Source organism: Ruegeria sp. YTSA168 (assembly GCF_059610045.1).
Genome location: NZ_JBXWMW010000008.1, coordinates 1 through 56,305, shown reverse-complemented (window position 1 = coordinate 56,305; position 56,305 = coordinate 1). Strand labels below are relative to the sequence as shown.

Sequence of the window (56,305 nt, the reverse complement as noted above, 5' to 3'; positions counted from 1 at the left end):
GCCACAGCATCCCCCGGCTCCATCTCGAACTCGACCACTTTCATACCTTCGGCATCCGGGTCGGGCACGGGGATGTATTGGCCTTCATCCGCAAAGAACCCCTCTTCCGAGACCCAGCGGGTCGGCAGCACCTCTTTCTCCCAGCGATGCGATCCGGCAACGCAACGCAGCGTGGCCTGTTTCACCGCATCCAGCGGTGACCAGAAGCTGATCGTTTGCTGCCCTTCGACAAAGTAATACGGCCCGTCCTGATGCCACGGCGTCGCCATCGAAGTTCCGGGTTCTTTGACCAGAACATGATCATGAAACATCTGCACAGTTTGCGACTGCATCAGATCAGCAGCCACAGCAGCAGCCGGAGAGGTCTTGATCACCTCCTGAAACTGGGGGATTCGGGTCCAGTTGCAATAATCATCGAAGAATAGGCCGGTTTGGCCTTCTTTCTTGTTTTCCGACGCATAAGGCCCCGGCGCGTCCATATTGGCTGCCACACCTTCGCGCAGCTGTTCGACGTGATCGGCAAACAGCCCTTTGACCAAGACAACGCCCTCACTCTGATAGGTGTCGATCATCTGCTGCGAAACAAGAGGGTGCGGCATGTCAATCTCCGTTCGGTTACCTTTGAATGCGTCGGTTAGAGACCACCCAGGCATTCTGTTCAAATCATATCTTTCGAAGATATAATTAGCCTCATGTTATATATTTCACTGCGCCAGTATGAATATGTATGCGCGATCGCGCGGCAGGGCAGCCTGTCTGCAGCCGCCCAGGCGCTAAATGTCTCGCAACCCGCGCTGTCCAACGCGCTGACACGGGTCGAATCACATCTTGGATACCCACTGTTCGTTCGCAAGCGCGGGGCCGCCATGGTTTCAACCCCGCAGGGTCGCCGCTTTGTCGAACAGGCCGAAGGGTTGTTGAGTGCTGCTGCACAGATTGAAAACCCTGGGTCCGTTCCGCAAGGTCTGGATCAGTTAACTGTAGGCTGCTTCGTCGATTTGGCCCCGTTCCACCTCGCACCCGCCCTGCGCTGTTTGCACGCGACGCTGCCAAATGTTTCGGTGTCTTATGCGGTCGAAGATTTCCAGGGATTACTGGACAGCTTGATCGACGGTCAGATCGACCTCGCCATTACCTATGATCTGGGTATGGATGCCGGTTTTGTGCGGCAAAAACTGTTCGATAGCGTCCCGCAGGCATTGCTATCGCCAAAACATCCGCTGGCTGAGGCACGTCAGGTTACGCTGACCGAATTGGCGAACGAACCGCTGATCCTGTCAAGCGAAGGGCTGTCTGCACAACACATACTGGGCCTCTTTAGAGGTCATGGGTTAAACCCAACAGTCAGACACCGGGCCGCCACGCTTGAGATTCAGCGCAGCCTCGCCGCACATGGTGAAGGGGTGGCCATCAGCTATGCCAGCCCAAAGAACGCACTGAGCTACGACAACAAGAGCCTTGCAAGCCTGCCCATCGCCGATAAGGACGCAGCCGAAGCCGTCGTGCTGGCGCGTCACGGCACCGGGCCTGTCGACGCAACAACGCAGGCTGCAGAACGCGCGCTACTTGATCAAATGAAGGATCTATAGATCAGGTGGTTTTCTTGCGCAGACGGATCACCACATCAACCGATGCGATCTCGACACCTTTGGGGGCCTCTGGCAGGCGCTGGATCACCAGTTCCTCGGACGGGGCATCGCTGAGCCGACCTTCATCTTCCCAAAAGAAATGAGGGTGATCATGCGTATTGGTGTCGAAATAGCTTTTTGATCCGTCCACCGTGATCTCTTGCAGCACGCCTGCATCGCAGAACGCGCGCAAGGTGTTATAAACGGTCGCAAGCGACACAGAGTCGCCTTTGGTTTTGGCAGATTCAAACAGGCTTTCTGCTGTGACATGGCGATGGCGGCCATCGCCGATCAACAGCTCGGCCAACACCACGCGCTGACGCGTTGGGCGCAGCCCAGCGCCTTCCAACCAATTGGTCGCTATTTTTCGGCTCTGAGGTGTCATGAATCCGATACCTGTTCTTGCTGCCTTATATATAGGGGTGCTCTTACCCGGATTTCAAATGAAATTCATTCGCAATCAGCCATGTGCCGCAACATCTTGCGGCCCGCGCTCTTGCAGGACCTTGCATACGGGTGCTAGGTGAGGCCAGATATAACGAACGGACCCAAGGCAGGAGAGGCGGCAGAATGGCCCAGTTCCCGAGCAGTTTTGACAAAGACGATCTGCTAAAATGTGCTCGTGGCGAATTATTTGGCCCTGGCAATGCACAACTGCCTGCGCCACCCATGCTGATGATGGATCGCATCACCGAAGTGTCGGCGGATGGCGGGGCCCATCGCAAAGGCCACATTCTGGCTGAATTCGATATCACGCCCGACCTTTGGTTTTTTGACTGCCACTTTCCCGGAAACCCGATTATGCCCGGATGCCTAGGGCTGGATGGCTTGTGGCAATTGACAGGCTTTAATCTGGGCTGGCGCGGCTGGCAGGGGCGCGGCATGGCCGTGGGCGTGGGCGAGGTCAAGCTGACAGGTATGGTGCGCCCGGACCGTAAGATGTTGACCTACAAGATCGATTTCAAAAAGGCGATCCAGACCCGCCGCCTGACCATGGGCGTCGCAGATGGTATCGTCGAAGCGGACGGCGAAATGATTTACGACGTCAAAGACATGAAAGTTGTTCTGTCGGACGCCTAAGGCGGACCAGCCTGAGATAAGGAGCACGCACATGCGTCGAGTAGTTGTCACCGGTCTGGGGATCGTCTCCTCCATCGGGAACAATGCCCAAGAGGTTCTGGCCTCACTTAAGACCGGTAAATCCGGCATCGAAGCCAATGAGCAGATGGTCGAACATGGCTTTCGCAGTCAGATCGCCGGGTCGCTGAAAATCGACGTGGCCGAGCATGTGGACAAGCGTACCCTGCGTTTCATGGGCCCCGGCGCAGCCTATGCCCATATCGCCATGAGCCAGGCAATTGCAGATTCCGGGTTGGGCGAAGACCAGGTGGTCAACCCGCGCACTGGCCTGGTGGCCGGTTCCGGCGGGCCATCCACAAGCGCCATGCTGACGGCGCATCAGACAGTTCTGAAAACTGGTGCCACCAAGCGGATCGGGCCCTTTGCGGTTCCCAAATGCATGTGTTCGACGATTTCAGCCAACCTCGCTACCGCGTTCAAGATCAAGGGGATCAACTACTCGATCACCTCTGCCTGTTCGACCTCGCTGCACTGCATAGGCAACGCAGCGGAACAGATCATGCTGGGCAAGCAGGACGTCATGTTCGCAGGCGGCGGCGAAGAGCTGGATTGGACCCTGTCCTGCCTGTTCGACGCAATGGGTGCGATGTCATCGAAATACAATGACACGCCTGAAAAAGCCTCGCGCGCATTTGATGAAAACCGCGACGGGTTCGTAATTTCCGGCGGTGGTGGTATCGTCGTGTTGGAAGAGCTGGATCACGCCCTAGCCCGTGGTGCAAAAATCTATGCTGAAGTGACCGGCTATGCCGCCACCTCGGACGGCCATGATATGGTGGCCCCATCCGGCGAGGGCGGTGAACGCGCGATGCGTCTCGCTCTGGCGACTGTCCCAGAAGGCCGCAAGGTCGGTTACATCAACGCACACGGCACCTCGACCCCGGTCGGGGACGTGGGTGAGGTCGAAGCCGTGCGCCGCATCTTTGGCGAAGGCAATGTGCCACCAATCTCATCGACCAAATCGATGACCGGCCATGCGCAGGGGGCTGCAGGCGCGCTTGAGGCGATCTTCTGCCTGCTGATGCTGGACAATGATTTCATTACGCCGTCGATCAATGTCGACACATTAGCCGAAGGCATTCTGCCCGGTGAAATTGCAACAGAAACAGTTGAAAACGCAGGACTGGACAGTGTCATGACCAACAGCTTCGGCTTTGGCGGCACCAACGGATCCATGGTTCTGTCGAAATATAACGGGTGAATGTGATGTCGGATCTTCTAAAGGGAAAACGCGGCCTGATCATGGGCGTCGCCAATGATCGCTCGATTGCGTGGGGCATTGCCAAAGCCATGCACGAAGCAGGCGCGGAACTGGCATTCACCTATCAGGGCGAGGCATTCGGCAAGCGGTTGGAACCGCTGGCCCAAAGCCTTGGCAGCGATTTCATGGTGGATGCGGATGTCACCGATGACGAGTCTTTGGATCGTGCGTTCGGAGAGTTGGCCGAGCGCTGGCCAACCATCGATTTCGTGGTCCACGCCATTGCCTATTCGGACAAATCCGAACTGACGGGCCGGTTCCTGAACACCACGCGGGCCAACTTCAAACACTCGATGGATGTCTCTGCATATTCCTTCATCGAAGTCGCGCGCCGCGCCTATCCGATGATGAAGGACAATGGCGGCTCGCTGTTGACACTGACCTATCAGGGCTCAAACCGCGTTGTCCCGAACTACAACGTGATGGGTGTTGCCAAGGCTGCACTGGAGTCTGCGACCCGCTATCTGGCCAATGATCTGGGCCCCGAAGGTATCCGCGTAAACGCCATTTCACCCGGCCCGATGAAAACGCTGGCAGGCGCGGCCATCGGCGGTGCGCGCAAGACCTATAAGTTCTGCGACCAAAATGCCCCTATGCGTTCGAACGCGACGCTTGAGGCGGTCGGCGGAACAGCGGTCTACCTGACATCGGATGCAGGCGCCTGCACATCGGGCGAAATCATCCGTGTGGATGGCGGTTTTCACGTGCTCGGAATGCCACAACCCGATTTCATGTGACCATATCTTTCCCTGACGCCGCCCAGATTTAACCATCTTTCAGCGTCAGGGTTTGCGATATGAGTAAACTTGACCAGATCATCGCAAGCAATGCCCGCACGGCCCGGCGCAAATCCGGCTTTCTGAGCCAGCGCGCCCGTATCCTGCTTTTGACCCTGACCACGTTGCTGGTGCTATTTGTGTTCTTCACACAACCTCCAGTGCGCAGCGCCATCGAAGCGTTGATCGGATAAGGGCAAAGCCGGGTTCATTGCGTTCAAGAACATCGCAGGCCCGTGCAGGTCCTGCGATGGTACTGCGTAGATTTCAACCGTTCTGACTGAAACACTCGGATCGATCTTCAATTACACTAGTTGATTGAGGCAACCTCAATCTCGAAAATCAAATCCTGACCAGCCAGCGGGTGATTGGCGTCCAGCGTTACGGTCGCGTCATTTGCGTCAACAATCGTGACCGGCAAAGCCTGACCATCCGGTGTCTGCATTTGCAATTGTGTCCCGGGGTCCTGCGGGATGTCATCCGGAATACCCTCGCGCGGTATTTCCTGGCGCATGGCAGGGTTGATCGGCCCATAGGCATCAACGCAGGCAATCTCGACCCGTTTCTTATCGCCCACGGCAAGGCCGGGCATCGCGCTATCAAGCCCCGGGATGATCTGCCCGGACCCCACAACAAACTCCAGCGGATCGCGCCCGTCCGAGCTGTCGAAGACAGTACCGTCCAGCAGCGTACCGGTATAGTGGATGCGAACCCTGTCGCCTTGTTTGATGTCTGTCATTTGGGGCCTCCGGGCCGATAAGTGTGTGAACCGCCCACCCTAGGGGCCTACACAATGATGTAAACCCTTCGCCCTTTCATGCCCTGCCCTCTTATGCCAACTTGCGCAGAAATGTCGGAGGCGTAGATGACAATCACAACCTGTATTTTTGATGCCTATGGCACATTGTTCGACGTCGCCGCCGCCGCCCGTCAGGCCGCGTCCGAGCCAGGCTTTGAGGCGCTGCGCGACACCTGGCCCGAGGTCGCGGGACATTGGCGTTTGAAGCAGCTCCAATACACCTGGCTTCGGGCCGTCGCCGATGCGCATGCCGATTTCTGGGATGTCACGCAGGATGGTCTGGATTGGGCGCTAGAGGCCGCCGGGCTGCAAGGGGACGCCAAGCTGCGCCAACGCCTGCTGGATCTGTATTGGGAGCTACAGGCCTACCCCGAGGTTCCGGACATGTTGAAGGCCTTAAAAGACGGCGGACTGCAAACCGCGATCCTTTCCAACGGATCTCCGCCAATGCTGGACGGGGCTGTTGAATCTGCCGGGATTGGCGACCTGCTGGATGATGTTCTGTCCGTCGAAAGCGTTGGTGTCTTCAAGCCACATGTTCGGGTCTATGATTTGGTGCAGCAACGGTTCGGCTGCGCCCGAGAAGAAGTGTTATTCGTCAGCTCGAATGGTTGGGATGCCGCTGGCGCCAGTGGTTATGGCTTTGTCACCGCATGGGTAAACCGCGCAAACGAGCCGATGGATCGTCTGCCTTGGACACCGGCGCATGTGCTGGCGGACCTGACCACGATCCCTGATCTGGCGGGGGTTTGATGCCTGATTTTCGAACATCAGACGGCAGACGCCTGTATTTCCAACAATCCGGCTCTGGTGATCCTTTACTGTGTCTGTCGGGTTTGACACGCAACAGTGGTGATTTCTCGTTTGTTCAGCCCCACCTGAATGGCATGCACCTCATCATGATGGATTACCGCGGACGCGGGCGATCAGACCATGATCCAGACTACATGAACTACAACATCTTCCGTGAATCACTGGACGCGATTGACCTGTTGGATCATTTGAACTTGCCCAGAACAGCAATCCTGGGCACATCGCGTGGCGGATTAATCGCCATGGCCCTTGCCGCCAGCCACCCCGAACGGCTGACCCAAGTGATCCTGAATGATGTTGGGCCCGTGATCGAACCGGCAGGCATCGCCAAGATCATGGATTATGTTGGCAAAGAACCCGCCTCAAAAACCTATGAACAGGCGGCACATGCGCTGAAATCAGGGATGGCAACACAGTTCCCTGATGTTCCATATGACAGATGGCTGGCACAGGCTAAGGTTCAGTACAATGCCACAGCTGACGGTTTGACACTGCGCTATGACCCTGCCCTGCGCACCGCGTTGCTGGAACAGGCTGCAACCGGAGCGATCCCCGATATGTGGATGTTCTTCGAAGCGCTAAACGGCATCCCAACCGGCGTGTTGCGCGGTGCAAACTCGGATGTTCTAAGTGCGGAAACCCTGGCTGAGATGCACCGACGCCATCCCGGTTTGACCTCAACCGAAGTTCCGAACCGGGGGCATGTTCCGTTTCTGGACGAACCTGAATCTTTGGCCCTCATACACAAGGTATTGAGCAAAACATGAGCAGTATTGAACTGATCGAAGCCGCCGCAGACCGATTGCTCGGGCATGTAAGGGAAACGCCCGTTCTAACCTCACCCTTTCTGGATGACATCGCGGGCCGTCGCGTTTTGGTTAAACCCGAATGTCTACAACATACCGGCAGTTTTAAGTTTCGCGGCGCATGGTCGGCGATATCTGTGCTGAACCCCGAGCAGCGACAGCGTGGTGTCATCGCCTATTCCTCGGGCAATCATGCGCAGGGCATCGCAATGGCGGCCTCGAAACATGGCGTTGCGTCGGTGATCGTGATGCCGTCGGATGCTCCACAATTGAAGATCGACAACACGCGCGCTTTGGGTGGCGAAGTGGTCCTCTATGATCGGTCCAGCGAAAGCCGTGAGGAGATTGGCGAGGCTTTGGCCGCTGAACGAGGCCTGACCCTTATCCGGCCCTATGATGAACCTCAGGTTATTGCCGGCCAGGGTACAGTTGGCCTTGAACTCGCGCGACAGGTCGAAGCGTTCGGTGTTGAAAAGGCAGATGTTCTGGTATGCTGCGGAGGTGGTGGGTTGACCTCGGGTATCGCTCTGGCATTGGAAAAACACGCACCCGGCCTGCGCGCCCGACCGTGCGAGCCGGACGGGTTTGACGATGTCAAACGCTCATTGGCCAGCGGTCGGATACAGAACAACACCGCCTCGTCCGGCAACATCTGCGATGCGATCCTCACCCCGCAACCGGGCGAGATCACCTTTCCCATTCTCCAACGGCTCTGCGGACCGGGCCTTTCGGTAACCGAGGATGAGGCGCTTGAGGCCGTGGCTTTGGCATTTCTGCGCCTGAAAATCGTATTGGAACCCGGTGGTGCCGTTGCGCTGGCCTCGGCCCTGTTCCGCAAGGATGAGATTGAAGGTGACGATGTGGTGGTGGTTGCATCCGGCGGCAATGCCGATCCGAATGTGTTTGCCAAAGCATTGGAGCGGTTAAACGCATAGTGGTCAGATTGAATAAAGCGCGTGTTACGACCCAAAGGACCTTAAGATGCCTCACGTGACGATCGGGAAAGTGGACCTGAACTACAGGATTGATGGCTCGCCAAATGGCGCACCCATCGTGTTTGCCAATTCACTGGGCACCGACCTGCATCTATGGGATGGCGTGATTCCACATCTGCCCGAAGGGCTGCGGATCATCCGATTTGACAAACGTGGCCATGGTCGATCCTCGGTTCCACCTGCTCCCTATTCAATGGGATCGCTGATCCGAGATACCGAGGCACTGTTGGATCATCTTGCAGTGCGCGATTGCGTGTTCGTGGGTCTGTCCATCGGCGGTATGATTGCCCAGGGCCTAGCTGTTAAGCGTCTGGATCAGGTGCGGGCTTTGGTCCTTTCCAACACGGCCGCCAAGATCGGCATCCCCTCGATCTGGCAGGATCGGATGCAGGCTGTTCGCGATGGCGGGATCGAAGCCTTGGCCGATGCCACGATGGAACGCTGGTTCTCGCGTGAGTTTCGAGCCGCACAAAACCACCTGCCCTGGCGCGAGATGATGGTGCGGCAGCCAGTTGAAGGGTATCTGGGATGCTGTGCCGCTATCGCCGGCACGGATTTCTATACCCCAACGTCAGGTCTGCGGCTGCCCACACTGGGCATCGCTGGCAGCGAAGACGGCTCGACCCCACCGGACCTTGTGCGCGAAACGGTCGAGTTGATCCCCGGCGCGCAGTTCAAATTGATACGAAAGGCCGGCCATTTGCCTTGTGTTGAAAGACCCGAGGAGTTTGCCGCTATACTAAACGCGTTTTTGAAAGATATTGGACATATTTAAGGGAGCCTTTCGATGGCTGATTTCCTTCTGATTCACGGTTCTTGCCACGGCGCCTGGTGTTGGCGCGACATGATCCCCGCGCTGGAAAGCCTTGGTCATTCCGCCCGCGCCATCGACATGCCCAGCCACGGCGCAGACCCTACGCCGATTGCCGAGGTTACCCTTGATGGCTGCCGGGACGCCATCCTTGCCGCATCAACACCAAATACGATTATCGTAGGACATTCCTGGGGTGGTTATCCAATCAGCGCTGCCGCCGAAGCACAACCAACAGCCATGCGCGCCCTGGTCTATCTGAGCGCATATGTACCGCATGACGGGCTGTCGATGGTCGAAATGCGTCGTCTTGGACCAAGCCAGACAATTGCTAATGCCGTCGAAAAGTCCGCTGATGGGTTGTCCTACACTGTGCGACCGGAGCATGTGAAAGACCTGTTCTACCATGATTGCCCGCCTGAGATTACGCCGTTCGCCTTCGCACGCCTCTGTCCGCAGGCCATCCGTCCGCAAGATACACCTCTATACCTTGGCGAACGCTACCAGCGCGTCCCGCGCGCATACATCGCCACCAGCGATGACCACACTGTCCCATACGCATATCAAAAAAAGATGAGCGACGGGATCCGCCCGGATTTGTGCAGGGTGATTGATAGCGGGCATTCATCGTTCTTTTCGCACCCGAATCAACTGGCCAATGTATTGTCCGACCTTGAAGAACGGCTTTGATCAGGTGAATGTCTTGCGACCTTACGTTTAGGTAAAAGGCCCCTTTCTTAAAGAGTGGACCCCGCCTAGGGTGCCGGGAACAAAACTCTGAGACGGTTCTGATGCGCCTGCCCTTTGCCTTTGTTCTATCTACCGTGATGATCGATGCGATGGGGATCGGCCTGGTGATGCCGATCATGCCGCAGCTGATTGTCGAGGTTCAGGGCGGAACACTTGCAAGTGCGGCGATTTGGGGTGGTATCCTCAGCACTGCGTTTGCTGCGATGCAGTTTGTCTTTGGGCCTATCCTGGGCAATCTGTCGGATGCCTATGGGCGGCGCGTTGTTCTGCTGGTGTCCCTATTTGTCATGGCCCTGGACTACGTGGTGATGGCACTGGCGGGTAGCATCTGGCTGCTGCTGATTGGCCGCATTGTCGGGGGTATCACGGCGGCCACCCATTCGACGGCGGCGGCATTTATGGCCGATGTCTCGAAGCCAGAGGATAAAGCTGCAAATTTCGGACTCGTTGGCGCAGCCTTTGGCGTGGGCTTTGTTCTGGGCCCGGTGATGGGCGGTTTGCTGAGTGAATATGGAACGCGCGCGCCGTTTTGGGCGGCCGCAGGACTTTCGGCCCTGATCTTCGCCATTGGCTTGTTTGTGATGCCGGAAACCGTGACCGACAAGACCCGGCGTACATTCAGCCTGAAACGCGCCAACCCGGTCAGTTCGCTGACCGCGATTGCAGCGCTGCCCGGTATCCGGCCCCTACTATGGGTCTATTTCCTGTATTCGGTCTCAATCTATGTGTACCCCGCGATCTGGTCCTATTTTACGACCGAGCGTTTCGGCTGGTCGCCGCAGATGATCGGCCTGTCGCTGGGTGTCTATGGAATTGGCATGACCGCTGTTCAGGGCGGGCTGATCCGCCCTGCCACGCGGTATCTGGGTGAACGTGTCACCATCCTCTACGGTATGGCCTTCGAGATTGTTAGCTTCCTGTTTCTGGCCTTTCTGATCAATGGCCTGATCGCTTTGATGTTGATCCCGATGACTGCACTGGGCGCGGTCATCACACCAGCGTTACAAGCGATGATGTCGCGCGCCACACCGGATTCGCAGCAAGGAGAGCTTCAGGGCGTGCTGGCATCGCTACATGCTTTGTCGATGGTCATATCGCCCTTGTTGATGACCAGCGTTTTTGCCCGCTTCATTCGACCGGACACGGCGATCTATCTGCCGGGCGCGCCTTTCCTGCTGGCTCTGGTCCTCATGCTAGTCGGCGTGCTTCTGTTTCTTCGGGCACGCCCCATCACGGTGTAACAACGACATCAATCTGACGATTTCCAGCTTGCAGCGCGCATGTTCCCACGCCACCGTGGCCCGAACCACCGCAACGCCGGAGCCCACAGAATGAAGCTGCAAGACCTGGATATCATCGTCACGGCGCCCCCGGCCCCCGGTTGGGGTGGGCGCTACTGGATATTGGTGAAACTCACCACCGACACAGGTATCACGGGCTGGGGAGAATGCTATGCCTCAACCGTAAGCCCCGAGGCCATGACCCATGTGATCCGCGATGTGTTTGAGCGACATATGCAGGGTGAAAATCCCGAAAACATCGAACGGATGTTCCGACGCGCCTATTCCAGCGGATTTACACAACGCCCGGACCTGACGGTCATGGGGGCCTTTTCGGGGCTTGAAATCGCGTGCTGGGACATTTTGGGGAAAGATCGCGACCGGCCCGTTTATGCCCTGCTGGGCGGCAAGATGAATGAACGCATCAGGTCTTACACCTACCTCTACCCTCTACCCCAGCACAATCTGAACGATTTCTGGACTGCGCCGGATCAGGCCGGCGAATGCGCCGCAGAAATGGTTCGGCAAGGCTATACGGCGGTCAAATTCGATCCGGCTGGTCCCTATACGATCCGGGGCGGGCATATGCCAGCGATGTCCGATATCTCGATGTCTGTGGCCTTCTGCAAAGCCATCCGCGAAGCTGTAGGGGACAAGGCTGATCTGCTGTTCGGCACCCATGGTCAATTCAACACCGCTGGCGCTATTCGGCTGGGCCAGGCGCTGGAGCCGTATTCACCGCTTTGGTTCGAAGAACCCACCCCACCTGACAATATCGAAGACATGGCCCGCGTCGCGCGCAACGTCCGCATCCCCGTCGCCACCGGAGAGCGCTTGACCACCAAAGCCGAGTTCGGTGCGGTCCTGCGCGCGGGTGCAGCAGAAATCCTGCAACCCGCACTGGGTCGCGCCGGGGGCATTTGGGAAATGAAGAAGGTCGCGGCCATGGCCGAGGTTTTTAATGCGCAGATGGCCCCCCATCTTTATGCGGGTCCGGTGGAATGGGCCGCCAATATCCATCTGGCGGCTTCAATCCCTAACCTGCTGTTGTTGGAATCCATCGAGACCCCGTTCCATGATCAACTGATCAAAGGCTCGATCCGGGTTGAGGATGGCTTTGTCACGCCACCCACCGCGCCGGGCCTTGGGATTGAGGTAGACGAAGATCTGGCGCGCGCATATCCCTACACCGGAGACGGGCTGCATCTGCAAATGCAGGAAGAGCCTTGCGACTACATCAACGGAAATGCCTTTCAGGGCGGCGCACCGGCGACCGAGGGGTGACAAGCCCGCGTGGGTTAGGGCATATTGCTCCAACCCCTATCTGACAGATGGCCGATCCGTGACCCCGCAAGACGCAACCGTTCTATCCGTTGAAGCATCAGACAGCATGCAAGCAAACGCAACCCGTGCTGCTGCTTACCTGAAGACATTGGCGCATGAAGGGCGCCTGATGATCCTGTGCCACCTGAGCGATGGGGAAAAATCGGTCGGAGAGTTAGAGAACCTGTTGCAAATCCGTCAGGCTGCCGTCAGCCAGATGCTGGCACGTTTGCGAGACGAAGAACTGGTTTCAACCCGCCGGGACGGTAAGACCGTTTATTACTCGCTGGCCGATCAAAGTACCCAACGCGTGATCGGATTGATGTATGAGCTGTTCTGCCAGCCCGAGGACTAAGGATCAGTTCGACACATACCCGGCGATCACCTGCATCAGCTTGTAGGCAGTGGCGGCATCATTTTCGACAACGGCCAGAAACTCTTCTTCACCAATCCGTAGGCAGGACAGGTTGGTTTCGGCAATCATGCTCAGGGCGCGTGGTTCTTTTCGGATCAACCCCAACTCACCCACCAGAGCGCCTGCGCTTACGGTGGTGATCAGTTGATCCGGGCCATCCGACTGCGGCAGATACAGGCCCGCCTCTCCGTCCAATACCACGTAGGCGCCATCGGTCGGTTGGTCATCTTTCAGGAACACGACCTGTCCGGGTATTGCATCAAACCAGCGCGCACCAAAGGCCAGCAGGCGCAGTTGCCTGCGATCCAGGCCCGAGAACAGAGGGGTCTGTTCAAGTGCTCGTAGCTTGCGCGCAAGATCAGCCGATGCGGCGCTGTCTTCTTCCACGTCCATGGGTCCTTCATCCGAAACCACACGACCTTGCCGGATTTCGACGAACATGTCGAACACGTCCGGATTTTCGAACTGATCGTTGAGATAGATGATCGTGACATCCGGCATCAATTCCCGCAGGTTTTTGTAAACAGCAATCTGTGTCTTGACGCTGTAGCTGGCCAACGCGTTCTCCAGGATCAGGATATCCGGCTTCTTGATCGTAGCACGCGTAAACGCCAGTGGCTCGGCAAATACAGCGGGCAGGTTCTGCCCCCCGAGCGAAACCGGCACATCATAAATCAGCTCAACAACCAGCGGGCGCGCGCCATTCTCGGCCAGAACATCCACAATCAGCTTGCGTACCTCGTCGGATCGCGCCCCGCCAATCTGGCTGACTTTACCAAAAAGCGCGTTCTCCATCACCGACAGACCCGGTGCGATCTGCTCGGAATCCAACGGTACAAACACGTCCTGCAGCGGTTCCAGCAGCTTACTGGAATGGCTATGGCGCAGCTCCAGAATGCGGCTCTTGAGCTCATCGGTGAAGGCCGGGCCAATCTGCTCCGCTGAGATCACAAATGGCACCGCCAGCAGATTCGCCAATTGAGCGTCATCCAGCCCCTCGGCCCCTTCTTTCCGGGTACGTTCGACCAATTCAACGGCCGCCTCATAGGTCCCGGCCTCCAGGCCCAGTTTGCGGAACAAGGGATGGTCGGTGCCATCCAGCCCAAAGATCTGCCGCAACATGTCGATCACGTCGCGCGTCAGGGCGATCAAGGTCTCATCCAATCCAAGCTCACGCAGCTGTCCCAAGAACACGGTTTGCTTGGCCAGAAGCTCTTGGTTGACCGGAACACAAGGCGTTGCGAACAGCAGGTTCTCGGCCACGGGCAAGGCCGGGTTATAGCTTTCGCGATCAAAGATCAGCGCCTGCTCGGTCAGCTTCGCCTTTGTTACCGTCTCTTGTATCAGCGGGCGCAGTTCGATCAGCTTCTCCGCAAGTTGAGGATGGGCCACCGGATCAAATTCCTGCTCGGCTCCGCGTCGAAACAAGGCCGCGCCCGATCCCATACCATCGATCAGTTTCAACCACCAATCCCGCAACTCAGCCGCGTTCTGAAAGCCTGCACGGGACGGGTCGAGCCATTCTGCCTGGAACGGGTCGGTGCTGTTGCCTGCACGCAGGGTTTCAGCAAAACCGGGGTGATCGGTGTGTTCAGACAACGGCTTGAACCGCATAGGCATCATAACGTTGTCGCCCAGCGTGCCTTGGAACATCACCGGTCGGGATGATGCATAACCGATCCGCGCCGCCACGACGCCCTGATGCAACTCAGCCAGATTCTGATCACCGATTTCAACCCTGCCCGCACTGGGCAGGATTTCGCGTGTCAGCAGTGCGCTGACGACGCGGCGGTCTTCCTCGCTCTGCGCCAGAATGCCGATGGTTTTGCCCGCCGGGAATGTCAGGTTCAGGTCATCCAGCACCTGATTGCCATCCATGTCGCGCACCGAAACGTGATCAAGAACAATATCGCCGCTCAGATGCGGACGCTCGGGCGGCTCGCCTTCGAACAGACCTTCATCCTGCATACCCGAAGGCGCAAACCGTTCAACCACCACGTCCCACCGCAGCGACATATCCTGCGTTTGATTGTAGTAGGTCAACAGTTCTTTCCAGGGGGAACTGAGGTCTTTATACGCCGCCAACGCCGCCACCAGCGCGCCGAGTGAAACCGATCCCTGCAACACCAGCAAACCGCCAACCAGATAGAACATGAACGGTGTGAGCTGGGAGATGAAGTTGTTTATGAACTTCATAAAAAACTTCTTTTGGTAGATCTCGAACCGGATCCCAAATAGGCGCCCCAATTGATCCGAAATCATCGCGCGGCGATAGCGCCAGCCTCCGTTTGCGCGCAGGGTCGAGGCACCAGCGGCGTTTTCGCCGATCTGCGCGGCCAGTAGGCGAACTTCCTGAATGCGTTTCTTGTTCAGCAGGTTGATCTGGCGCTGCAATTTCGGGATCAGCCACGCCTGCACCGGGATCAAAGCGACGGCAGCAAGGCCAAACCAGACGCTTTGCAGAAACAGGAACGACAAAATGGTGATCATCTGACCGGCCTGAAGCACCGGCTGGCTGATCGCATCGCCCATCAAACCGCCCATGGGTTCGCTTTCGGCGGTGATCATCGACACCATTTCGCCTTGGCTGACCCGTTCGAAATAAGGCTGAGGGAAGCGCAAAGCCCGACTGATCAATTGATAGCGAAAGCGACGCAGCATCCGCTCGCTCAAAACACCTTTCATCGTGTTGATGCGCATCTTCATCAGGCCATGGGCAAGAACTGCGCCCAGAAAGGCAAAGCACAAGATGATTAGGAAATTGGTCTGCTGCAGGCTGTATCCCCAGACCTCTACGATTTCACTGCTGGCCCCAATCGCATCGTTGATGATGCGCTTGGGCAGTTCCAGCGTAAGATATAGCAACGGAAACAAAGTTGATGTCACGGCCAGAAGGATAAGCTGGTCGCGTTTGGAGTACTTCCAGATAAAACGAAAGATCGTGCGCTCTATGGAACCGGTTCCTGCTTGCTATTTACAACTCAGCATGGCCTCAGACTCAACAGCATAAAGCCACAAAATCCCAGCGAAAACTTATATTCGAGCTCAATAGCGGAACATTTCTTTGCCGAATGTGAACTAGTTTATTTACGTAGCAACTTAATCGTGACTAGTATCCGCCTCAGGACGTTTTCGGGAGAGGCCTTTTGACTGCCAGTTTTGGCGCAGTTTTTCTTATGCTCTGCTTGATGCAGATCAAGCATATGTTTGCCGATTATTACCTCCAGACGCCCAAAATGCTTTCCGGGCGTGGCGAGTATTTTCATGTCGGTCGCGCGCAACATGCCGGTGTGCACGTTGTCGGCTCTACTGTTGTTTTTATCCTATTTGGCGCGCCTTTGCTTTTCATCCTGATTGTTGGTCTGATCGAATGGGTCGTTCATTTCAATATCGACTACGCAAAGGCCAGCTATTCCGACAAGAAACAGCTTGAACCGAAGCAAGCCGCATTCTGGCGCGCAGCCGGTTTGGACCAGTTGATGCATCAGTTGACCTATATTGGTATGGTCTGGGCTTGGGTTACCTTCGCCGCCTGAACCGGTTTCAGGCGACGTGTTTCAGATGTCTGGGCTCATAGGCCGACAACCACATCCGATCCAAAGCATCGAGTTTTTCGACATCAAAACGTTGCGCTTCTTCCCAATAGCGCCCGGATGGCACGTGATACCCCAACCGTTCTTCTTCAGCCAAAGCCGCCTTCATTCCAGCCGTCGCGGGTAGTGGCGCCATGGTCAGCCGTGACGCCTGCGACGACGGAAAGACCAACCGACTGTCCCCTTTCGATAATCGTACAACACGGCACTTTTGAGCGGCTGCAAACAAGGCCAGACGGGCGGATTTGGCTTCTAATGAGCGTAAGGTGATGTCATCGCGCAGCGGATCAGCCGCACCTGTGCCATAGAAATGGGTCTGACCCTTGCCAGCATAGACCATATCGCACCCAAAATACGCAAGAACCTGGGGCTCAAGGGCCGACAAAGCCCAATACCCTGCTGTAAAGGCCATCGTGCCGCCTGCATAGACAAAACCGCCATAGTCGTTCTGCCGAGGCACGTAATCCTGGGCCGTGACAATACTTTGCCCAGGTTTCAAACGCACCGGCCATCTGTCCGGAGGAAAATCTTCAGGATGGACCAACACATCCCAATCCTCGCGCACACGCCAGGCGTTGTTAATCACCACTATGTGCGTAAAGGGCTCGCGGGGCCATGCGCGTGCCTCTATCGCATCTGGTGCGCTGCCCAGTATCAGAACGCGGTTTCCTGACTGTGCCATCTCGGGCCCTGTGTTTGCTCAGACCTTTCGAAAGCATAGCGCGTTTGGACCGGTCGACTACCCCAGAACCGAAAAACTGCTTTCTTCGTTGATTGGACGTTTGCGCGAATAGAACCCCACATCGATCATGCGCTTGATATACGGCAATTCGAACTGCAGCGGCTTTGCATCATGGTCGGCCCCACCTTCGCAATATTCAATCAGCGCAGTCATCATCTTGCCCGCAATTGGAGCGTTCTTATACTGGTTTCCGCTGGTGCCACAGGCCATGTAGAAACCCGGCAGGCTGGATTTGTCGTAAATCGGAATCCAGTCTGTCGACGCATCGTACAGGTCAACCACACCGCGGGTTTTCGACGGGATGCCCAGGCTGGGCACGCGCTGCGCATATCGCATGGCCTGAGTGGTCCACTGATCGGTGAAATCGCGGTTGTAGTTCAAATCATCCTCGCACCACTGATGCGGGTCGCATTCGGGGTCTTCAGACCCGACAAGGATATGATTGCCATGTTCCGGGCGGCAGTAACATGCGATGTCACTGTCCGAGACGATGGTGCCGTTATTCTCAAAATCGAACCCATCGGGCGCGGGCACATGGACCACTTCTTGCCGCAAGGGTCGTGTCTCAATCGTCATGTCATCCAATACGCCAGCCATCTTGTTGATGATGGCCGACCCCGGCCCGGCCACATTCACAACGACCCTGGCGCGGATTTCCTCACCCGACGCCAGTTTGACCCCCGCGACGCGACCATCTTCGGATAGAACCTCAACGACCTCGGCCCCAGTCTGCACCTGAGCCCCATGTTGCTTTGCTGCATCCATCAGGTTCTGAGCGGACAGCGCTGGGTCGGTGACATAACCTGCCTGCGGCCAAAACACACCGCCCTGCATCTTACGACCGTTGGAATAACCGAACTCTGGATCATCCATCCGGCGTGCTGGCGCAAAACTATCCAACGAATAGACCGGCAAACGATCATTAATCACCTCGGGCGACCATTCTTCGAACGGGCAATCCAGATCGGCACTGTTGGCCATATGCTTTTCCAGCATTCCGTTGGCATCGGTCTTCATCACCAGACATCCCGTCTCGCGGAATTGCGCCAAATCGGCATCGGCTGGCAGACCAAGATATTCGGCCCAATCACGCCAATAGTGATAACCCTCCCATGCAAAGGCCGTACCATCGAAGGTCGAATAGTGCATACGGATGATCGCGCAGGATCCAGCGGTCGAACCATGCCCCGCCTGACTGTTCCGATCCAGCGACAGGGTTTTCCACCCGGCTTTGGCCATCTCAAAAGCGATCGCGGCACCGATCACACCGGTTCCGATGATTATTGCGTCTGGCTGGCTCATGGGGTGTCTCCTCTCCAATAGCGCTGCGAATAGGCGCTGAATTCCTCGACTTCCTCGGGTTTCGGATCGACGCCCGTGAAAACGTACAGATAGTGCGGCACCATCGAGATCCGTGTTTCCATAGGTTCGTTCAACTGGGCCAGATCATAGCCAATCTGCATGTAGTACAGAACGCGCGCGCGGGTTTCGGCTTCGACCTCGGAATACCCATAGCGTGCGAACATCGCGTGCAGGGCAGCCAGGCGCTTTGCGTCAGATTGATCCAGAACGCGTCGTACCTTGCCTGATTTGCGCGCCCAATCGCGCACCGCAAAATCTAAGGCGGTATCAAACAGCTCCGTATTCACGACACACCGATGTACATTGCAGACCGCCGCTGTAATCGTCTCGGCTGGGATTTCAGCCTGTTTGATCAGTGCGGCAGTATTCGTCGCCTGCCAGCGCGCCAATAGCGCGTCCAACAGTTCCTGGCGCGACTTGAAGTACCAATAAAAGGACGACCGTGACACGGCCATCCGCTCGGCCAGATTCAGCACCTTGATCTGATCCACCCCGTCCGAGATCAGCACATCCATCGCCACGTTCAGCCAATCGTCGCGCGTGACTTTGACATTGCCGACCAATGGTTCGGCCTGTGGGTCATCCCGGTGGAGGATCGGTTTGGTGTTCATTCAGCTCTCCGGTGGTGCGCCGCCTTCAGCAGTGCGTCGTGCGATAAAGTCGTGCAGGGCTCCGATATTGTCATTGTCGGTTGGCGGTGCTTTGAAATCGCTCAGAATAGACTTCCAGACCCCGGTTGCGCGATGGTTGGTATCGACCGATCCACGCTCGGTCCAGGTTCCGAAATTGGCGTAGTCGTGGACATGGGGTTGATAAAACTCGGTATTGTACCGCTCCATCGTCTGGGTGGAGGCAAAGAAATGTCCGCTGGGCTCGACCTCACTCAGCGCAGTGTCAAAGCCGATCTCGGACGTTCCGGCCTGCGCCCCGGCGCAAAGCTCGGCCACCATGTTGAGCACTTCGGCATCGCAGACCAGCTTTTCAAACGAGACCGTCAGTCCGCCTTCCAGCCAGCCTGCCGAATGGATTATGACGGTCGCCCCGGCCATCAGACAGCCCCATAGTCCGAACTGATTTTCGTTGGCCGCCTGCACATCGTTGACATTCGCCGCCGAGCCCGCAGCAGATCGCCACGGCAACCCCAAATGCCGCGCCAATTGTCCGGCCGCCAGCGAAGCCTGGAAATGTGAGGGTGTTCCGAAGGCGGGCGCACCTGATTTCATATCCACATTGCTGGTGAACGTCCCATAGCACACCGGCGCGCCCGGATTGGTCAGCTGCGTCAGGGTCAGTGCCGACAGCGCTTCTGCATGAGATAAGGTTATCGCCCCTGCCACCGTGATCGGCGCCATCGCCCCCATTAGCGTAAACGGCGTGATAATCGACATCTGACCGTGCTTGGCAAAATCAATCAGCCCCTGTGCCATCGGAATGTCCAGAGTGCGCGGGCTGTTGGTGTTGATGATGGTGTAGCAATGGGCTCCATTACGGAAATCGTCATCCGACAGGCCACGGGCAGTGGCCAGCATCTCAAAGCAGTCCATCACCTGTGGTGTGCCACGCGAGAAGAAGAACGGAAACTTATCAGTCAGTTCCATCTGCGCCTTGGTCGTGAAGTAGTGGCGCAGGTTGGTTGGTACGTCCTGCGGTTCGACCTGAGGCGAGATCATCTGAAACACGTCAAAATGATGGGTCAGTTTCAAAAACTCAAGATAGTCCCGCCCTGTCGCAGGCCGACGCCCCCGCTCCAGATCGGTGGCATTCGGGGCCCCGGCCCCCGGTTGAAACACCAATGAGCCCAGTTCCAGCGTGAAGTCCCGATGCCGTGCACCCGCCCGACAGGCAATCGACTTCGGAGCCGAGGCAACCGCTGCCTCGACCATATCGCGCCCGATAAAGACCATCTCGGTCTCTTCGTCGACACTGGCCCCTCCTGCGGCAAAGATACGACGCGCTTCGGGCAGCAAAACCTTTACGCCCAGCTCTTGCAGCATGCGCAGCGCGGTCTCGTGCATGTCTGCGATCTGATCTGCCGGGAACACCTCCATCTGCGGGAAAGGGTTCCTGAGTTGGCGATAGTTCACATCCCGCAGAATGGGTGGCGCGGCCTCAGCTCCGCGTCCGCGCCGTCGGCGCCTTTGGTCTTGCGCCACCATGATCAGCCTCGCATCGCTTTGCCCTGAGGGTCATATGGCGACGCGGCGATCACACAGGCCGGGCGTTCGACGCCGACCACATGTACGGACAGTTCCGTTCCCGGCTCAGCCTTGTCCCGGTTGACCAGAGCCATCGCCAGCGATTTGCCAGTATAGTGGCCATAACCGCCCGAGGTGACGAACCCCACGCGTTCCCCATTTGCCCAGATCGGCTCATAGCCACTGGCATCCGCGTCCAGCGCATCAACTTCCAGCGTCACCTGCACCTGCGCCGGGCCATTGCCATCACGTTCAGCCACAGCTGCATCCTTACCGACAAAGTCCTTGTCCCAGTCGATCCAACGATCCATCCCGGTCATGCCCGGTGTGTAGGCCTGGGTGAACTCCGCCGACCAGATGCCAAAGCTTTTCTCAAGCCGAGTCGACAGCATCGCATTGAATCCGCACTCACGGATACCTTCATCGGCCCCAACCTCAAGCAACATCCGGCGCAGCTTGATGTGATCGCCATAGCGGCAGTTGATCTCGTACCCCTTTTCGCCGGTCACCGACATGCGTGCCACGCGGGCACGCACAAGACCAACATCGAAATCGCCGCAGCCCATGAATTTCAGGCCCGAGATGTCCTGTTCGGCCAATTTCTCGATCACCGCCTGCGATTTCGGCCCGACCAGACCGAAGCCACAGTATTCCTCACCCAGATCGCGGATGTTCACCCCATCGATCATGTGGTCGTCAAACCAGCGCATATGCCAGGCGCGCAAGTAATAGCTGCCCATAATCCACCAGGTACCATCGCCCCAGTTCAATACGGTCAGATCGCCCTTGAGGCGACCGTTCTCACCCAGCATTGGCGCCAGTTTGGCCCGACCCGGCGCAGGCAGTTTCGAAGCCATGACCTTGTCCAGCCAGACCTGCGCATTCGGGCCAGTCACCTCGAACCGCGAAAAGCCGGAGATATCCAACAGGCCCACGCCTTCGCGGATCACTTTACATTCCTCGGCCACGATATCATGCGCATTGGAGCGCTTTAGGGTCGGCGTTTCCTCGAAACCCTTCGGCGCAAAGTAAAGCGGTACTTCCAGATCCCAGCTGACGCCCCATTTGCAGCCCGCCTCCGTCATCGCATCATGGGCAGGGGCCATTTTCAACGGGCGGCCTGCAGGCAGTTGCTCGTTCGGATAGGTCATCACAAACCGGCGGGAATAGAACTGCCCGGTGGTTTCGCGGATGTAGCGTTTGTTCTGGGCGAAATCGCCGTAGCGCGCCACATCCATCGGCCAGGCATCGGCCTCGGGTTCGCCGTGGATCATCCATTCAGCCAGCGTTTTGCCTACACCGCCACCTTGCAGGAAGCCCGCCATCACAGCACAGGCCGACCAATAGCCACGCTTGCCCGGGACCGGGCCAACCAGAGGGTTGCCATCAGGCGAGAAGGTAAACGCGCCGTTCACCCAGGTCTTGATGCCCACGTTCTGGATCGAAGGGTAGCGTTCGAAACCCAGCATCAACTCGTTCTCGATGCGGTCCAGCTGCTCCTGAAACAGCTCTTCGCCATAGTTCCAGGGCGCGCCGTCCATGGCCCAGTGCTCGTGGTCGACCTCGTAGATGCCGACCAGAACCCCCTTCTGGTCCTGCCGCATATAGGTGAAGCCTTCCAAGTCCACGGTCATCGGCATTTCGAAGTCGGCTGCTGCGACCTCGGGCACGGCATCCGTAATCAGATAGTGGTGCTTGAGCGGTGAGACCGGTAGTTCCACCCCGGCCATTCGGCCCACCTGCTTGGCCCAAAGGCCCGCGGCGTTGACCACATGTTCACATGTTATCGTGCCCTTGTCAGTCACGACCTCCCAGCCATCCGCCGTCTGCGTCAGGCTTTCGACCTTGGTTTCCTCGTAGTATTCCGCGCCACGCTTTTTTGCCGCCGTCGCATAGGCCTGAACTGTGCCGGTGGTGTCGATGTAACCTTCGCGGTCCGCCCACATCGCGCCCAGAACGCCATCGGTGGACATGATAGGGCAGCGTCTCTGCGCCTCTTCCGGCGTCAGCAGCTCGCAATCATCAATGCCGATGGATTGGAAAATCCGGTAGTTGGCCTGCAGCCATTCCCAGCGCTCGGGTGTTCCGGCCAGTGTCAGGCCGCCAGTCATGTGGAGGCCAATATTCTGGCCAGACTCTTTCTCGATCTCGCTGAGCAGGTCGATGGTATAAGCCTGCAGTGACGCCATGTTCGGATCGGCATTCAGCGCGTGAATGCCGCCGGCCGCGTGCCAGGACGAGCCCGACGCCAGCCGGCGCCGCTCGAGCATGACAACATCGGACCAGCCAAATTTGGCCAGATGATACAAAACCGAGGCGCCCACAACGCCGCCCCCAATGACCACCACGCGATACTGCGATTTCATCCCGACCTCCCTTGGACGACTCGCTGGAAACGCTAGAGGCACTGTTCACTTCTGTCTAGACAATTCTGTACAGTGCAGATCAATTCAAATCTGCGCATGCTCAGCCCTAGATTTTAGAGGTTTGCGCTGGGTCGGGATTGAATGTTTTCAAACCAATCGAGAGTGGCGCTGTTGCCTTCGGGAATGCGCGTTTTGATGACACGGGCAAAATCCACAAAAACAAACGTACTGATATCCGCCAGACTGAACATATCCCCCGCGACAAAACGGCAGTCCTGCAATCGCGCCTCAAGCAACGCGAAGAAATCAGCGATGCGCTCCCTGCCTCGTTCGGCCAATAGTGGGATCTGAGGATGGTTTGTCGGCCCGGGGATGGCCCGATCCTTGAACGCCGGATGTGTATTGCGCAGAACCTCTGCAACAGGCATGCCGCCCTGTTGTTCAACGATGGCATTCCACATCAAAACCTGACCCTTCTCATCTGGGCTGCGCCCTAGTAGGGGCGGTTCGGGAAAGCGGGCCTCAAGATAGGCCGCGATCCCCAGATTTTCGGTCAGAACCGTGCCTTCCTCTGTTACCAGAACCGGAACTGTCGCCCGAGGATTGACGGCCAGAAACGCCTCATCCAACTGTTCGTTCTTGGCAATCGAAACCTCGCGCGTTTCTATCTGCAGTCCTTTTTCCGCGATGAACATTCTGGCCCGGCGCGGGTTCGGGGCGGTCGAACAGTCGTAGAAGATCAACTTGAATTTCCTCTCTTTGTGGCGGTCACTCAATCCATCGCTTGGGACACAGCGCGCGCGATGACGCGTTCTTCATCCGTTGGGATCACCAGCACCGGAACACCCTTGTCTGATATGACAGTGGAATTGCCGTCATTGGCCTTAACATTCAGATGGATGTTCAGAAACTCCATCCCCTCAAGCACGCGGTCACGAATTGGGGCCGCGTTTTCACCGATGCCACCACAGAATACTACTGCGTCCAGACCACCCAAAATGGCTGCCATTGCCCCCAACTCGCGCCGGATGCGAAACACGTAGTAGTCAATAGCCTCATGCGCGTGCGGGTCATCACTGGCCAACAAGGTACGCATGTCGTGACTGATCCCGCTTAATCCCAACAGACCGCTTTTCTTGTACAGAATATGGGTGATTGCCTCGACCCCGTGCCCTTGCTGCATCAGATACAGCAACACGCCGGGATCAAGCTGACCGCACCGGGTTCCCATCGGCAATCCATCCAGCGCCGAAAACCCCATGGTTGACCCGACGCTGGCCCCGTCGGTCACAGCACACATCGACGCGCCATTGCCCAGATGCGCAATCACAACACGGCCCTCAGCCAGATCGGGATAATCCTGCTGCAGCTTGCCGGTGATGTAGTCATAAGACAGGCCGTGGAACCCATAGCGCCGCACGCCTTTTTCGTAGAACCGCCGCGGGATGGCAAAGGTATCGTTTACAAACGCATGACCTGTGTGAAACGAGGTATCAAAGCACCCCACCTGAACCGCATCCGGGAAGGCTGCCTGTGCGGCGCGAATAGCGGCCAGATTGTGGGGCTGATGCAGAGGGGCCAGCGGCGACAGAGCCTCTAACTGCGTAAGGATTTGATCATTCAGAATGACGGGGCCCTCAAACGTTTGCCCGCCATGGACGATGCGGTGACCCACCCCAACAATACTGTGCGAGTCCAGCAAAGGTTGGATCGTTCGCAAAATCGCTTGTACGGCTGCAGCGTGGTCGGCGGGGCCGATCTCAATCACCTGGACCTGCCCCTCACCTTTCAATTCCAGCTGCGCGACCGGGCCAAGGTTGTCGACCTGCCCCTGCCACAACAGGTCAGGTTCAGACGCGGCCCTGTATACGCTGAACTTGATGGTCGAACTTCCCGCGTTCAGCGTCAGAATTGCCTGCATTATGTCCCTCCTGTTTGCGCTACTGACCACCGTACCGGCGCTGCCGCCGGGTTGATCAGACTTAGCGCTGATAGATAAAGCACCGTCCCGGAACCGCACCTTGGGGCAAGGGAAGCTCGTTAAGGGTTTCAAAATACATCCTGTCGCTCGACACCATTAGGCCACCTTCGGCCAATAGCGGCTCGATCAAGGGTGAAACAAACCTTGCAAATGCGTCATTCTTTTCACGATTGTGGCCACCCAAATCGGCGTGGATCAGGCTAGCTGTCGCACCGAAACGATCCAGCGAAGCGGGTAGTGTCTCGCGGACATCACCCAAAATCGCCCGATCCTCGGGCGGTGTCGAGTCCGGATGCGAAGCAACCGCACGTTCGAACACATAGACCGGGCGATTGCTGACATACTGAATCATGTGGTGGTAGGTCCGGCCATTCCCCAACCCAAGTTCAAACACCGGCCCGTCCATGTCTTGGGTCTGCGCGATGGCAAAATCCAGACAGGCTCGCTGGGACACCATGCGGTCGATAAACAGATCAAGACGGCTTTGATTCTCGGACACTGGGAAATCTCTCCTTGATACCTACTGCCAGCATATGGGCAGTCGAATTGGGCTTTGATGACAAAAGCTCAAGTGTTTGTGTAGTCGCCAGACCCCAAGTTTCACATTTCCGCGACATTTCAGCACAAGAACGGGTTTGACTAGACGGGCAGAACCGCGCGAGACTGGCGAAAAAATCACGGGGAGTTGATAGAGCCGATGCAAACATGCGGCCAACCGGGTGGAAAACCCGAATGAATGCTTTGTTGTCCGTCAAAAACCTGAGCATTGGTTTTGGCGCAGGTGCGCCTGTTGTCAAAGATGTGAACTTTGATGTCCATGCCGGACAGACCTTGGCGCTGGTCGGCGAGTCCGGGTCTGGCAAAACCATCTCATGCCGCGCCGCCCTGCGCATTCTGCCCCGAACCGCACAGATCCGCAGCGGATCGATCACTCTGAACGATTCCAAAGGTATCGCCGAACTGACACAGATCAGCGAGCGCGAGATGCGTGGCATACGCGGCAACCGGGTATCGATGATCTTTCAGGAACCAATGCGCTCGCTTTCGCCGCTGCACAAGATCGGCAATCAGGTGAGCGAGGTCCTCTGGCTACATCGCGGCGCGTCCGAGGCGCAAGCCCGTAAAGAGGTATTGAGTCAGTTCGAACGCGTCGGCTTCCCTGACCCGCAGCGCGCCTACGATTCCTATCCGTTCGAACTGTCTGGCGGCATGCGTCAACGCGCAATGATCGCCATGGCGATGGTATCTAAACCCGACCTGTTGATTGCTGACGAACCAACTACAGCGTTGGACGTGACCACTCAGGCGCAGGTTCTTGGTCTGATCAAAGAGCTTCAACGCGAGACCGGCATGGCGCTGATCCTTGTAACCCATGACCTTGGCGTTGTGGCAAACATGGCCGAACATGTGGTTGTGATGCACAAGGGCCGTGTGATGGAGGCAGGCCCCGCCGCGCCAATCCTCACCGCTCCGTCTCACCCTTATACCAAACAGTTGTTCGATGCAGCCCCGGCGATCCCTGACAACGATGCTGTCGGGGTGCCAATGCCGAACGAAGACCTGATCCTGCAGATGAAAGGCGTTTCAAAGACCTACACGATGCGGGCCAGCAAAGGCTGGCAGGCCGACAAAGAAATCCACGCCTGCCGTGGCGTCGACCTGAACCTTGGCCGCGGCAAAACACTGGCAATTGTTGGCGAAAGCGGGTCGGGCAAGACCACGGCAGCACGGATCGCCCTGGGCGCAGAGCTGCCCGACCCTGGCGGGGAGGTTTTGTTCAAAACTGCCGCAGGAGACGACCCAATCCCTGTACATCAAATGACCCGCGCCCAGCGCACAGCGTTCCAACGCAAGGCGCAGATGGTGTTCCAAGACCCCTATAGCTCGCTCAGCCCGCGCATGCGCATTCAGGATGCGATGACCGAACCGTTGGAAATTCACCGGATCGGGTCGACATCGGAACAACGCGACAAGGCCGCCGAGATGTTGCAGCGCGTGGGGCTGAACGGGGATATGCTGAAACGTTACCCCCATGCATTTTCCGGAGGGCAGAGGCAGAGACTGTCGATCGCCCGTGCCATGATGCTGGACCCTCAACTGATCGTCTGTGACGAACCGACCTCGGCACTGGACGTATCGGTACAGGAGCAGATCCTGACCCTTCTGGAGAATTTGCAGGACAGCTTGAACCTGTCGTATTTCTTTATCTCCCACGACCTTGCCGTTGTGGCCCGCATCGCCGATGAGGTCGCCGTAATGCGCCGGGGGCTGATCGTGGAACAAGCCCCGCCCGAGACCCTTTTCTACAATCCGCGCCATCCCTACACAAAGGCGTTGATTGCCGCTCAACCAGAACCCGACATCAACCGCCCGATTGACCTGCAAATGGTCTCATTGGGTGCCGGCGCGCCGGACAGTTGGGATGAAGCCTTTCGTTTCTCTGACACCGTGATACCTTCACTTGTGGAATTGGAGCCGGGCCATAAGGTACGTTGCCATGTTTAAGACCACTCGCCATCTGATCCTTGCGGCATCGTTGGCCTTTGCTTCGCCCTTTGCCGCCACGGCTGAACTTCCGATCTTGCAGGAGAGCGAGTTTTGGTCGAACGAGGTCGACTCGGGCGATCTGCCTCCCATTGCTGAGCGGCTGCCTAAGGAACCGCTGATCGTTGATCTGGCCGCGAAAGGTCGGGAATTCGGAACCCAGGGCGGCACATTGCGCACCATGGTGACCCGGTCCAAGGATATCCGTCAGATGGTCGTCTATGGCTATGCGCGACTGGTCGGGTTTGACGAGAATTACAACATCGTACCTGATCTGCTGGCCTCGTTCGAGAATGAGGGCAACCGTAAGTTTACCCTGAAGTTGCGAGAAGGTCACAAATGGTCTGACGGGTCTGCGTTCACGTCCGAGGATTTTCGGTATTGGTGGGAAGATGTAGCAAACAATCCGTTGCTCAGCCCATCCGGCCCGCCGGATTTCCTGATTGTCGAAGGCAACGCGCCCACCGTTTTCTTCCCGGATGAAACCACGGTGATATATGAATGGCCGGATCCCAATCCGGATTTTCTACAGTCGCTGGCTCAGGCTCGCCCGCCATTCATCTACCGGCCCTCAGCGTTCTTGAAACCTTATCATGAGAAATTCGCAGACCCCGAAGAACTTGCCTTTCAGGTTGACGATGCACGGGTCAAGAGCTGGGCGGCGCTGCATAACAAGCTGGATAACTTGTATAAGTTCGACAATCACGAACTGCCCACTTTGCAGCCTTGGTTGAACGCAAGCTCTGGCAAGAAAATCCGCCACAACTTTGTCCGCAATCCCTACTACCACCGCATCGACTCAAATGGCGTGCAGCTGCCCTATATCGACATCGTCGCGATGGAGATTGTCGCCCCCGGTCTGGTCGCCGCAAAAACCAACGCCGGCGAGAGCGATCTACAGGGACGTGGTCTGGCTTTCCGGGATGCGTCGATCCTGAAAAAGGGGGAAGAGGTCGGCGACTACAAGACCCTGCTGTGGAAAACCGGTGTCGCTTCGCAAATCGCAATCTACCCTAACCTGAACTACGCAGATGAGGTCTGGCGGAATGTGCTGCGCGATGTCCGGGTGCGCCGGGCGCTGTCGCTGGCGATAGATCGCAAGACCATCAATCAGGCGCTTTATTTCAAACTGGCGAAGCCAATGGCGATGTCCGTCCTGCCCGCCTCGCCCTTCTACAGCGAGGAAGATGCCAAAGCCTGGGCCGCATTCGATGTCGATATGGCCAATGCGCTGCTGGATGAGGCCGGGCTGGACCAACGCGACGGCTCTGGCACCCGTCTATTACCGGATGGCCGCCCGATGGAACTGATCATCGAAACCGCTGGTGAGCGGCAAGAGGTTGAAAATGCGCTGCAGATCGTAACTGATACGTGGCGCGAGATCGGGGTCAAACTGGTGATGCGCCCGCTTGACCGTGATATCCTGCGGAACCGAGTTTTTGCGGGCAACACCATGGCCTCAGTCTGGTTTGGGTGGGATGACGGGCTGCCGCAGGCTCACACCTCTCCGGCCTATCTGGCGCCGACCGATCAGGTCTTCCTCGCCTGGCCGAAATGGGGCCAATTCTACCAGACAGGTGGTGAGGTTGGGGAAGCCCCCGATATGCCTGAGGCCGAGCGCCTCATGAATCTGGCCCATGATTGGGAGGTCGCCACCACGGATGAGGAGCGCACGGCCGTTTGGACCGAGATGTTGAAGATCCACGCCGAACAGCTTTACGGCATTGGCATCCTGAACGGCGCGCCACAGCCTATCGTCGTGTCGAACCGCCTGCGAAACGTTCCCGAAAACGCGATGTGGGCCTGGGAGCCCGGCGCGCATTTCGGTATTCACCGCCCAGATGAATTCTTCTTTGCCGACTGACAGGAGCAGCTAAATGAACATGCTGCGTTATGCGGTCTATCGCTTTTTTACGATGCTGCTGACCCTTTTGGTGGTCTCGGTTCTGATTTTCATTATCATCAACCTGCCACCCGGCGATTATCTGAGCAATCAGATCGCCGAGCTTCAGGCCTCGGGCCAGTCAGCAGGTGTGGCCAAGGCCGAGTTTCTGCGCACCGAATACGCGCTGGATCGGCCGATGTGGGAACAATATCTGATCTGGATGGGCTTCTGGCCCGGCCCGCACGGGTTTTCGGGCATGATACAGGGCAATTGGGGTTGGTCTTTCGAGTTCGACCGCCCCGTCTCTGAGATCGTGGGCGATACGCTTTGGTTGACCGTTGTTGTGAATCTAGCGGCCATTCTGTTCGTCTATGCCGTCGCCCTGCCTTTAGGCGTGATCGCCGCCGCGCGGTCGCGGACATGGATCGACTATACCTCGGCCTTTGTGGGCTATCTGGGCCTCGCCACGCCGAATTTCCTGCTGGCGCTCATCCTGTTCTACTATGGCCATCAGTATTTTAACCTGCCCATCGGTGGCTTGATGGACCCCAAATTCGAAGGTGAACCGATGAGCTGGGACAAGCTGAAATCCATCCTTGTCCACCTTATCGTGCCCACCTTTGTGATCGGCACTTCCGGCGCGTCAGCGATGATGCAGCGTTTGCGCGCGAATATGCTGGACGAGCTGGGCAAGCCTTATGTTGAAACCGCCATTGCCAAGGGCATGGCCCCCTCGCGGATGCTGACAAAATACCCCCTGCGCGTGGCGTTCAATCCCTTCGTAGCAGATATTGGCAACCTTCTGCCCTCGATGATATCGGGCTCGGTTCTGGTGTCCGTTGTTCTGGGTCTGCAAACCATTGGCCCCACATTGCTGACAGCGCTCAAGACACAGGATCAGTTCCTATCGGCTTTCATACTGATGTTTGTAGCACTGCTGACGCTGATCGGCACCATGATCTCGGATATTCTACTGGTGATGCTCGACCCACGTATTCGGTATGAGGGGCGCGAAGCATGACGGAACGTCCTGACAATCGCTATGTTGACGAGGCACCGTTCGATCCCGAAGCCTCGATCCAGCAGCTAGAACGCGCTGATCTGGACGCTCCGAACTGGATTCTGGTCTGGCGCAAGTTCAAAACGCACAAGCTGGGCCTGATCTCGGGCATCTTCCTGTTGCTGTGCTACCTGATGCTGCCTTTTGCGGGCTTCATCGCGCCTTATGGCCCTAACGAACGCAATGGCGAGCATCTTTATGCCCCACCCCAGTCGATCAACTGGTTCCATGATGGCGAATACATCGGGCCACATGTCTATCCCATCGTTGCCGAAGCCGATCTGGAAACGTTTCAGTGGAAGTTCGTTGCCGATACCGAAGACCCAAAACCGATCAAGTTCTTCTGCGAAGGCTCCGAATACCGTCTGGCCGGGTTCATCCCGTCTGACACCCATCTGTTTTGTGCCTCAGATGGGGCGACCGTGTTCCTCTGGGGCTCCGATCGTCTGGGCCGCGATATCTTCAGCCGCATTCTTTATGGCGCGCAGCTATCGCTGACGGTGGGTCTGATCGGCATTTCGGTATCGTTCTTCCTAGGCATTCTGTTCGGGTCAATGGCTGGGTATTTCGGCGGGCGCATCGACTGGTCTATCAACCGTGTCATCGAAGTTTTGCGGTCCCTGCCCGAACTCCCATTGTGGCTGGCTCTGTCTGCAGCCGTGCCCTCCAACTGGAGCCCTGTTGCGGTCTTCTTCATCATCTCTATCATCCTCGGCATCCTCGACTGGCCCGGCCTCGCCCGATCTGTGCGGGCCAAATTCCTATCGCTGCGCGAGGAAGAATACGTGCGCGCGGCTGAGATGATGGGGGCAAGTTCGGGTCGTGTGATCCGCAAGCACCTGCTGCCGAACTTCATGTCGCATTTGATTGCCTCAGCCACCTTGTCGATCCCGGCCATGATCCTCGGCGAAACGGCGCTCAGCTTCCTGGGCCTAGGCCTGCGAGCCCCTGCGGTCAGTTGGGGGGTCATGCTGAACGACGCGCAGAACCTTGCGTCAATCGAGATCTACCCTTGGACGGCCATTCCAATGCTCCCAATCATTGTGGTGGTTCTGGCCTTCAACTTCCTGGGTGACGGATTGCGCGACAGCCTCGACCCCTATCAGCAATGAGCCTGCTGGCCTCTCTTCCCGCAGTAAGCAGCTACCGCACGAAGAAGCCCGGTGCATTGCCCAGCGCATTTGCAGTCTCGGAACTGGCGACCGCCAGCGTAGCGGCGGTTGGACAGGAACTGTCTCGACTTATGGTAGCGCTGAACCTGGCACCAACCGTGCCCGAAGTGGTTGTGGATCAGCGCCTTGCCTCACTTTGGTATCGCTATTCCTTCAAACCCGACGGCTGGGAAATGCCAAGCCTATGGGACGCGATCGCCGGAGATTATCAGGCGGCAGACGGGTGGATTCGCCTGCACACCAACCTGCCGCATCATCGGGCCGCCGCCTTGAAGGTAATTGGCACGCGCGCAGACCGGGATGCCGTCGCAGAAGCATTGAAATCATGCTCCATTGCCGACCTGGAAACCGCCATCGTCGCCGAAGGCGGGGTCGCTGCCGCCATGCGCAGTCGGGCCGAATGGCTGGATCATCCTCAGGGGCGTTCCGTGTCGCGGGACCCTTTGATCGGCTGGCACGGTCCCAGAAATATCTCTCTGCGGGATCGGCCGGAGGCGAGCACCAATCGCCCGCTGGCCGGGCTGCGTGTGCTGGATCTGACGCGCGTTCTGGCGGGCCCGGTCTCTACCCGCACGCTGGCGGGACTGGGGGCAGACGTTTTGCGCATCGATCCACCGGATTGGGACGAGCCCGGCGTCATCCCTGACATCTCTTTGGGTAAACGTTGCACCTATCTCGACCTCAAATCACCAGAGGGGCTTGCGCGGTTGGAGGGGCTTCTGGCAGAGGCCGATGTATTTGTCCATGGCTATCGCCCCGGTGCATTGGATGCGTTGGGACTGAATAAAGCCAAGCGAGATCAACTGGCCCCAAACCGCGTCGAGGTCACATTGGATGCGTATGGCTGGCAAGGTCCCTGGGCCGCACGGCGCGGGTTCGACAGCCTTGTCCAGATGAGCGCTGGCATCGCACATACCGGTATGATCTGGGCGCAGGCGGACAGACCAACCCCTCTGCCGGTTCAGGCGCTCGACCACGCAACCGGCTATCTTATGGCTGCCGCTGTTCTATCTGCTCTAGCCGAAGCGGCGCGGGGCAACACGGTGATGCATGCCCAGCTGTCGCTTGCCCGAACGGCAGAGCTGTTGGCAGCCCTGGGCAAATCCGATCCGGAAAAGGCCATCAAGGACGCCTCTCAGTCTGACTATAACAATACGCCCGAAACCTCGGGTTGGGGGCCGGGATATCGCCTGAAATCGCCGCTGAGCGTTGGCAAAACCAAACTGCACTGGAACCTGCCCGCCTCAAAACTGGGCACATCCGACGCCGTCTGGCCCTAGCCGATCAAAAACACGCGACCGCCGCGCGGAACGCGCGGCCCGGCCCAACGCTTTGGGGGTCGTCTCGTCAGAGACGCATCTCAAAGGGGCGGGAGCCTACCCTAGCGATCATCTCCACCCGGGCCGATATCATCCAGGTAGTCTTCGTCAATAGCAGCCTGAACCGCACCGGTGACCGCTTCACGCTGTTTCGGGCTCAGTTCCTCGACGTCTTTGCCATCGGCCAGCCTGACGGTGACCTCGCGGTGCGCAAAGCGGATGCCTTCCCGCGCGAACAGCTCTCGGATATCCTGATAAACCTTCTTGCGCACCAGCCATTGGTCACCGGGCTTGGTCATGAACTTGACGCGGATGATCATCGCGGAATCCTGCATCTCGATCACGCCTTGCGATTTGAGCGGTTGGATGAAATTTTCACCAATCACCGGGTCGCTCAACAGTTCCTGTCCCAGCTTCTTGATCAGCTTGCGCACCTTCTCGACATCCGTGTCATAGGTCACGCGCAAGGGCAGTTTCATGATCACCCAATCACGCGAATAGTTGGTCAGTACCTTGATCTCACCAAACGGAATAGTGTTCAGCGCCCCCAGATGGTGCCGCAGCTGGAACGACCGGACTGAAATCTTCTCAACCGTCCCTTTCACGTCTCCAATGTCGATATATTCCCCTTTGCGGAACGCGTCATCGAGCAGGAAGAACGCGCCTGAGAAAATGTCGCGCACCAAGGTTTGTGATCCAAACCCAACCGCCAGCCCGACGACACCGGCACCAGCGAACAAGGGGCTGACATTGATGCCCAGTTCCATCAGGACAATCAGGATAATCGTCACTACAACAACCGCCAGAATGGCGCCCCGGAACAAAGGCAGCAGAGTCGCCAGACGGCTTTGCCCGCCTTCTCCGCCCTCGTCGCCCAATTCGGCATCAGTGCCATCATCGGATTCTTCGGCGATCTTGCTGTCAATCCAGATACGGAAGAAGTTGAACAGGATATAGCCAATGAACAGGATCACCATAACATCCAGCGCGCGCCCTATCGGGATGTCCTCGCTCCAACTGGCTTCGGGGTTCCAGATCACGACCAAAGCGTAGATACCGACTACAAAGGCCAGAATGCCGGCCACACGGCGGGCCAGATCCTCATAAGTAAGGATCACATGCTTACGTTGCGCAGCTTGCGGTGTTTCGGCTGCGGTGGCATCCTCGTGCGCTGCATCTGCAATGGAATTCTTTTCTTCTATGCGCCGGTTGCGATCAAAATAGCGTTCCAACACATAGTTCATCGCGCCATATGCGACGACAACTGACATGAAGATCATATAGCTGCTGGCAACAATCGGAATTGAATTGTCATTCTCCAGCACCAGATCAACGGCCAACTTAAACCAGCTGAACATCAAATAGACGATCAGAAATGGCGCCCAAGCGAAAGAAATAAACCTCAGGAGCCATGAAACTTGAGCCGGGGCTCGTCCGCCTCGGATCGCGTTCGAAATCGCACGCGCATTAAATAGGATCATTAGGATGTTGCCCACGGCACCGACCATGGTCAGCCCGCCATACACCATGGCGTAGACATTGTAGTTCAACCCGAAATCCGCGACCCAGGTTGCAAACAACACGGCCGAGATATCATAGGTCGCCAGAAGCGAGGCCCAGATATACAGCCGCTTGGCATCCCGGTCCGAGAACGGAGGCAATCGGTACTGGCTCAGAAATGGTGACAGCACCATCCTCCACAAGTCAGACACCGTTCGCGCCAGGAAAAAGGCGGTGAATATTGCAGTCACCGTAAACTGGATCGAAATATCTTCGGCCTCGCCAAAGAACAGATAGCCAACGATCAGGGCCATTAACATCGCAAAGATGGTTCCGCCGATCCCCATAAGGAAGCGGAAAACCAAAAACGGCATCTTCTCCTTATAGCCTTGCGGGTTTTCCTTGATCCGGGCCACCACCCAGCGTCTGGCAAACCGCTTTCCATAGATTTCGGTAGACAGCCATCGTCCCAACAGCAGGAACAGAACGTTCCAGCCCAGAACTTCGGCATAGGTCTGTATTCGCCCATCTGGGCTGGTCTGTCGCAGGATGTATTGAACTTCAAACACCGAATAAGGCAACGCCTCTAGTCGGGATGCGGCGGAATCGCGGAATTTCGAAAATCGCTCCTGCGCTTTCATCAGCTGCGACCCATCGCCCATTGGGTTGCCCGAAGCGTCTTCTGATGCCTCTGCCGTACCACCGGTTGACGTGACGACCTGCCCGGCGCTGTCAATGACAATAACGCTGGCACCGGCCTCACTGGCAGCGCGAATAGCCGCGGCCAAATCGCTTTCATTGGTGCCGTCGGTATTCTCGCTTGATCCGGAGGAATAGCCCGGAATCAAACCGGTTTGCGCGGTTCCGCTGACAGGAGAGACCAAAGCAAAGGTCACCAATGCCAGAAGCAATCCAGCCAGAATATTATGTTTCATAGGGTCTTACATCCCGATCCAAAGATTCGAATAAGGTTACAAAAGCGTTAGGTTCAGTTCAAACCATCTCGGCCCGAGGCGATATATTTGTACTGAATTGCGTGATCGGCGCACCGTGATAATGATACATCAAAACCCATTCACCTGTTGCCAAATCACAAAGTTTGGAGCATTTGCAATGGCGCTTTTCCCCCTTTGGCAAGCGCGACTTAACAATGTAAGGTATGTGGTGCAAACGCGCAGACACAGAAGTAAGACCAAAAGACAGGCACCAGTATGAGCCTCGGCAAAAACACAGTTGACACCGGTCGCGCGCCGCGCATCCTGTTTTACAGTCATGATACTTTTGGGCTGGGTCATTTGCGACGCTCGCGTGCTTTGGCGGCTGCGATGACGCGGGCTGATCCAACCGCCTCGGCCCTGATCCTGACCGGGTCTCCCGTAGCCGGACGGTTTACCTTTCCCCGTCGCGTCGACCATGTGCGCCTGCCCGGTGTCACCAAGCGCGCCGACGGATCTTATGCCGCGCGCACGATCGGGATGGGTATTGATGAGGTGACAGAACTGCGCTCGGGCCTGATCCAGACAGCAGTGCAGCAATTCAACCCAGATATTCTGATCGTTGACAAGGAACCCACCGGGTTTCGGGGTGAGCTTCTGCCCACGCTTGAGTATCTGGAAAACAACTGCAGCACGCGGCTTATCCTGGGTCTGCGCGATGTTCTGGATGAACCTGAGGTGCTGGCCGCCGAGTGGGAGCGCAAAGAGGCCATCGCAGCGACCGAACGGTTTTATCACGAAATCTGGGTCTACGGGCTGAATTCGATTTACGATCCAACCAAAGGATTGCCCCTGAGCCACAGCGCGCAATCCCGTATCCACTACACGGGATATCTGCGGCGCGATCTGGGCCCGATTGGTGAGCCGCCTGAGCAGCCCTATATTCTGATCACACCCGGCGGGGGGGGTGACGGTAAGGCCATGGTCAATCTGGTCCTGTCCGCCTACGAAAAAGATCCCGATCTGTCCCCCCGGGCCATTCTGGTTTACGGCCCGTTCCTGTCAGGAGAGTTGCGGGAAGAATTTGAAACCCGTGTCGCCGCGCTGAACGGTCGGGTCACTGCCGTTGGCTTTGAATCCCAGATCGAAACTCTGTTTGCCGGGGCTTCCGGGGTTGTTTGCATGGGGGGCTACAACACGTTTTGCGAAGTTCTGTCCTTCGACAAACGTGCCGTTATCGTGCCCCGCACGACGCCGCGTCTGGAGCAATGGATCAGAGCCTCGCGCGCCGAGGGTCTGGGGCTTGTGCGTATGCTGGATGAAACCCGTGATGGCCTGACGCCTGACGCGATGATCAAAGCCATCCGCGCGCTGCCGCAACAGTCTTTGCCATCACAAACCATCCGTGCTGGCCTGCTGGATGGCCTGGACTATGTCACGGACCGTATTGATGCACTGCTGACCGGGGAAAAGGAACGAGCCACCGGATGAGTCCCAAAGCTCCGAAACTGGCGGTGCTGGTCAAAGGGTGGCCGCGCCTGTCAGAGACATTCATCGCGCAGGAACTGGTCGCCCTTCAGGACGCGGGACACCAGTTTGATATCTGGTCGCTGCGCCACCCCACTGATACCAAGCGTCATCCTCTGCATGACCGTTTTATCGGTCAGGTCCGCTACCTGCCTGAGTATCTGTATGACGAACCACAGCGTGTCTGGGCCGCGCGCGCGGTGGCCCAACGCCTGCCCGGTTATGCCGAGGCCTATGACATCTGGCGCAAGGATCTGCGACGCGATCCGACCCATAATCGCATTCGCCGTTTCGGTCAGGCCTGTGTTCTGGCCACCGAGCTTCCGGCAGAAACACGCGCACTTTATGCGCATTTCATGCATACCCCATCATCCGTCGCACGCTATGCGGCCATCATGCGTGGTCTCCCGTGGAGCTTTGCAGCCCACGCTAAGGATATCTGGACCTCGCCAGACTGGGAGAAGCGCGAAAAGCTGCAACCAGACACCTACGGCGCAGCCTTCGGGGCGACATGCACCGCCTTTGGTGCCGAACATCTACGCGGGCTGGCCGACACGCCAGATCGGGTAGATCTGATTTATCACGGGCTGGATCTGGGCCGCTTCCCAGAACCGCCAGATCGCCTGCGGCGACAACCCGATGCACCGTTTCACATGATGTCGGTTGGCCGGTTGGTTGAGAAAAAGGGGTTTGACCGGCTAATCGCCGCCTTTGCCTTGCTGCCGGATACCCTGAACTGGCGCTGGACTCATATCGGTGGCGGCGGTTTGGGGGCAAGCTTGCGCGATCAGGCCAGTGCCACTGGCGTAGCCGATCGCATCACTTGGAAAGGGGCATGCGATCAGCCCGAGGTGATTGCCGCCATGAGGCAGGCAGATTTGTTTGTTCTCCCCAGCCGGATCGCCGAAGACGGCGACAGGGATGGGCTACCAAACGTGTTGATGGAGGCGGCCTCGCAAAAATTGCCCATCCTGTCGACGCCGGTTTCAGCCATTCCTGAGTTCATCGAAACGGGGGTTCATGGCCTCCTGTCCAGCGACGATCCTGCCGCATTGGCCAAATCGATTTGCGATCTTGCGGCGCACCCAACCCAAACCGCCCAAATGGCCGAAACCGCTTATACGCGCCTATTGGCAGAGTTTCGGATGGATCCGGGAATTGCGCGTTTGTCGGCCCGTCTTAAGATCCTGTGCGCGGATACAGCCTGATGGCGCGGATCGCGTTTTATGCTCCGATGAAATCGCCCGATAGCCCCAAGCCTTCGGGAGACCGTGAGATGGCCCGCAACCTGATGCGGGCAATTGGGGCACTGGGGGATCGCGTTGATCTGATCTCGAACCTGCGCATCTATGACAAGGCCGGCGATGCGGCAACGCAGCATGCCCTGCGACAGGCGGCCGAGGTTGAAGCGCAGCGGCTTATCTCGGACATGCCTAAAGACATCGACCTTTGGGTGACCTATCACAACTACTACAAGGCCCCCGACCTGTTGGGGCCGGTTGTCGCGCAGGCGCGTGGTCTTCCATATGTGCAGTTGGAAAGCACCCGTGCCTCAAGCCGCCTAACGGGCCCTTGGGCAGGGTTTGCGCAAGCCGCGCACGCAGCCTGCGATGCGGCGCAGGTGATTTTCTATCACACGGCCAATGATCTGATCACACTGGAGCGTGAGCGCTACAGCGATCAAGCGCTGATTGAGCTGCCTCCATTCCTGCCGATGGCGGATCTGCCACCAGAAAGTACCCGAGATGGCCCGATGCTGACCGTTGGTATGATGCGCCATGGGGACAAGCTGGCCTCGTACCACATCCTGGCCGAGGCACTTTCGCACCTATCGGGTGATTGGCACCTGAACATAGTGGGCGATGGGCCTGCCCGCTTGGATGTTGAACACCTGATGGCGCCACTTGAAAGCCATATCACCTTTCTGGGTCAACTCGATCGCGAGGCGCTCCGACGTGCTTATGGCGAGGCCTCGATATTCATATGGCCCGGCGTGAACGAGGCCTATGGAATGGTCTATCTTGAGGCGCAGGCCGCAGGCGTACCGGTTGCCGCACAAGACAGGCCCGGTGTGCGGGACGTTCTGGCCCCAGCGGACTACCCGGTTGCTGAGGCGGGGGCAATTGGATTGGCGCAGCAGATTCAACCTTTGTTGGATGATCCCAAGCGGCGGCGCGCCCGCGGCAACGCCGCACGTACGCATGTCGCCGCGCGCCACCTGATGCCCAAAGCGACCGAAGTATTTTGGGCAGCTGTGCGCCCGATGCTGAGGGTGCCGACATGACCCGATTGGCCTTGTTGCGTCATGGTCATACCCACTGGAACCGCGCCGGGCGGATACAGGGGCGCAGTGACATTCCGCTTGATGACGAGGCCCGGTCAGAATTGGCCGGGTATGACCTGCCAAACGGTTGGGAAAACGCCGAGATATGGTCCAGCCCTTTGGCCCGCGCACGAGAAACCGCGCTGTTGGTATCGGGCCGCACCCCTCAGACCTCACCCGCTTTGACCGAAATGAACTGGGGCCGATGGGAAGGGCAGCGCGGGGTCGACTTGATCGCAGACCCAGACAGCGGCTACCGCCATATCGAGGACTGGGGTTGGAACTACCGCCCGCCCGAAGGCGAAAGCCCTATCGAAGTGTTGGGACGATTGGAACCCTGGCTATCTGAGCTGAACCAAGACACTGTCGCTGTCTGCCACATCGGCATCATGCGGGTCATTCTGGCCCGGGCATGGGGATGGAATTTTGAGGGCCCGGCGCCCTTCAAAATCAAGCGCAATCGGCTTTATATCGTAGATATGGCTGATATGGCCCCAGCCCCGGATCCCGTTCGCCTGCTTGCCCGCGGAGTGACCGAATGAACGTGATGATCGTCGTCACCCACCTACTAGGCACCGGCCACCTGAGCCGCGCATTGACGCTTGGCCGTGCTTTTGCCGAAGATGGCAGTGATGTGATGATCGTGTCCGGCGGAATGCCCGCGCCGCAGTTAAACTCGGGTGGCATGACCCTGTTTGGCCTGCCTGCGCTACGCTCGGACGGAACAGATTTCACGCGGCTTTTGACCGAGACTGGCGAAGTCGCCGACCCTGCCTACCTGTCGGCGCGCATTGCCGCCCTTGTACAGGCGGTCCAAAGCTTTCAGCCGGATGTTTTGATCACCGAGCTGTTTCCCTTTGGCCGACGGTCCCTTGCGGCAGAGTTTGAGGCCGGGCTTGAGGCAGCGCATGCCTTGCCCAAACGCCCGCTGGTTCTGGCCTCGATCCGCGATATTCTGGCGCCGCCGTCCAGACCTGCCAAGGCCACCCGTGCCGATGACATCATTGGTCGCTTCTACGATGGTGTCTTAGTACATTCGGATGAGAGCATAATCCCGCTATCGGTCAGTTGGCCAGTATCCGAACACTTGGCCCAGCGCCTGCACTATACCGGTTTCGTTGCGCCTGCGGCGGCGCGCCCGCATCCCGAGGCAATTGGAGCCGATGAAATCCTGGTAAGTGCTGGTGGCGGATCGGTGGGGCAGCCGATCTTTCATGCGGCCATCGAGGCCGCGCGAAAGATGACCAACAGGCGCTGGCGCCTGTTGGTGGGGGGCAGTGACGCGCAGGAGCGCATTGCAGAGCTATCTCAGCTTGTTGGCGACGCACCCGTATCGCTGGAACCCGTGCGCCCGGATTTTCGCCAGATGCTGTCACACGCAGCGGCCTCGGTCAGCATGTGCGGCTACAACACTGCGCTGGATATCCTGCAATCGGGCACCCCGGCGGTGCTCATCCCATTTGACGATGGCAAAGAGATTGAACAAGGTCTGCGTGGCCAAAGCCTGTCAGAATTGCCCGCAATAGAAGTCCTGCGCAGTCAGGAATTGACCGGCAATAGTCTTGCCCAACGGGTCGAACAAGTGATTTCGGAAAGCAGGCGTGCATCTAAGCAAGACGGCCTCGATGGAGCCCAGCGCTCAGTCGAGATCACACAGCACCTGTTGAGGCGGCGCACATGACGCCGGATTGGAAACCCTTGGAGGATGAACTTGCGCATTGGCGTGCCCGAGGTCTGACGCTGCCCCTGTGGTGGCGCGATGATGATGCCACGGTACAAACACCGCAATTGGAGACACTGACCGCGTTGTCGGAACGCGTTGGACTGCCCGTGCATCTGGCTGTGATCCCTCGGGATGCGGATGTCTGCCTTACGGAGTTCGTGGCACGTCATGACAGCCTGATCCCTGTTGTCCATGGATGGGCGCATGAAAACCACGCACCTGCCGGAGAGAAGAAGTCTGAATTTCGCGCCCATCGCCCACTACAGGAAATCGTTGCTGACGCACAAGCCGGGCTCGATCGCCTGAGCGGCCTGTTTCACGACAGGCTGCGCCCCATGTTTGTTCCCCCTTGGAACCGGATCGGAGATCAGGCTGTTGCCCAACTGCCTGCACTTGGGTTCCGCATATTGTCGACCGCAACGCCGCGGAAAGCGGCCCTCGCGGCCCCTGGGTTGGAACAGATCAACACGCATCTGGACCCGATTGACTGGCGGGGCACACGGGGATTGATCGCGCCGGACATCCTGATCGCAAGGGCGGTTGACCTTTTGCAAGACCGCCGCACGGGTCAGGCCGACAATACAGAGCCCTTTGGCATCCTGACCCACCATCTGGTTCATAACCCTGACATTTGGACCTTTACCGAAGCATTGCTGACAAAACTGCTGGAGGGGCCCACGCACCCCTGGGTCGCCCCCGATACCCCTGAACGGAGTTCCCCCATATGAGCCGATTGGATTCCATGCTGCGTCGTCTGACCGCCCAGCGCGACGGGCTGAACTGGGCCGCTGCCCGGATCGCCGAACAAGACGGAGATGTTCTGGACATGGGGCTGGGTAACGGACGCACCTATGACCATCTGCGAGAGATCATGCCGGATCGGCGCATCTGGGTGATGGATCGCGTGTTGCAATGCCATCCTGACAGTACCCCGCCCGAACAGGACTTCCTGCAAGGCGAGGCCGAACCAATGCTGCAGAAACTGGCAGCCTCGGGCCACAAGATGGCCATGGCACATTACGATTTTGGGCGCGGGATCAAGGAAGACGATGTGGCCGAGGCCGCACGCCTCAGCCCGTTGATCGCACAGGTCATGCAACCCAATGGGCTGCTGATCTCGGGCCAACCTCTGGTCGGCTTCAATCAGATCGAAGGGCCCGAGACCATCGCCCCGGACCGTTATCTGTTTTATACCGCCTGATCAGGCGACCCGCTGCCCGCGCGACCAAACGGCGCTGAGCGCGGGTACATTGCCACGCATGCGGAACCGGATCAGGTCAGCCCGTGCATCTTTGCGCAGCTCACCCCGGTCCTGCAGTCCAGCGGCCTGTGCCGGAGAAAGCGTAACAGTCTTGAGGCCGCGCGCCATATCCCCCCACATCTCGCCCAATCGCACTGCCGACAGCAACAGGGCCGAAGGCACATAATCCGACGACATGATGTCCAGATGGCCCAGCTCCGCCAATTCCCGGGCTGCGACGTTCCCGGAATGCGAACCGCCTCGGATGATGTTTGGGGCCCCCATCATGACCTTGATGTCGTGATCGTGGCAGGCGCGTGCCGCCTCGACCGTCGTGGGGAACTCAGCCAAGCGGATACCGTGGCCTGCCGACACCTTTACCTGATCCTCGGTCGTGTCATCATGGCTGGCCAGCACTGCCCCAAAGCGCCGCGCGGCTTTGACTGTCTCGGCCTCGTGCTTCTCACCATACGCATCCCGCAGGCCCTTTAGTCGTGCCACATGCTGCAGGAACATGTCATCGTCCATGGCATGCTTACCCTTCACGTAAGCCTCAAGCTTCGTAATATCGCGAAACTGCCGCTGTCCCGGCGTGTGATCCATCAGCGAGACCAACCCAACCCGGTCCTCCGGGCCGAACTCATCCAGTTCTTCGACCAGGGTTTCCGAGCACACCTCGGCGCGCAAATGCAGGAAGTGACTAATCTTCAAGGCGTCCTGTTCACGTAGCTCCCACAGCTCTTGCGACAGACCACGGGCGTACTTCCCGTATCGCGCCTCACCAGATGGGATTGATCCCACCCGCATGGCATCGAACACTGTAGTGATCCCTGTGCTGGCCAACTCGGCATCATGGGCCAGGATCGCGGCGGCATGCGGCCAGTCGACTTTCGGGCGCGGCTGGATGTGTCGTTCCAGATTATCGGTGTGCAGCTCAACCAGACCGGGGCAAACATAATCGCCCTCACAATCAATCGCACCCGCCGGAACCGCAGCTCCGCTGTCGATATCTGCAATATGCTCACCAACGATGCGAATGCTGCCGGTTACGGTTTCATTCGGGAATACAAGCGTGGCATTGGCAAGGGTCAATTCTTCTGTCATCTGAACTTCACACAGTTTGAGCTATTGGAAGGCCACGCAATAGGAGGCCAATGTGACATTCACGCGATACGCGATCTATTTTGCGCCACCCGCCAAGGCGGATTGGACGGTTTTTGCAACCCGCTGGCTGGGTTGGGATATGGAAAGCGGAACGCAGGTCGCACACCCACCGATCGGTGGTGTTGACGTGGCCGCCGTGACCGAGGTGCCCCGCAAATACGGGCTGCACGCGACGATGAAACCGCCATTTCGCCTGCGCGATGGCCAAAGCTTCGACACGTTGCAACAAGCCTGCGAAGCACTTGCCGCCAATCAGACGCCAGTTACTCTGGACGGGCTTGAAATAGCGCGTCTGGGGCGGTTTCTGGCGCTGCGCCCGGTTGGCGATACAGGTGCACTGAATGCGCTGGCCGCCGCCTGCGTGACAGAACTTGATAGGTTCCGCGCGCCTGCATCCCAGGCCGAACTGGCGCGTCGCCGTGCCGCCAATTTGACCCCGGAACAGGACGCCCATCTGATCAGATGGGGCTATCCTTACGTGCTGGATGCGTTTCGGTTTCACATCACGCTGAGCGGGAAACTGGACAAACCCACTCTGGCCGCGACCGAAACTGCGCTTCAAGCACATTTGGGTCCGCTTTTGCCACAGCCCTTCCAGATCAACGATCTGGCCTTGATGGGCGAGGCCGAGGATGGGCGGTTTCACCTGATCCATCGTTACGCGCTTTCTAGCTGAAGACGGTTCAGGATTTCGCTGACCGTATCGTCCAGCGCGCCTGAATTGTCTATTTCGAACACGCGGTCCAGCCCTTCGGGCAAAGGCGCGCGTGCCCGACCCAGTCGGCGCGCCTGTTCGGCGCTGTTTTCGCGCCCGCGCGCTGCAAGACGCTGAGCAAGAACTTCTGCGCTGGCCGTCAGCGAGACCACGACCAGATCTCCGAAAACCTCCTGCGCCTGCACCAGCACGGACCGCGAGAAATTCACCAGTACCGCGCTGCAATTCTTGCGCTGCTCAGCAATTTGCGATGGCACGCCATATAGCAACCCATGGGCCGACCAATGCAGTGCAAAGGCTCCGTCCAGCACCATCTGTTCGAACACATCGACCGAGACGCGGTCAAAATCCTCGCCCTCTTCCCCTTCGGGCCGGGTGATCACACGGCGCAAGCGCTGAATACCCGGTGCACGGGCTTCCAGTGCTTCCATCACACTGTCCTTGCCAACCCCAGAGGGTCCGACAATGGCAATGACCGGAGCCAGCGTCATGCGGCTTTCCCAGGGGTGAAGCCCGACACGTCAATCTCGCGGTCGCACACCCGCTGACGGGCTTCAATGTCGTGGAAAATGCCTACAATCGCCGCTCCGCGCGCTTTTGCCTCTTCGATCAGGGACAAAACCGTTTCACGGTTCTGCGCATCCAAACTGGCTGTTGGTTCGTCCAGCAACATCGCCGGATATTCATGCGCAAAACCGCGCGCGATATTGACCCGCTGCTGCTCACCACCCGAAAACGTCGTCGGGCTCAGCGCCCACAGCCGTTCAGGAATGTTCAACCGTTTGAGCAGGCCTGCAGCCTTGTCCAATGCGATTTGCCGGTCATGACCCAGGGCCAGCAACGGCTCTGCCACAACCTCCAGCGTCGGCACCCGAGGGACCACCCGCAGAAACTGGCTGACATAGCCCAGCGTCTCACGCCGCAGCGCCAGAATCTCACGCGGTTCGGCCTGTGCCACGTCCAGTCCACCGACCAGCACCTTGCCAGACGCCGCCAGATAGTTCCCGTAAATCACACGCATCAGCGTGGATTTGCCCGCGCCCGAGGCCCCTGTCAGCGCGACGCATTCGCCCGCGCCGACTTTTAACGAGGCACCTTCCATAACCGGGATAACCGCGCTGCCCTGATTGTGCAGGGTAAAGCTCTTGCTTACGTCATTCAGCTCAATCATTGCTTCATCTTTTCCCAAATACTCAAACCTGCAGAACGCTGGAGACCAGCAGCTGCGTATAGGCATGTTGCGGATCGTCCAGCACCTGATCGGTCAACCCGGCCTCGACCACGTGACCGTCTTTCATCACCATCAGACGGTCCGCCAGCAAGCGCACAACGGCCAGATCATGGGTAACGATGATGGCGCTCAACCCCATTTCGCGGACCAGTCCGCGCAACAGATCCAGCAGGCGCGCCTGAACCGAAACATCCAGCCCGCCCGTGGGTTCATCCATGAATACCAGCCGGGGGCCTGTGACCAGATTGCGCGCGATCTGCAAACGTTGTTGCATCCCGCCCGAAAAGGCCGTGGGCCGGTCATCAACGCGTGCTTCGCTGATCTCGACACGACCCAACCAGTCGATGGCCTTGTCCCGGATATCGCCATAGTGGCGATCGCCAACAGCCATTAGCCGTTCGCCAATATTACCACCCGCACTGACTGACATCCGCAACCCGTCACGGGCATGCTGATGGACAAAGGCCCAATCGGTGCGGCTGAGCATCCGGCGCTCGGGTTCCGACATGGTCACCGTGTCCGCCGGCCCATCTGCGCGGGTATCAAAGACCACCTGCCCGGCATCCGGCTCAAGGTGGCCAGCCAAGCAGTTCAACAAGGTCGATTTGCCCGAGCCGCTTTCGCCCACGATCCCCATCACTTCGCCCGGATAGAGATCAAAACTCACATCCGCGCAGCCGATCCGCGCGCCATAGTGTTTCTGAATACCTTTGACTTGCAACAAGGGGGTCATGCCGCGTTCTCCTTGGTCATTGGACCAACATGGCCCGCGTCGCGGCGCGACCGGCAGTAATCCGTGTCCGAACAGACAAACATGCGATTGCCTGCATCATCCGTGATGACCTCATCCAGATAGCTGTCCGTCGCCCCACACAGATCACAGCAATGATCGGCCTTGGTCGCCTCGAACGGGTAATCCTCAAAATCCAGACTGACGACCTTCGTGTGTGGCGGCACTGCGTAAATCCGTTGCTCGCGTCCTGCACCAAACAGCTGGATCGCGTCCATCTCAAGCTTGGGGTTGTCGAATTTCGGGATCGGGGACGGGTCCATAACGTAGCGCTCCGACACTTTCACTGGATAAGCATAAGAGGTCGAAATCGCGCCATGCTGGCTGATATCTTCATACAGCTTCACATGCATCAGCCCGTATTCCTCAAGACTGTGCATCTTGCGCGTTTCAGTCTCGCGCGGTTCCAGAAAACGCAGTGGTTCCGGGATCGGCACCTGATACACCAATATCTGATCTTCGGTCAGCTTCGCCTCGGGGATGCGGTGGCGGGTCTGGATAACCGTCGCCTTGTCTGTCTCCTCCGTGGTCTCTACACCGGCGGTGTTTTCAAAGAACTTCCGGATCGAGACTGCATTGGTCGTGTCATCTGCGCCTTGATCGATCACTTTGAACGTATCATCCGGCGTCAGCGTCGCGGCCGAAACCTGCACCCCGCCCGTGCCCCAGCCATAGGGCATTGGCATCTCACGGCTTGCGAAGGGCACCTGATAGCCCGGAACCGCCAGCCCTTTGAGAATGGCACGGCGGATCATCCGCTTGGTCTGTTCGTCCAGATAGGCGAAGTTATACTCGCTCATAGGAACCCTCTTTCGGTTAGCGCGATGTCCAGCGCTTTGGGCGTGGTAAAATGGATACCGTCCATGCCGACCGCCTTTGCGCCTTCGACATTGTGCAATCCGTCATCAATGAAAACGCAGTCTTCAGGCGCGACTCCCGCACGATCACATAGCATGTGGTAAATACGGGCATCCGGCTTCATCACACCTTCTTGCCCAGACACGACCAGAGTGCCGAAGACCTCACCCAAACGTGGGTGGACCTTTAGACCTTCGGGCCAGGTTTCAGCAGACCAATTGGTGATGGCGTGGACCTGCGTGCCTTGCGTTTTCAGTCGATCCAGCAGATCCCAAGTCCCATGAATCGCGTTTTCCACCGTCCGCGCATAAAGCGCGACATAGTCCACAAACAGGTCCCTGTCTTGCGGGTCGTCCAACTCCTGCGCCAGATCGGCGAATTGCTCGCCATTATCAGCGCGTGCGTTCTTTTCCCTGAAGCCCGTCCGCTCGATAAACGCATGCGCTGCCTCTTCTGAACCCAACGCTTCGACCCAGGCCAGTTGCGGCTGCCAGTCGATCAGCACACCGCCAATATCAAAAACAACCGCCTTCATTCCGCAGCCTCCCTTGGCGTGATCCGCTCTTCAGCCTCGCGACGTAGCTTACGGACCAGTTCCAGTTCGGACTGGAAATCCACGTAATGCGGCAGTTTGATATGTTCGAGGAACCCGGTCGCCTGGATGTTGTCCGAGTGGCTCAGAACAAACTCTTCGTCCTGCGCCGCAGCGCCCACGAAATCCTCGCCCAGTTCTTTCCAGCGCAGCGCGCGATCAACCAAGGCCATCGAGATGGATTTCCGTTCCGATTGCCCGAAGACCAGACCATAGCCGCGCGTGAATTGCGGCGGTTCGGTTTTGGAGCCTTTGAACTGGTTCACCGTTTCACATTCGGTCAGCTCAACCTCGCCAATGTCGATGGCAAAATCGAGCTCGGGGATATCCATCTCAACCGCAACCTTGCCGATCCTTAGTTCCCCGACAAAGGCGTGGTTGCGGGCATAGCCGCGCTGGGTCGAATAGGCCATGCCCAGCACGAACCCTTCATCCCCGCGCGTCAGTGATTGCAAGCGCAACGGCCGGTTCGAGGGGAACTCCAGCGGTTCGCGCGTCAGGTCGCCAGGTGTTTCATCGCTGGCAACTTCATCCTGAATGATATCCTCACCCTTGAGGAATTCGGTGATATGCGGCGTGGGTTCGGTACGTGCTGCCCCTTCGGGCGCAGCGGGCACCTCTCCATCAGCGGCCAGTTTGAAATCCAGCAGACGGTGGGTGTAGTCGAAGGTTGGACCCAGAACCTGCCCACCGGGCGCGTCCTTGAACGTGGCCGAGATCCGTCGGTCACAGTCCATCTGCCCAGTCTCAACTGGATTCGAATACCCAAAGCGCGGCAAGGTGGTGCGATAGGCACGGATCAGAAAGATCGCCTCGATCAGATCACCACGCGCCTGTTTGATCGCCAAAGCGGCCAGATCGGGATCATACAGAGAGCCCTCGGCCATCACCCGGTTTACCGCAAGGCTCAACTGTTCGCGGATCTGTGCCAAGCTCAGTTCGGCCACATCGGTTGATCCACGCCGTTCTTCGGCCAGCCAGGCATGGGCGTTTTCAATCGCCTTTTCGCCACCTTTGACAGCTACATACATGGCTTAGCCTCCTACCGTGATCTGCGTGCTGCGCGGCAGGGCCGCAACCTGATCGCCGCAGGTCAGAAAGAAATCACATCCCAGCGGATAGAGCGCTGCGTTAGCTTGCAGAACGGCCACATCCGGTAGTGATAGTTGGGCGACATCCTTGATGCCTGGTCCAGACAGAACTGCGCCTGACGCCTGTAGGTCATCGCATTCCACGATCAACGTGGCCGAGCGATCAGGGTATTCCGGCGTTCCAATACGATAGGCATTGAGGGACCCCAAATCCTGCCAGGTCCCAACGGCAAAATCCGCCTCGGAGGCGGCAACCAAAGGTGCCCCGGTGTGAAACGTCAGCCATTTGCGCACGGCGGCGGTGTCGAGAGCTCCGGCCAGGTGCAGCTTGGTTTCCGGATCGCAAAGCGTCAGCAGCAGGGTCGCCGCCGCAACCGACAAAGGGGCCGGAGGAACAGCGCCGGTCAGGCTGCGAATCTCACCCGGCCGGGCCATGACTGTCATGGCCGCGCGGAAGGCATGTGCTGACTGGATTGGGACGTTGTCAAACCCGCCCGAAAACTGTGCTTGTTCCGCCATCAGTCTTCCCCCCGCACCATCGTGAAAAATTCGACCTTCGTCGCCGCCGCCTTGGCCGCGCGCGCCGTTTTCGACGCCTGCATCTGCCGCTTAAGCGGTTCCAAAAGCTCTAACCTTAGGGTTCCCGCCGCCTGGGTCTGCATCATCGCGTCAATCAGCGCCGCAGCTTCGGCCTTAGGCTTTGACCGCCCCTGCACATATCCGTGCCCAACGGTGCCATCGTCCAGAACAACGGAGCAGCGGGTCACGGTCATTTCACCCAGGTTGAACGGAGCACCAGTGCTGCCTGCGCGACCACGAACCATGACGCCGCCGACTTCAGGACGGCGCAGCCAGTCAAAATGGGGGCGGTCGGAGAGCCCATTCCACAGCGCAAGCATCGCTTCTTCTGGCGCACGCGCCAGAAGGCCCATCCATTCTTGTCGTGCGGCGATCTCAATTTCTGTTTGATTTGTCATCAAAGCCTCTTGGCGGGGTTGTCTATATATACTATACAACTAGACAAATATTAACTCGCATGGCTCTGACGTGCAATCCAAACTCTGTGAATATTTGATGACATGAGCAAAACGCCGATCTGGAAAAGCATCTCGCTTAGCCTGACCTCTGACATCGCTGAAGGGCGGTACCAAACCGGGGATCGCATCCCAACCGAGGCACAGTTGGCCGCTAAACATGGCGTCAACCGTCACACGGTGCGGCGGGCATTGTCGGATATGGCCGAACAGGGCCTGGTACATGCACGGCGCGGCGCAGGTGTATTCGTGGCGGCCCGGCCAACGGACTATCCCATTGGTAAACGCGTTAGGTATCACAAGAACATATCTGCCAGCGGTAAGATCCCTGGCAAGCAGATTCTCTCCCTGACAACCCGCGCCGCAGATGAGGTCGAAGCTGATGCGCTACAGCTTAACCCAGGCGACCCCGTGCATATCTATGATGGGCTGTCTTTGGCTGATGGGCAGCCGATTGGCTTGTTTCAAAGTGTTTTCCCAGCGCAACGCTTTCCCGATCTGTTGAAAGCACTGGAAGACACTCAATCCGTCACCAAAGCGCTGCAAACCTGTGGCGTTTCCGATTACACGCGGATTTCAACCAGATTGACCGCGCGGGCAGCAACGGCAACTCAAGCTCTGCATCTACATCTCAGCGAAGGTGCTCCGGTGCTGTTCTCAACCGGGATCAACGCCGATACTGATGGCAATCCGGTGGAATTCGGTCGGACCTTTTTTGCCGGTGAACGCGTGACGCTGACGTTTAACGAAGATTGAACCTAAGAGGCTCCCGCCCGTCTTCGACCTCCTGACGGAGGTCTCATCCCGTTGGGCGTAGCGCCGCGCATAGCGCGGCGCTACGCCTAAGGCCGCCAAGAAACATCGGCAAAGCCGGTGTTTCTGCGGGCGCGGGAGCCTTCACCTTTGTCTATTCGTATTTTTCCAGGAACGCTTCAGCATTCAGGGCGCGGAAATCCGGCAGGGCCGCGCGCAGGCGTGCATTATCCCAGTCCCACCAGGCCAGAGCCATCATCCGGTCGGAGACTTCGATGGAAAAGCGGCGGCGTATTACGGTCGCCGTGACACCGCCGACGATTGTAAAAGGTGCAACATCCTTTGTGACGACAGCCCCTGCAGCCACAACCGCGCCGTGCCCGATTGTAATCTCAGGCTTGATCATCGCCCCATGACCGATCCATGTGTCATGACCAATCCGCGCAGTGCGGCTGGCACGATGGGCGAACCAATTGTCGTCATCCTCTTCATCGTCCCAATAGCTCGCCGACCGATATAGGAAATGATGCAGCGATGCTTTCTCCATCGGGTGATCCGTTGCCCCGATTCGCGTGAAACTTGCGATATTGGCGAATTTGCCGATCTTGGCATTCGCAATGTCGCAAGTTCGATCGCAATAGGAGTAATCACCCCAGACCGAATTGGCGATGCGGCTACTTGCGCCGATCTCGACATATTCGCCAAACTCGCTGTTGGTGACCTGGCAATCGGGGTGAATGAACGGCTGATCCGCACGCAGTTTCGGCATAGTCTTTTCTGGTCTCACATCAGGATTGCAGCGCAGGTTTACGCTTGGCCTCACGCGGTTTTCGTGGCTTCCCTGATTCCCCCTGGATCAGCCGTCGGCGCAGCCAACCCGAGAACCAATCCATCAGCATCACCATCAGGATGATCAGGACGATATAGTAAGCGACCTCTTCCCAGTCCTTTTGCGTGATGATTGCCTGCGTCAGCAGCAGACCAATACCGCCACCGGTGATAGCACCAATTACGGTGGCACTGCGGGTGTTGGATTCGAGGAAATAGAGAAGCTGGCTTAGCAGAACAGGCGTGATCTGAGGGATAACCCCAAAGCGATAGCGCTGCGTGGCGTTGGCCCCGGTTGATTGCACGCCTTCGATCTGTTTCTGGTCCACATTCTCCAACGCTTCCGAGAAGATCTTGCCGAAGGTGCCGGTATCCGTCACCAGCATGGCCAGGGCACCGGTTAACGGGCCGGGGCCAAAGGCGCGGGCCAGCACAACGGTCCAGATCAGCGCATCCACACCCCGAACGAAGTCAAAGATACGGCGAGTGAAAAACCGGACGGATTTCAGCGGGTTGAAGTTGCGCGTGGCCAGAAAGGCCAAAGGCAGAGCCACGATAGCTGCGCCAAACGTTCCAAGGAACGCCATCAGGATTGTCTCGAATATGGCCCAGGCCACATCCTGATGCCGCCACATCTTGTTGGTCCAGAAATCGTTGAGGATGGCCCCCGCCTCACCCGAAGCAGCGCGCCCCGCGAGCTCTGAGAAGGACTGACCATAATACGGGCTGTCCAGCGTGAACCAGAACAACTCCCACCCGTTGAAGTACCGGAATACTTCGGCCCGGTTGCGGGTCACCGTCAAGCGGGCCGCATCAGTGGTGATGGCCATCCGGTTCTTTGAGACGTTGATCCACTCGGGCACCTCGCCCGCTGGCAATTCAGCCTGCACACCGGCGGCACGCGTCGGGGTCGCACGCACGGTGCCATAGCCGGGGATGTCATATTCAATCGTTTCCGGACCGAAACGGACAACATGCCCATCTTCCAGATCGATCACGGTTGTTTCGCCCAGCGCGACCCAATCCGGGACCTCACCTGCGGGATAGGCGCCTTTGCGTTCGCCTTCGATGGCGGCTGAAACCTCGCCGGTGCGATTGTCCCGCTCGATATGGGTTTTGTAGCTATAGCTGTCTGCAACCAGCGTTTTGCCGTTTTCGAGATTGGCGCGGGCTGCCAGACCGGGCACGTCAAAGGCGAAGAATACGTAGGTCAGATAGACCAGAACCAGAACGGGCAGGCCGAAATTCATCAGACGCTTGCGGCTGAACAGGCGGTCCGCCTCGGCCTTCAGCTCATCAATGGACAGATCGGTTGCGAAGGTGCTCATACCGAGGCTCCTTTTTCCGACCCGTGGGTCAGGCGGTCGCGCAGCACACCTGAAATCTGGTCCACAACGACAATAGTGACAAAGAGAAGAAGGAAGATGGCCGCCGCTTCATCATAGCGCCCCTGCCCCCAGGACATCGAGTTCCGCAGCTCATAGCCCAGACCACCCGCGCCGACGAAACCCAAAATGGCCGACGCACGGATATTGATCTCGAACCGCAGCAGCGCATAGCTGACGTAGTTCGGACCGACCTGCGGGATAACGCCCAGATACATGCGCTGTGACCAATTGGCTCCGGCTGAGTGCAGTCCTTCTACTGGTTTTAGTGAGGCGTTTTCGTTTACTTCCGAAAACAGTTTGCCCAGTGCCCCGGCCGTGTGGATGGCAATCGCGATCATCGCTGGAACCGGGCCGCCGCCCAGAACGAAGATCAACACCAGCGCAATGACAATCTCGGGGATCGCGCGACAAATATCGGCAATGCGGCGGAATAGCGGGATAAGTGCAGGCCAAAGCGCCATGCCACGCGTCGACATCAAGGCCAGAAACGTCCCTGCGATGGTCCCGATCAGAGTGGAGGCTGCGGCAATGTTGATCGTCTCGATCAGAGCGGGGAAGAACTCGACCAGATTCTCGGGCATCGACCCGATCTTTTCCCACGCCTCGGACAGAACCTCGGTGGGATAGTCGAAGATACGGCGCCAGCCATCGATAAAGCTGCCTGCGTTGCGGCTGTCTGCGGTGCGGAAACCCGCGGCCATCAGCGCGACAAAAAGGATCAGAAGAATACCACCATAGACCCGCTTGCGCCGTGTCATATCGGAATAGTCGGCCCGAATCTGGTCGACGGTCTGGGACCCTGCGGTCAGGTCTGTCATGGAATGCTCCTGAGTGGAAAACGGGGCCCGGTGGAAACCGGACCCCGAACTTGGAAGATGCAGGCTTAGTTTGACTTCAGCTTGCGTGCTTCGATGATGATCTCATACGCGTCATGCGTGATTGGCTCGAACGCCTTGGCTTCACCGGCCGCAACACCGTAAAAGCATTCGCGGTCTTTTTCCGCCAGACCAGCCATCAGAGCAGTCATCTTTTCCTTAACGTCGGCAGGCAGTGCTGTGCGCAGTACAACCGGGCCTTCCGGAATCGGCTTGGATTGCCAGATCATCACCATGTCGTTCATGTCGATCAGACCTGCGTCAACCGCGCGGCGCAGGGCACCCGAGTTGAAACCGTCTTCCCAGTCGCCCAGACCGTCAGCCCAAGTCACACCACCGTCAACGTCGCCATTGTTCACAGCAACGATGGTCTGCTCATGACCGCCGGTGAATTTCACTTCACCAAAGTAGTCACCCGATTCCATGGTCGAACCGGTCGCGGCAGGGATTTCGATCGACGGGATCAGGTAGCCCGAGGTCGAGTTCGGATCACCGAAGCCAAAAGTCTTGCCCTTCATGTCTTCCAGCGAGGCAATGCCGCTGTCCTTGCGCGCAAAACCGATCGAGTAGTAGCCGTAGCCGCCGTCCAGGTTCACTTTAACCAGAACCGGCTCAACCGCTTCGGGATCGCTCAGATAGGTTTTTGCATAACCCGATGCGCCCAGCCACGCCATATCGATGGTGCCGCCCAGCAGGCCCTGGATCACGCCATCATAGTCGGCAGGGGCGAACAGCTTGGTTTCAACACCCAAAGCTTCTTCGGTGTATTCACGCAGACATTCGTTGTTGTTCAGGCGGTCCTGGGCGTTTTCGCCGCCCAGAATGCCAATGCGGAACTCGCTGATTTCATCAGCCAGGACCGGTGTGGCCAGGGCCGTGGTCGCAGCAAGGGCAGCAATCAGTTTTTTCATCTGTCTCTCTCCAGTTGATGTGCCGGCCTTTCAGCGACCGGTCGATGAAAGGGGGTGGGTGGCTCAGATGGTCGCTTCTGCTTCCATCAGCGCCTTCTGGGTGGCGTCCAGAGTGTCAATCTCGGTCGAAGTTGCCTCTTCCGAGAAGCTGGCATCTGCCCCGTAGATCTCGCGGGCGACACCGGTTGTCAGTTGCTCGGGCAGGCCGTCAAAGACGATGCGCCCGTCACGCATACCGACCACGCGGTCACAATAGCGGCGTGCAGTATCCAGCGTGTGCAGGTTGGCGATGACCGTGCGGCCATCTTCTTCGTGGATGCGACGCAGCGCCTGCATTACGACCTGCGCGTTCATCGGGTCGAGTGAGGCAATCGGCTCATCCGCCAGAATCATCTTAGGGTCCTGCATCAGGGCACGCGCAATGGCGACACGCTGCTGCTGTCCGCCCGAAAGTGCTTCGGCCCGTTTGGGCGCGTGTTCGGCGATCCCCAGACGATCCAGAATATCAATGGCGCGGTGAATCTCGGCCATTGGGTATAGGTTGAACATAGTGGCCAGCGTCGAATGACGGTTCAGCGTGCCATGCAGCACGTTCGAGACCACGTCCATACGCGGCACCAGATTGAATTGCTGAAAGATCATCGCGCAATCGGCCTGCCAGGCGCGTTTCTCACGGCCTTTCAGCTTGGTGACATCGCGGCCTTCGAACAGAATTTCGCCTTCGGACGAATCCGTCAGACGGTTGATCATCCGCAAGAGGGTCGATTTACCCGCGCCCGAGCGCCCGATGATCCCGATCATGCACGGTTTATCTACATCCAGCGTTGCCGCATCAACGGCGATGTTCTCGCCGAAGCGCTTGGTCAGTTTCTCGATCCGCAGCACGTGCCACCCCCAATTCGTATTGGCGGTCAGCTACAGACACCACAAAACGGATATGTGTCAGTATGGTGAAAGTTTTGTAACGGCGCGGACGACGGCGGGGCTATCCTTCTATAACGGCCGCGGGTATACGCGACCCCGACTCTTCAGCTGATACGAGACCGCCATGAGCTTTGACCGCACCATCAAGATCGCCCCGTCCATTCTGTCCGCCGATTTCGCCAATTTCGGTGCCGAGATTCAGGCCATCGAAGCACAGGGCGCCGATTGGGTTCATGTCGATGTAATGGACGGCCATTTTGTTCCGAACCTGACATTCGGCCCGCCTGCGGTGAAGGCCTTCCGTCCTCATGTGAAAACAGTGATGGATGTGCACCTGATGATCACGCCGGTCGACCCCTATATTCAGGCTTATGCGGATGCAGGTGCGGACATCCTGACCGCCCATGTCGAGGCTGGCCCGCACACGCACCGTACCCTGCAGGCCATCCGCGCCGCTGGCATGAAAGCTGGCGTCGCCCTGAACCCTGGCACTCCGGCCGAGGCGGTCGAACATCTGCTGGACCTCACCGATCTGGTTTGTGTGATGACCGTGAACCCGGGCTTCGGCGGCCAGAAGTTCATCGACATGACCGCCAAGATCCGCAAGCTGCGCCAGATGATCGGCGACCGCCCGGTGCATATTGAAATCGACGGTGGTGTTGATCCAAAAACCGCGCCGTTGGTCGCAGCTGCGGGAGCGGATGTCTTGGTGGCCGGGTCTGCGGTGTTCAAGGGCGGATCGGTAGATCGGCCTAAGGTCTATGGCGAGAATATCCGGGCCGTTCGGGCGGCAGCTGAGGCAGGCATATCCTAGGGTCAGGATGCATTGATTTCCAACGCGCAGCATGATTCACGGCTCGGAAAACGGAGCGGTGATATGAGCGACC

The 56,305-nt window shown here is 58.0% G+C and carries 56 protein-coding genes (1 of these 56 cut by a window edge); 29 read left to right on the top strand and 27 right to left on the bottom strand.

All coding sequences use genetic code 11. The features are described from left to right. Positions 1-599, bottom strand: the 5' portion of a protein-coding gene (locus AC2FFE_RS14640) for a phytanoyl-CoA dioxygenase family protein (RefSeq protein ID WP_496820015.1). Its footprint begins 199 nt before the window's first position; the window shows 599 of its 798 coding nt (coding positions 1-599); the start codon lies at positions 597-599; its stop codon lies beyond the left edge, outside the window. Positions 600-692: 93 nt separating this feature from the next. Here AC2FFE_RS14640 and AC2FFE_RS14635 point away from each other — a divergent pair, with 93 nt between their 5' ends. Continuing rightward, positions 693-1,589 (top strand): LysR family transcriptional regulator, encoded by an 897-nt coding sequence (locus AC2FFE_RS14635; protein WP_496846985.1) that lies wholly within the window; start codon positions 693-695, stop codon positions 1,587-1,589. A 1-nt stretch (position 1,590) separates the two neighbouring features. Here the strand turns inward: AC2FFE_RS14635 and irrA are convergent, their stop codons facing one another. After that, a complete protein-coding gene (gene irrA, locus AC2FFE_RS14630; protein ID WP_496820017.1) occupies positions 1,591-2,013 on the bottom strand; it encodes an iron response transcriptional regulator IrrA in 423 nt (140 codons plus the stop codon). A 185-nt stretch (positions 2,014-2,198) separates the two neighbouring features. Here irrA and fabA point away from each other — a divergent pair, with 185 nt between their 5' ends. The 4 genes from fabA to AC2FFE_RS14610 are packed head-to-tail and all read left to right on the top strand — an operon-like array spanning position 2,199 to position 4,999. Further along, on the top strand, positions 2,199-2,708 hold the full coding sequence (gene fabA, locus AC2FFE_RS14625) for a bifunctional 3-hydroxydecanoyl-ACP dehydratase/trans-2-decenoyl-ACP isomerase (RefSeq protein WP_496846984.1): 510 nt from the start codon (positions 2,199-2,201) through the stop codon (positions 2,706-2,708). A gap of 31 nt (positions 2,709-2,739) precedes the next feature. Further along, positions 2,740-3,969: a beta-ketoacyl-ACP synthase I gene (fabB, locus tag AC2FFE_RS14620; RefSeq protein ID WP_496846983.1), complete on the top strand. Its 1,230-nt coding sequence runs from the start codon at positions 2,740-2,742 to the stop codon at positions 3,967-3,969. Between the two features lie 5 nt (positions 3,970-3,974). Further along, entirely contained in the window at positions 3,975-4,766 is a 792-nt protein-coding gene (locus AC2FFE_RS14615) for an enoyl-ACP reductase FabI (protein WP_496820021.1), read from the top strand. Positions 4,767-4,825: 59 nt separating this feature from the next. Continuing rightward, on the top strand, positions 4,826-4,999 hold the full coding sequence (locus tag AC2FFE_RS14610; RefSeq protein WP_170531201.1) for a hypothetical protein: 174 nt from the start codon (positions 4,826-4,828) through the stop codon (positions 4,997-4,999). 116 nt (positions 5,000-5,115) lie between these two features. Here the strand turns inward: AC2FFE_RS14610 and AC2FFE_RS14605 are convergent, their stop codons facing one another. Beyond that, positions 5,116-5,544, bottom strand: a complete 429-nt coding sequence (locus AC2FFE_RS14605; RefSeq protein WP_496820022.1) for an FKBP-type peptidyl-prolyl cis-trans isomerase — start codon at positions 5,542-5,544, stop codon at positions 5,116-5,118. 126 nt (positions 5,545-5,670) lie between these two features. On the opposite strand from AC2FFE_RS14605, the gene AC2FFE_RS14600 reads away from it, so the two are divergent. The 8 genes from AC2FFE_RS14600 (at position 5,671) to AC2FFE_RS14565 (ending at position 12,737) form a co-directional block, all read left to right on the top strand. After that, positions 5,671-6,357, top strand: a complete 687-nt coding sequence (locus AC2FFE_RS14600) for a haloacid dehalogenase type II (protein WP_496846982.1) — start codon at positions 5,671-5,673, stop codon at positions 6,355-6,357. Next, positions 6,357-7,184 (top strand): alpha/beta fold hydrolase, encoded by an 828-nt coding sequence (locus tag AC2FFE_RS14595; RefSeq protein ID WP_496820024.1) that lies wholly within the window; start codon positions 6,357-6,359, stop codon positions 7,182-7,184. Before AC2FFE_RS14600 ends, AC2FFE_RS14595 begins: the two co-directional genes overlap by 1 nt. Further along, positions 7,181-8,158, top strand: coding sequence for a threonine ammonia-lyase (locus tag AC2FFE_RS14590; RefSeq protein ID WP_496846981.1), 978 nt, complete (start codon positions 7,181-7,183; stop codon positions 8,156-8,158). Before AC2FFE_RS14595 ends, AC2FFE_RS14590 begins: the two co-directional genes overlap by 4 nt. A 46-nt stretch (positions 8,159-8,204) precedes the next feature. Then, positions 8,205-8,993: a 3-oxoadipate enol-lactonase gene (gene pcaD, locus AC2FFE_RS14585; protein WP_496846980.1), complete on the top strand. Its 789-nt coding sequence runs from the start codon at positions 8,205-8,207 to the stop codon at positions 8,991-8,993. A 12-nt stretch (positions 8,994-9,005) separates the two neighbouring features. Beyond that, the gene (locus AC2FFE_RS14580) at positions 9,006-9,719 is read left to right on the top strand and encodes an alpha/beta fold hydrolase (protein ID WP_496846979.1); all 714 of its coding nucleotides are present in this window, start codon (positions 9,006-9,008) and stop codon (positions 9,717-9,719) included. 101 nt (positions 9,720-9,820) lie between these two features. Continuing rightward, positions 9,821-11,020, top strand: coding sequence for a TCR/Tet family MFS transporter (locus tag AC2FFE_RS14575; protein WP_496846978.1), 1,200 nt, complete (start codon positions 9,821-9,823; stop codon positions 11,018-11,020). 90 nt (positions 11,021-11,110) lie between these two features. Then, positions 11,111-12,343 carry a mandelate racemase/muconate lactonizing enzyme family protein gene (locus tag AC2FFE_RS14570; RefSeq protein WP_496820030.1) on the top strand — a complete coding sequence of 411 codons (1,233 nt, stop codon included), beginning with the start codon at positions 11,111-11,113 and terminating at the stop codon, positions 12,341-12,343. Positions 12,344-12,449: 106 nt separating this feature from the next. Next, complete coding sequence (locus AC2FFE_RS14565; protein WP_496820081.1) at positions 12,450-12,737, top strand: ArsR/SmtB family transcription factor; 288 nt, start codon at positions 12,450-12,452, stop codon at positions 12,735-12,737. 3 nt (positions 12,738-12,740) lie between these two features. Here AC2FFE_RS14565 and AC2FFE_RS14560 read toward each other — a convergent pair whose 3' ends face one another. Continuing rightward, positions 12,741-15,737 (bottom strand): ABC transporter transmembrane domain-containing protein, encoded by a 2,997-nt coding sequence (locus AC2FFE_RS14560; protein WP_496820082.1) that lies wholly within the window; start codon positions 15,735-15,737, stop codon positions 12,741-12,743. A gap of 236 nt (positions 15,738-15,973) precedes the next feature. Here AC2FFE_RS14560 and AC2FFE_RS14555 point away from each other — a divergent pair, with 236 nt between their 5' ends. Further along, positions 15,974-16,333 carry a DUF3307 domain-containing protein gene (locus AC2FFE_RS14555; protein WP_496847025.1) on the top strand — a complete coding sequence of 120 codons (360 nt, stop codon included), beginning with the start codon at positions 15,974-15,976 and terminating at the stop codon, positions 16,331-16,333. A gap of 7 nt (positions 16,334-16,340) precedes the next feature. On the opposite strand, the gene AC2FFE_RS14550 is transcribed toward AC2FFE_RS14555, so the two are convergent. From AC2FFE_RS14550 to AC2FFE_RS14515, 8 genes are all read right to left on the bottom strand, one after another. Further along, positions 16,341-17,072: a hypothetical protein gene (locus AC2FFE_RS14550; RefSeq protein ID WP_496820031.1), complete on the bottom strand. Its 732-nt coding sequence runs from the start codon at positions 17,070-17,072 to the stop codon at positions 16,341-16,343. A gap of 57 nt (positions 17,073-17,129) precedes the next feature. Then, positions 17,130-18,434 (bottom strand): NAD(P)/FAD-dependent oxidoreductase, encoded by a 1,305-nt coding sequence (locus AC2FFE_RS14545; RefSeq protein WP_496820032.1) that lies wholly within the window; start codon positions 18,432-18,434, stop codon positions 17,130-17,132. After that, complete coding sequence (locus AC2FFE_RS14540; protein WP_496820034.1) at positions 18,431-19,105, bottom strand: TetR/AcrR family transcriptional regulator; 675 nt, start codon at positions 19,103-19,105, stop codon at positions 18,431-18,433. The genes AC2FFE_RS14545 and AC2FFE_RS14540 overlap by 4 nt, the downstream gene beginning before the upstream one ends. Further along, positions 19,106-20,650 (bottom strand): trimethylamine methyltransferase family protein, encoded by a 1,545-nt coding sequence (locus tag AC2FFE_RS14535; RefSeq protein ID WP_496820036.1) that lies wholly within the window; start codon positions 20,648-20,650, stop codon positions 19,106-19,108. It abuts the gene before it with no gap. A gap of 2 nt (positions 20,651-20,652) precedes the next feature. Beyond that, positions 20,653-23,055, bottom strand: a complete 2,403-nt coding sequence (locus AC2FFE_RS14530; protein WP_496820038.1) for a GcvT family protein — start codon at positions 23,053-23,055, stop codon at positions 20,653-20,655. Positions 23,056-23,168: 113 nt separating this feature from the next. Continuing rightward, a complete protein-coding gene (locus tag AC2FFE_RS14525; RefSeq protein ID WP_496820040.1) occupies positions 23,169-23,798 on the bottom strand; it encodes a glutathione S-transferase family protein in 630 nt (209 codons plus the stop codon). A gap of 29 nt (positions 23,799-23,827) precedes the next feature. Further along, complete coding sequence (locus tag AC2FFE_RS14520; protein ID WP_496820042.1) at positions 23,828-24,976, bottom strand: acetate/propionate family kinase; 1,149 nt, start codon at positions 24,974-24,976, stop codon at positions 23,828-23,830. 61 nt (positions 24,977-25,037) lie between these two features. After that, positions 25,038-25,535, bottom strand: a complete 498-nt coding sequence (locus AC2FFE_RS14515; protein WP_496820044.1) for a class I SAM-dependent methyltransferase — start codon at positions 25,533-25,535, stop codon at positions 25,038-25,040. A 233-nt stretch (positions 25,536-25,768) separates the two neighbouring features. On the opposite strand from AC2FFE_RS14515, the gene AC2FFE_RS14510 reads away from it, so the two are divergent. Genes AC2FFE_RS14510 through AC2FFE_RS14490 form a run of 5 tightly spaced genes read left to right on the top strand, consistent with a single transcriptional unit; the run spans position 25,769 to position 32,977 of the window. After that, complete coding sequence (locus tag AC2FFE_RS14510; protein WP_496846977.1) at positions 25,769-27,541, top strand: ABC transporter ATP-binding protein; 1,773 nt, start codon at positions 25,769-25,771, stop codon at positions 27,539-27,541. After that, entirely contained in the window at positions 27,534-29,444 is a 1,911-nt protein-coding gene (locus AC2FFE_RS14505; protein ID WP_496846976.1) for an ABC transporter substrate-binding protein, read from the top strand. Before AC2FFE_RS14510 ends, AC2FFE_RS14505 begins: the two co-directional genes overlap by 8 nt. Before the next feature lie 13 nt (positions 29,445-29,457). Then, complete coding sequence (locus tag AC2FFE_RS14500) at positions 29,458-30,486, top strand: ABC transporter permease (protein ID WP_496820049.1); 1,029 nt, start codon at positions 29,458-29,460, stop codon at positions 30,484-30,486. After that, positions 30,483-31,637 carry an ABC transporter permease gene (locus AC2FFE_RS14495; RefSeq protein ID WP_496820051.1) on the top strand — a complete coding sequence of 385 codons (1,155 nt, stop codon included), beginning with the start codon at positions 30,483-30,485 and terminating at the stop codon, positions 31,635-31,637. The genes AC2FFE_RS14500 and AC2FFE_RS14495 overlap by 4 nt, the downstream gene beginning before the upstream one ends. Next, entirely contained in the window at positions 31,634-32,977 is a 1,344-nt protein-coding gene (locus AC2FFE_RS14490; protein ID WP_496820052.1) for a CoA transferase, read from the top strand. Before AC2FFE_RS14495 ends, AC2FFE_RS14490 begins: the two co-directional genes overlap by 4 nt. 101 nt (positions 32,978-33,078) lie before the next feature. On the opposite strand, the gene AC2FFE_RS14485 is transcribed toward AC2FFE_RS14490, so the two are convergent. Continuing rightward, entirely contained in the window at positions 33,079-35,451 is a 2,373-nt protein-coding gene (locus AC2FFE_RS14485; protein WP_496846975.1) for a mechanosensitive ion channel domain-containing protein, read from the bottom strand. Between the two features lie 276 nt (positions 35,452-35,727). Between AC2FFE_RS14485 and AC2FFE_RS14480 the strand changes: the two genes are divergently transcribed. Genes AC2FFE_RS14480 through AC2FFE_RS14450 form a run of 7 tightly spaced genes read left to right on the top strand, consistent with a single transcriptional unit; the run spans position 35,728 to position 42,225 of the window. Further along, a complete protein-coding gene (locus tag AC2FFE_RS14480) occupies positions 35,728-36,942 on the top strand; it encodes a glycosyltransferase family protein (RefSeq protein WP_496820054.1) in 1,215 nt (404 codons plus the stop codon). Next, on the top strand, positions 36,939-38,186 hold the full coding sequence (locus tag AC2FFE_RS14475; RefSeq protein ID WP_496846974.1) for a glycosyltransferase: 1,248 nt from the start codon (positions 36,939-36,941) through the stop codon (positions 38,184-38,186). Before AC2FFE_RS14480 ends, AC2FFE_RS14475 begins: the two co-directional genes overlap by 4 nt. Beyond that, entirely contained in the window at positions 38,186-39,262 is a 1,077-nt protein-coding gene (locus AC2FFE_RS14470; protein ID WP_496820057.1) for a glycosyltransferase family 4 protein, read from the top strand. Before AC2FFE_RS14475 ends, AC2FFE_RS14470 begins: the two co-directional genes overlap by 1 nt. Further along, complete coding sequence (locus tag AC2FFE_RS14465; RefSeq protein ID WP_496820058.1) at positions 39,259-39,843, top strand: histidine phosphatase family protein; 585 nt, start codon at positions 39,259-39,261, stop codon at positions 39,841-39,843. Before AC2FFE_RS14470 ends, AC2FFE_RS14465 begins: the two co-directional genes overlap by 4 nt. Beyond that, complete coding sequence (locus tag AC2FFE_RS14460) at positions 39,840-40,982, top strand: glycosyltransferase family protein (RefSeq protein ID WP_496820059.1); 1,143 nt, start codon at positions 39,840-39,842, stop codon at positions 40,980-40,982. The genes AC2FFE_RS14465 and AC2FFE_RS14460 overlap by 4 nt, the downstream gene beginning before the upstream one ends. After that, positions 40,979-41,752: a polysaccharide deacetylase family protein gene (locus AC2FFE_RS14455; RefSeq protein ID WP_496820060.1), complete on the top strand. Its 774-nt coding sequence runs from the start codon at positions 40,979-40,981 to the stop codon at positions 41,750-41,752. The genes AC2FFE_RS14460 and AC2FFE_RS14455 overlap by 4 nt, the downstream gene beginning before the upstream one ends. Continuing rightward, positions 41,749-42,225 (top strand): class I SAM-dependent methyltransferase, encoded by a 477-nt coding sequence (locus AC2FFE_RS14450; protein ID WP_496846973.1) that lies wholly within the window; start codon positions 41,749-41,751, stop codon positions 42,223-42,225. Before AC2FFE_RS14455 ends, AC2FFE_RS14450 begins: the two co-directional genes overlap by 4 nt. Here AC2FFE_RS14450 and AC2FFE_RS14445 read toward each other — a convergent pair whose 3' ends face one another. Continuing rightward, positions 42,226-43,368 (bottom strand): alpha-D-ribose 1-methylphosphonate 5-triphosphate diphosphatase, encoded by a 1,143-nt coding sequence (locus AC2FFE_RS14445; protein ID WP_496846972.1) that lies wholly within the window; start codon positions 43,366-43,368, stop codon positions 42,226-42,228. 52 nt (positions 43,369-43,420) lie between these two features. Between AC2FFE_RS14445 and AC2FFE_RS14440 the strand changes: the two genes are divergently transcribed. After that, complete coding sequence (locus tag AC2FFE_RS14440; RefSeq protein WP_496846971.1) at positions 43,421-44,104, top strand: DUF1045 domain-containing protein; 684 nt, start codon at positions 43,421-43,423, stop codon at positions 44,102-44,104. Here the strand turns inward: AC2FFE_RS14440 and phnN are convergent. Genes phnN through phnG form a run of 8 tightly spaced genes read right to left on the bottom strand, consistent with a single transcriptional unit; the run spans position 44,086 to position 49,682 of the window. After that, positions 44,086-44,634, bottom strand: a complete 549-nt coding sequence (gene phnN / locus AC2FFE_RS14435; protein ID WP_480546239.1) for a phosphonate metabolism protein/1,5-bisphosphokinase (PRPP-forming) PhnN — start codon at positions 44,632-44,634, stop codon at positions 44,086-44,088. The genes AC2FFE_RS14440 and phnN overlap by 19 nt on opposite strands. Continuing rightward, a complete protein-coding gene (gene phnL / locus AC2FFE_RS14430) occupies positions 44,631-45,314 on the bottom strand; it encodes a phosphonate C-P lyase system protein PhnL (protein ID WP_496820064.1) in 684 nt (227 codons plus the stop codon). Before phnL ends, phnN begins: the two co-directional genes overlap by 4 nt. Before the next feature lie 22 nt (positions 45,315-45,336). Then, the gene (gene phnK, locus AC2FFE_RS14425; protein ID WP_496820065.1) at positions 45,337-46,107 is read right to left on the bottom strand and encodes a phosphonate C-P lyase system protein PhnK; all 771 of its coding nucleotides are present in this window, start codon (positions 46,105-46,107) and stop codon (positions 45,337-45,339) included. Continuing rightward, positions 46,104-46,964 (bottom strand): alpha-D-ribose 1-methylphosphonate 5-phosphate C-P-lyase PhnJ, encoded by an 861-nt coding sequence (locus AC2FFE_RS14420; RefSeq protein WP_496820066.1) that lies wholly within the window; start codon positions 46,962-46,964, stop codon positions 46,104-46,106. Before AC2FFE_RS14420 ends, phnK begins: the two co-directional genes overlap by 4 nt. Next, complete coding sequence (locus AC2FFE_RS14415; RefSeq protein WP_496846970.1) at positions 46,961-47,557, bottom strand: HAD family hydrolase; 597 nt, start codon at positions 47,555-47,557, stop codon at positions 46,961-46,963. Before AC2FFE_RS14415 ends, AC2FFE_RS14420 begins: the two co-directional genes overlap by 4 nt. Further along, positions 47,554-48,645, bottom strand: coding sequence for a carbon-phosphorus lyase complex subunit (locus AC2FFE_RS14410; protein WP_496846969.1), 1,092 nt, complete (start codon positions 48,643-48,645; stop codon positions 47,554-47,556). Before AC2FFE_RS14410 ends, AC2FFE_RS14415 begins: the two co-directional genes overlap by 4 nt. A 3-nt stretch (positions 48,646-48,648) precedes the next feature. Next, complete coding sequence (phnH, locus tag AC2FFE_RS14405) at positions 48,649-49,224, bottom strand: phosphonate C-P lyase system protein PhnH (RefSeq protein WP_496820069.1); 576 nt, start codon at positions 49,222-49,224, stop codon at positions 48,649-48,651. After that, positions 49,224-49,682 (bottom strand): phosphonate C-P lyase system protein PhnG, encoded by a 459-nt coding sequence (gene phnG, locus AC2FFE_RS14400; RefSeq protein WP_496846968.1) that lies wholly within the window; start codon positions 49,680-49,682, stop codon positions 49,224-49,226. The genes phnH and phnG overlap by 1 nt, the downstream gene beginning before the upstream one ends. Positions 49,683-49,784: 102 nt before the next feature. On the opposite strand from phnG, the gene phnF reads away from it, so the two are divergent. After that, complete coding sequence (phnF, locus tag AC2FFE_RS14395) at positions 49,785-50,495, top strand: phosphonate metabolism transcriptional regulator PhnF (RefSeq protein WP_496820071.1); 711 nt, start codon at positions 49,785-49,787, stop codon at positions 50,493-50,495. A gap of 151 nt (positions 50,496-50,646) precedes the next feature. Here phnF and AC2FFE_RS14390 read toward each other — a convergent pair whose 3' ends face one another. The 5 genes from AC2FFE_RS14390 to phnC all read right to left on the bottom strand — a co-directional run bounded on the left by AC2FFE_RS14390 (position 50,647) and on the right by phnC (position 55,379). Next, positions 50,647-51,261 carry an LbetaH domain-containing protein gene (locus tag AC2FFE_RS14390; RefSeq protein ID WP_496846967.1) on the bottom strand — a complete coding sequence of 205 codons (615 nt, stop codon included), beginning with the start codon at positions 51,259-51,261 and terminating at the stop codon, positions 50,647-50,649. 19 nt (positions 51,262-51,280) lie between these two features. Beyond that, a complete protein-coding gene (gene phnE / locus AC2FFE_RS14385; protein ID WP_496820073.1) occupies positions 51,281-52,648 on the bottom strand; it encodes a phosphonate ABC transporter, permease protein PhnE in 1,368 nt (455 codons plus the stop codon). Further along, a complete protein-coding gene (gene phnE, locus AC2FFE_RS14380; RefSeq protein WP_480865133.1) occupies positions 52,645-53,526 on the bottom strand; it encodes a phosphonate ABC transporter, permease protein PhnE in 882 nt (293 codons plus the stop codon). Before phnE (AC2FFE_RS14380) ends, phnE (AC2FFE_RS14385) begins: the two co-directional genes overlap by 4 nt. A 65-nt stretch (positions 53,527-53,591) precedes the next feature. Beyond that, positions 53,592-54,494, bottom strand: a complete 903-nt coding sequence (phnD, locus tag AC2FFE_RS14375) for a phosphonate ABC transporter substrate-binding protein (RefSeq protein WP_496820075.1) — start codon at positions 54,492-54,494, stop codon at positions 53,592-53,594. A 63-nt stretch (positions 54,495-54,557) separates the two neighbouring features. After that, positions 54,558-55,379, bottom strand: a complete 822-nt coding sequence (gene phnC / locus AC2FFE_RS14370) for a phosphonate ABC transporter ATP-binding protein (protein ID WP_496846966.1) — start codon at positions 55,377-55,379, stop codon at positions 54,558-54,560. Positions 55,380-55,542: 163 nt separating this feature from the next. Here phnC and rpe point away from each other — a divergent pair, with 163 nt between their 5' ends. After that, positions 55,543-56,232: a ribulose-phosphate 3-epimerase gene (gene rpe / locus AC2FFE_RS14365; RefSeq protein WP_496846965.1), complete on the top strand. Its 690-nt coding sequence runs from the start codon at positions 55,543-55,545 to the stop codon at positions 56,230-56,232. Positions 56,233-56,305: the final 73 nt, after the last annotated feature.

Bases quoted from the DNA above. Each gene is read 5' to 3' on its own strand.
- AC2FFE_RS14635 (WP_496846985.1), top strand. From the start codon at position 693: ATGTTATATATTTCACTGCGCCAGTATGAATATGTATGCGCGATCGCG.
- irrA (WP_496820017.1), bottom strand. From the start codon at position 2,013: ATGACACCTCAGAGCCGAAAAATAGCGACCAATTGGTTGGAAGGCGCT.
- fabA (WP_496846984.1), top strand. From the start codon at position 2,199: ATGGCCCAGTTCCCGAGCAGTTTTGACAAAGACGATCTGCTAAAATGT.
- fabB (WP_496846983.1), top strand. From the start codon at position 2,740: ATGCGTCGAGTAGTTGTCACCGGTCTGGGGATCGTCTCCTCCATCGGG.
- AC2FFE_RS14615 (WP_496820021.1), top strand. From the start codon at position 3,975: ATGTCGGATCTTCTAAAGGGAAAACGCGGCCTGATCATGGGCGTCGCC.
- AC2FFE_RS14610 (WP_170531201.1), top strand. From the start codon at position 4,826: ATGAGTAAACTTGACCAGATCATCGCAAGCAATGCCCGCACGGCCCGG.
- AC2FFE_RS14605 (WP_496820022.1), bottom strand. From the start codon at position 5,544: ATGACAGACATCAAACAAGGCGACAGGGTTCGCATCCACTATACCGGT.
- AC2FFE_RS14600 (WP_496846982.1), top strand. From the start codon at position 5,671: ATGACAATCACAACCTGTATTTTTGATGCCTATGGCACATTGTTCGAC.
- AC2FFE_RS14595 (WP_496820024.1), top strand. From the start codon at position 6,357: ATGCCTGATTTTCGAACATCAGACGGCAGACGCCTGTATTTCCAACAA.
- AC2FFE_RS14590 (WP_496846981.1), top strand. From the start codon at position 7,181: ATGAGCAGTATTGAACTGATCGAAGCCGCCGCAGACCGATTGCTCGGG.
- pcaD (WP_496846980.1), top strand. From the start codon at position 8,205: ATGCCTCACGTGACGATCGGGAAAGTGGACCTGAACTACAGGATTGAT.
- AC2FFE_RS14580 (WP_496846979.1), top strand. From the start codon at position 9,006: ATGGCTGATTTCCTTCTGATTCACGGTTCTTGCCACGGCGCCTGGTGT.
- AC2FFE_RS14575 (WP_496846978.1), top strand. From the start codon at position 9,821: ATGCGCCTGCCCTTTGCCTTTGTTCTATCTACCGTGATGATCGATGCG.
- AC2FFE_RS14570 (WP_496820030.1), top strand. From the start codon at position 11,111: ATGAAGCTGCAAGACCTGGATATCATCGTCACGGCGCCCCCGGCCCCC.
- AC2FFE_RS14565 (WP_496820081.1), top strand. From the start codon at position 12,450: ATGCAAGCAAACGCAACCCGTGCTGCTGCTTACCTGAAGACATTGGCG.
- AC2FFE_RS14555 (WP_496847025.1), top strand. From the start codon at position 15,974: ATGCTCTGCTTGATGCAGATCAAGCATATGTTTGCCGATTATTACCTC.
- AC2FFE_RS14550 (WP_496820031.1), bottom strand. From the start codon at position 17,072: ATGGCACAGTCAGGAAACCGCGTTCTGATACTGGGCAGCGCACCAGAT.
- AC2FFE_RS14545 (WP_496820032.1), bottom strand. From the start codon at position 18,434: ATGAGCCAGCCAGACGCAATAATCATCGGAACCGGTGTGATCGGTGCC.
- AC2FFE_RS14540 (WP_496820034.1), bottom strand. From the start codon at position 19,105: ATGAACACCAAACCGATCCTCCACCGGGATGACCCACAGGCCGAACCA.
- AC2FFE_RS14535 (WP_496820036.1), bottom strand. From the start codon at position 20,650: ATGGTGGCGCAAGACCAAAGGCGCCGACGGCGCGGACGCGGAGCTGAG.
- AC2FFE_RS14530 (WP_496820038.1), bottom strand. From the start codon at position 23,055: ATGAAATCGCAGTATCGCGTGGTGGTCATTGGGGGCGGCGTTGTGGGC.
- AC2FFE_RS14520 (WP_496820042.1), bottom strand. From the start codon at position 24,976: ATGCAGGCAATTCTGACGCTGAACGCGGGAAGTTCGACCATCAAGTTC.
- AC2FFE_RS14510 (WP_496846977.1), top strand. From the start codon at position 25,769: ATGAATGCTTTGTTGTCCGTCAAAAACCTGAGCATTGGTTTTGGCGCA.
- AC2FFE_RS14505 (WP_496846976.1), top strand. From the start codon at position 27,534: ATGTTTAAGACCACTCGCCATCTGATCCTTGCGGCATCGTTGGCCTTT.
- AC2FFE_RS14500 (WP_496820049.1), top strand. From the start codon at position 29,458: ATGAACATGCTGCGTTATGCGGTCTATCGCTTTTTTACGATGCTGCTG.
- AC2FFE_RS14495 (WP_496820051.1), top strand. From the start codon at position 30,483: ATGACGGAACGTCCTGACAATCGCTATGTTGACGAGGCACCGTTCGAT.
- AC2FFE_RS14490 (WP_496820052.1), top strand. From the start codon at position 31,634: ATGAGCCTGCTGGCCTCTCTTCCCGCAGTAAGCAGCTACCGCACGAAG.
- AC2FFE_RS14485 (WP_496846975.1), bottom strand. From the start codon at position 35,451: ATGAAACATAATATTCTGGCTGGATTGCTTCTGGCATTGGTGACCTTT.
- AC2FFE_RS14480 (WP_496820054.1), top strand. From the start codon at position 35,728: ATGAGCCTCGGCAAAAACACAGTTGACACCGGTCGCGCGCCGCGCATC.
- AC2FFE_RS14475 (WP_496846974.1), top strand. From the start codon at position 36,939: ATGAGTCCCAAAGCTCCGAAACTGGCGGTGCTGGTCAAAGGGTGGCCG.
- AC2FFE_RS14470 (WP_496820057.1), top strand. From the start codon at position 38,186: ATGGCGCGGATCGCGTTTTATGCTCCGATGAAATCGCCCGATAGCCCC.
- AC2FFE_RS14465 (WP_496820058.1), top strand. From the start codon at position 39,259: ATGACCCGATTGGCCTTGTTGCGTCATGGTCATACCCACTGGAACCGC.
- AC2FFE_RS14460 (WP_496820059.1), top strand. From the start codon at position 39,840: ATGAACGTGATGATCGTCGTCACCCACCTACTAGGCACCGGCCACCTG.
- AC2FFE_RS14455 (WP_496820060.1), top strand. From the start codon at position 40,979: ATGACGCCGGATTGGAAACCCTTGGAGGATGAACTTGCGCATTGGCGT.
- AC2FFE_RS14450 (WP_496846973.1), top strand. From the start codon at position 41,749: ATGAGCCGATTGGATTCCATGCTGCGTCGTCTGACCGCCCAGCGCGAC.
- AC2FFE_RS14445 (WP_496846972.1), bottom strand. From the start codon at position 43,368: ATGACAGAAGAATTGACCCTTGCCAATGCCACGCTTGTATTCCCGAAT.
- phnN (WP_480546239.1), bottom strand. From the start codon at position 44,634: ATGACGCTGGCTCCGGTCATTGCCATTGTCGGACCCTCTGGGGTTGGC.
- phnL (WP_496820064.1), bottom strand. From the start codon at position 45,314: ATGATTGAGCTGAATGACGTAAGCAAGAGCTTTACCCTGCACAATCAG.
- phnK (WP_496820065.1), bottom strand. From the start codon at position 46,107: ATGACCCCCTTGTTGCAAGTCAAAGGTATTCAGAAACACTATGGCGCG.
- AC2FFE_RS14420 (WP_496820066.1), bottom strand. From the start codon at position 46,964: ATGAGCGAGTATAACTTCGCCTATCTGGACGAACAGACCAAGCGGATG.
- AC2FFE_RS14415 (WP_496846970.1), bottom strand. From the start codon at position 47,557: ATGAAGGCGGTTGTTTTTGATATTGGCGGTGTGCTGATCGACTGGCAG.
- AC2FFE_RS14410 (WP_496846969.1), bottom strand. From the start codon at position 48,645: ATGTATGTAGCTGTCAAAGGTGGCGAAAAGGCGATTGAAAACGCCCAT.
- phnH (WP_496820069.1), bottom strand. From the start codon at position 49,224: ATGGCGGAACAAGCACAGTTTTCGGGCGGGTTTGACAACGTCCCAATC.
- phnG (WP_496846968.1), bottom strand. From the start codon at position 49,682: ATGACAAATCAAACAGAAATTGAGATCGCCGCACGACAAGAATGGATG.
- phnF (WP_496820071.1), top strand. From the start codon at position 49,785: ATGAGCAAAACGCCGATCTGGAAAAGCATCTCGCTTAGCCTGACCTCT.
- AC2FFE_RS14390 (WP_496846967.1), bottom strand. From the start codon at position 51,261: ATGCCGAAACTGCGTGCGGATCAGCCGTTCATTCACCCCGATTGCCAG.
- phnE (WP_496820073.1), bottom strand. From the start codon at position 52,648: ATGAGCACCTTCGCAACCGATCTGTCCATTGATGAGCTGAAGGCCGAG.
- phnE (WP_480865133.1), bottom strand. From the start codon at position 53,526: ATGACAGACCTGACCGCAGGGTCCCAGACCGTCGACCAGATTCGGGCC.
- phnD (WP_496820075.1), bottom strand. From the start codon at position 54,494: ATGAAAAAACTGATTGCTGCCCTTGCTGCGACCACGGCCCTGGCCACA.
- rpe (WP_496846965.1), top strand. From the start codon at position 55,543: ATGAGCTTTGACCGCACCATCAAGATCGCCCCGTCCATTCTGTCCGCC.